Origin of the sequence: Pseudodesulfovibrio sp. 5S69, assembly GCF_037094465.1 — a bacterium.
Taxonomy (GTDB): Bacteria; Desulfobacterota; Desulfovibrionia; order Desulfovibrionales; family Desulfovibrionaceae; genus Pseudodesulfovibrio; species Pseudodesulfovibrio methanolicus.
Genome location: NZ_CP146609.1, coordinates 1,962,624 through 2,018,157 on the forward strand (window position 1 = coordinate 1,962,624; position 55,534 = coordinate 2,018,157).

The window sequence follows — 55,534 nt, forward strand, 5'->3', positions numbered from 1 at the left end:
GGAGCGGTGAAGACTACATCCTCCGGGCCACCCTGGACACGGACCAGTTCAACTCCATCCTGACCCAACTCGACCTGCCCGGCGGCGGCGACGCCTTCGTGGTCGACCGCGACGGCGTCATCCAGACCCCGTCCAAGGAGCACGGCTCCCTGCTGACCCGGGTGGATCTGGCCATCCCAGGCTATTCCGACACGACCCGCGTGGAACAGGTCCGGGGCCGGGACGGCGTGGAGTACACCGTGGGCTACGCCTACATCCACGACACCCCGTTCATCGTGCTCGTGGTCAAGCGCACCCGCGAGCTGATGATGCCGCTGCAGACCATCCGCATGGAGCTGCTCTGGATCCTGATCACCAGCATCGTCGTCATCCTGCTGGTCATCGTGGGCGTGGCCACCTACCTGGTCAACAAGGTCTACATCGCGGACCAGACCAGGGCGCGGACCCTGCATCGCATGGAGCACACCAACCGCATGGCCTCCATCGGGCGGCTGGCGGCGGGCGTGGCCCACGAGATCAACAATCCCCTGGCGATCATCAACGAGAAGGCCGGGCTGATCCGCGACCTGTTCGTCTACAAGCAGGAGTACGCCAACGACGAGCGGCTGCTGGGGAACATCGACTCCATCATCAATTCGGTCACCCGCTGCGGCAAGATCACCAAGCGGCTCCTCAGTTTCGCCCGGCACATAGACGTGGAGATGGACGAGATCGAATTCAAGGACCTGGCCAACGAGGTCATCGACTTCCTGCGCAAGGAGGCCGAGTACCGGTCCATCACCATCGACATGGACATCCCGGAGAAGCTCCCCCCGTTCATCTCGGACCGGGGTAAGCTGCAGCAGATATTCCTCAACCTGGTGAACAACGCCTTCCAGGCCATGAACGACGGGGGGCACCTGTCCATCACGGCTCGGGAGACGGCCTGCGACCAGTTGGTCTTCACTGTGGAGGACGACGGCTGCGGCATTCCGGAAGCGGACATCAAGCGCATCTTCGACCCGTTCTTCTCCACCAAGAAAAAGACCGGCGGCACCGGTCTGGGCCTGTCCATCACCTACGGACTGGTCCAGGAATTGGGCGGATCCATGGCCGTGGAGAGCGAGGTGGGCACGGGAACGACCTTCACCATAATCATGCCCCTCAAGGGGACCAAGCCCGAAGACAAGACGGACAAGGCATAATATGAAAGTACTGTTGGTAGACGATGAAGTGGAACTGGTTTCCGCCATGGCCGAGCGCCTCGGATTCCGGGACGTGGACGCGGACTGGACGGACAATGGCGAATCGGCCCTGGCCATGGCCGACAAGACCGCGTACGACGTGGCCGTCCTGGACATGAAGATGCCCAGGTTGAGCGGCCTGGAACTCATGGAGCGGCTGGCGGAAAAGCATCCGGACATGAAGTTCATCTTCCTGTCCGGCCACGGCTCGGAAGCGGATTTCAAGGCGGGCTGCGCTGCGGGCTGCAACTACCTGATCAAGCCCATACAGCTTGAGGACCTCGTCGCCCTGATCCGCAAGGTGGCGGCGTAACAACAAAGGAGATGCCATGAGCCGGACCCAGTGCGAGACCCGCGAGGGGCTGCGATTCTTCGGGCGCATCAGCGCATCCGTTTCCCACGAGATCAAGAACGTGTTCGCCGTGATCAACGAGGCGGCCGGTCTGATCGAGGACTTCACGCTCATGGCCGAGCGGGGAGTGCCCCTTCAGCCCGATCGGCTCAAGAGCGCGGCCAATTCCATCCAGGGCCAGATCCGGCGCGGCGACGCCATCGTCAAGAACATGAATGCGTTCGCGCATTCCACCGACGAGGACGTCCGCGAGGTGGATCTGGTCGAGGCCCTCAGGCTTGCGGCGGACCTGACCGCCCGTTTTGCCGACATGCGGCAGATCAGGCTGACCGTGGGCGAGTGCGAGCCCGTGTCCATGGTCGCGTGCCCCTTTGATCTGACGCGGCTGCTGCACTCCTCAATAGCGGCGGCCTTCGATTCCATGCAACCGGGCGACACGCTGGCCGTTAGCGTATCCCCGGATGGCGGCGGCGCATCGTTCTCCCTTTCCGTGCCCGGAAAGGATGCCCCGCTGAAGAATGACGAACCGTTCGCCGAACTGGCCCGGGCCATGAACGCCCGCGTCGAGGTGGACGAAAAGACCGGGACCAGCCAGTTGCTGCTTGCGGACAAGGGCGCTCCCGCGTAAGACAACATTCATACCAGATCGGAGAAGAGAAAATGGCAGAAAAAGTACTGCTTATCGATGATGAAGTGGAATTCCTCGAGGCCCTGTCCGAACGGATGGAGATCCGGGGCATGGATGTGACCACGGCCGAGAACGCCAATGCGGCGGTCAGCGCGATCAATTCGGGCGATTTCGACGCCATCGTGCTGGACCTGCAGATGCCGGACATGAACGGCATCGACATGCTCAAGATCATCCGGAAGACCAACCCGGACATGCAGGTCATCCTGCTCACCGGCCAGGCCACCCTGGAAGCGGGCATTCAGGCCATGAAGCTCGGCGCCATGGACTTCATGGAGAAGCCCGCGGACATCGACGCGCTGACCGACAAGATCAAGAAGGCCCAGGCCAAGAAGATGGTCATCGTGGAAAAGAAGACCGAAAAGAAGGTCAACGACATCCTCAAATCAAAGGGGTGGTAACCCCTTTTCGCCCTTGACGAAAAAAGGCTGCCGGGATCGTTCCGGCAGCCTTTTTGTTTCTTGTTTTCGGCTCGCTCAGTCCTGCAGGTGCAGGGTCATGGCGTGCCAGGCGGCGCCACCGTGGGTGGACGAGGACAGGCCGTCGTCAGTGAAGCCGAAGCGGGCGTAGAAGGGCAGGACCGGCTCCTTGCACAACAGCTTGATGGCGGATTTGCCCATGTCCCCGGCGTGCTCGATGAAGTTGGTCAGCAGCTTTCCGGCAATGCCGCGTTTCTGGTAGTCCGGGTGCACGGACAGGGAGAAGATGACCAGGTTGCGGCCCTCCGGGTCGTGCCCGATGAGCTGCTTGAATTCCTCGTCCGTGATGTCGTCCTTGTCGGTTGCGCCCGAGTTCACCTGGGCGACCACCTTCCCGTCCAATTCGGCCACCAGGAATCCCTCGGGGTAGAGCTCGATGCGGTTGCGCAGGCTGCTCGCCCAGGCCGCCTCGGCGGGCGGGAAACAGTTGACCTCGATGGTATGGCAGGCGGGCAGGTCGTCCATGTCCGCGTGGCGTATGGTCAGGGCTTTCATGATCAATCCAGCTCCACGCCCTCAAGGGCGGTTTCGAGTTCTTCCCAGGTCTCATAGGCGATTTCAAGATCGGACTCAAGGGTTTCCAGCCGCTTTTGATCGTCCGCCATTATCTCGCCGGAATTCTTGTAATAATCAGCAGAAGCCATGCGTTCCTGCAAGGCCCCGAGTTCGCTTTCCAGCCCCTCGATGCGGGCGGGCATCTTCCTGAGCTCCTCGCGCTTTTTTTCGAGTTCGAATTTTTCCTTGTAGCTCAGCTTCTTCCTGGCCGGGGCCGCCCTGTCCGGCTCGGGTTCGGGCTTGGGCTTGCACGCCTTGGCCGGGGCCGGGGCGGCAGAGGGCCGCTGCCGGAGCCAGTCGTCGTAGCCGCCCACGTACTCGGCCACCCGGCCGTTGCCCTCGAAGGCGATGGACGAGGTGACCACGTTGTTCAGGAAGTCGCGGTCGTGGCTGACCAGCAGCAGGGTGCCGGGGTAGTCCATGAGCAGTTCTTCCAGGAGATCCAGGGTCTCGGCGTCCAGGTCGTTGGTCGGTTCGTCCATGACCAGGACGTTGGACGGGCGGGTGAACAGCTTGGCCAGAAGCAGCCGGTTGCGCTCCCCGCCGGACAGCACGCTGACCGGGACCTTGGCCCTGTCCGGGGTGAACAGGAAGTCCTTGAGGTGGGACATGACGTGCCGGCGGTGGCCGTTGATGTCCACGAAGTCGTTGCCCTCGGCCACGTTGTGGCGGGCCGAGCGGGTCTCATCGAGTTGGAGACGCAACTGGTCGAAATAGTTGATTTGCAGGTTGACCCCGTGGCGTACGCTCCCGGCCTGCGGCTCGATCTCGCCGAGCAGAATCTTGAGCAGGGTTGTCTTGCCTGCGCCGTTGGGCCCGATGAGCCCGACCTTGTCCCCGCGCATGATGGTCGTCGAGAAGTCTGCAATGAGCGGCCTGTCGCCATACCCGAAGCAGAGGTCCTTGGCCTCGATGACCAGCTTGCCCGTGCGCTCCGCCTCCTGGATGACCATCTTGACCGAGCCCACGCGTTCCCGCCGGGCGTTGCGCTCCTCGCGCATCTTCCGCAAGTCCCGCACGCGGCCCATGTTCCGGGTGCGCCGGGCCTTGATGCCCTGCCTGATCCAGGTCTCCTCCTCGGCCAGCTTGCGGTCGAAGTTGTGGTTCTGCTTGGCCTCGGCGGACAGGGCCTCGTCCTTGCGTTCGAGATAGGTCTCGTAGCCGCACTCCCAACTGGTCAGCCGCCCCCGGTCCAGCTCCACGATGCGCGTGGCCAGACGGCGCAGGAAGGCGCGGTCGTGGGTGACGAAGAGCAGGGCCGCGCTCTGGCGCAGGAGAAAGTCTTCGAGCCAGGAAATGGAGTCGATGTCCAGGTGGTTGGTGGGTTCGTCCAGGATAAGCAGGTCCGGGCCGGAGACCAGGGCGCGGGCCAGGAGCACGCGGCGCTTGGTCCCGCCGGAAAGGGAGGCAAACAGGTCGTCGCCGTCGAGTTTGAGGTGCGACAGCACGGTCTCGATGGTCTGGTGGTGCGGCCAGCCTCCGGCATCCTCCAGGGCATGCTGGGCGTGCTCCAGCCGGTTCACCAGGTCCTGCCCCGGCTCCGGGGATTCCGCCAGGGCGCGGGCGGCGTCGTGGTAGGCGGCCAGGTGCTCGCCGACCTCGCCCAGCCCCTTGGCCGTGATGTCGTAGACCGTGCCCTCCAGGGCCTGGGGGACCTCCTGGGGGAGCATGGCCACGCGGCAGCCGCGCTGGTAGTCCACGGCCCCGGTGTCCGGCGGGGTCACGCCCTCGATGATGGACAGCAGGGTGGACTTGCCTTCGCCGTTGCGGCCGAGCAGGCAGACGCGCTCGCCCGGCTCGATCTGCATGGACACCTTGTCCAGCAGCACCGTGCCGGTGAAATTGATGGATATGTCTCGTAAACTGACCAGGGCCATGGCGTTGCTCAAAGAAAAGGGGCTGCGGACAGCCCCGTTGATGCGTGTTTGCGTTTACCTGCAGGCGTCCTGAAACGCCTTGTACCGTTCGCCGTAGGGCGGATACTTGAAGAATGCCGAACCGGACACGAGCACATCCACGCCCGCTCCGGTCAGTTCGCGCGCGTTGTCCAGGGTCACGCCGCCGTCGATCTGGATCAGCGTGTCGGCCCCGGCCGCCTCGATCATGGACTTGAGATCGCGGACCTTGTCCAGGCAGAAGGGGATGAACTTCTGGCCGCCGAAACCCGGATTCACGGACATGACCAGGACCATGTACAACTGCGGCAGGAGATAGCGGATGGCCTCGGGCGGGGTGTGCGGGTTCAGCGCCACGGCGGGCTTGGCTCCGGTTTCGGCGATCTGGGCGCAGACCCGCTCCAGGTGCGTGCACGCCTCGGCGTGGACGCAGATCAGATCGGCTCCGGCGTCGGCGAAGGCTTCGATGTACCGGCCCGGATCGTCGATCATCAGGTGGCAGTCGAAGAAAAGCTTGGACTTGGCGCGCATGGCCTTGATGATCGGCGGCCCGAAGGTGATATTGGGCACGAACATGCCGTCCATGACGTCCAGGTGGACCCAGTCGAGGCCCGCGGCTTCCAGGGCCTTCAGCTCGGCTTCCATGTTGGCGAAGTCCGAGGAAAGCATGGAGGGGGAAAGAATCATTCGCGTCGCTCCGCTTGATGTTTTTGCTGGCACAGGTGTACCCGCTCGCGGGGGGGACCGCAAGCCTTTCGAGCCTCGCGGCCGTGGAGCGCCGAAGATTATCATTTTGTGAGCGCATGAAGCGCGGTATGGATACCCCCATGGGTTTTCACAAGGTCAAATATGTCCTCCTGCCCCTACTTTTTTGGAGTTTTTTGGGGTTGGTGACGGCCGGGTCGGTCCGGGCCGACAATATCCGGTTTTATGTGGACGCGCTGCCCCCTTACGCCGTGCTGCACGAAGACGGACCGCCCACCGGGTTCGCCGTGGCCTTGATGGAGCAGTTGATGCGCGCATCCGGCGAACACTTCGAGGCGTCGGACGTTTCGGTCATGACCTGGGCGCGCGCCGTGCACCACGTTGAAGTCGTTCCCCAAGCCGCCTTGCTCGTCCTGACCAAGCTGCCCGAGCGGGCCGACCGCTACAAGTGGGTGGGGCCGCTGGATCTGTTGCCCGTCGGGGTCATCGCCCGCAAGGACTCCGGGATCGTCGTCGATCGGCTGGAGGACCTGCTCAAGTACCGCGTGGGCATGGTCCGCAACACGGCTCCCTACCGCGTCCTCGTCCGCGACCTGCCCGAGATCGGGCCCAACCTGGTCATGCTCAGCGGTATCCCCGCCCTGCTCAGGATGCTCCGCGAAAAACGGGTGGACGTGATCATCCAGGCGGACATGGCGGCGAAAGAGCTGATGGACGGGGAAGGGATGAATGCGGACGACTATTCCACCATTTTCCATTTCGCCCCGTTGGCCGTCTATTTCGGGTTCAACAAGAGCACGGACGACGGCTTGATCCATCGGCTCCAGTCGGTCCTGGATCGGTTCAAGGAGCCGGATTCGTCGGGGATCAATCCGTACAGCCGGATGCGGGAAGCGTATTTCGGCAGGCCCGCGCCCGGCGTCGAAGAGAAGAAAGCTGAGTGAGGCCGGAGCCCGGTCAGGGCTGGTCCTGGACCAGCCGTTCAGCGGTGAAGCCGAGCAGCCCGCCGAGGACCAGGGCGATGCCGAGAACCTGGAGCACACCCAAGGCACTGCCCGGATGGAGCAGGATGCCCAGGGGCAGGGAGGTCAGCACCGCGATGAGCATGCCCGTGGCCCAACTCTCCAGCGGCATGCGCGCGTAGGCGATGACGATGCTCAGACCCAGCCAGTAGAGCAGGGTGGCCACCACGGGCTGCCAGTCGGTCGACAGGAAGGCCATGGGAATGGCGTTCAGGATGCCGGCGGCCAGCCCGAGCAACAGGATCTTGAACAACTTGGGCATGATTTTTCCATCCCCCTATTTGTCCATCTTGAAGTCGACCTTGATCTTGAACAGCTTGTCCGCCGGAAGGTTGAGCACCTTGATGCCCGTGGCTTCGGTGATGGAAGCGAGAATTTCTTCCACCGCGTCCATGTCCGGGGCGATGAGCGCGAACCAGACGTTGAACTCGTTCTCGCGCAGGTAGTTGTGGGTCACCCCGTCGTGCTTGTTCACCTCGGCCACGAATGCGTCGAGCTTGTCCTCGGGAACACTGGCCGCGCACAGGGTGGACTGCCAGCCCAGCGTGTTGGAGTTGAAATTCGCGCCCATGCGCCGGATCAGGCCGGACGCCTTCATGGCCCGCACCCGCTCAAGCACCTCGGCCTCGGTCAAACCCACCTGCCTGCCGACCTCCTCGTAAGGACGCGAAGCGAGCGGGAAATGGGACTGGATGATGTCGAGTATCTGCTTGTCGTAATTGTCCATGGGGGGATGCCTCCGGCGGCCAGAGGGAAAACTTTTGAAAAAGTTTTCCCTCTGGACTCCCTTTCAAAACTTTTTATCGCGCCTTCGGCGGGTGCGTCCGGTCGCGGTCGATTCTCTTTCAAAAAACGGTTTCAGGTCAAGCGGTCAGACCTGACGTCCCATCCCGCCCTCCGCGAAGCGGCACAAAAAGTTTAGGAAAAGGGAAGGATGGGGTCCGGGGAAGGGAGGGAAGAACCCTTTTCAAAGGGGTTTCCTCCCTTCCCCGGCCACTGGAGGCTATGCCTTCGGCTTTTTCTTCGGGGTGTAGGAGCACAAAGGCTCTTCCTTGAGATAGTGTCCGTTCATAGTCTGGGCTCGGGCGCGGCAGCCGCCGCAGACCTTTTCGTATTCGCAGTGGCCGCATTTGCCGTCGTAGGCTTCGGGGTTTCGCAGGTTGAGGAACTGCTGGGAGTTCTTCCAGATCTCCGGGAAGGGGATGTCGCGGACGTTGCCGCAGTCCAGTTCCAGGTAGCCGCACGGCTGTACCTGGCCCCGGTGCGAGATGAAGCAGAACCCGATACCGCCGAGGCAGCCGCGCGAAACCGCGTCCAGTCCGAAGTTCTCGAAGTTGACCGGTACGCCCTCTTCCTTGGCACGCTGGCGCAGGATGCGGTGGTAGTGGGGCGCACAGGTGGCCTTGAGCTGCATGCTGGTGGTCTTGCGGAAATCGTAGAACCAGTTGAGCACGTCTTCGTATTCCTCGGCGGTGATGACTTCGGCCCCGAGCTCCACGGCCCGGCCCGTGGGCACGAGCAGGAAGATGTGCCAGGCGGACGCGCCGATCTTTTCGCAGAGATTGAAGATGTCCTTGAAGAGGTGGAGGTTGTTCTTGGTCACCGTGGTGTTGATCTGGAACTCGATACCCACGTCCTTCAAGTACTGGATGCCGCGCATGGAAGCGTCGAAGGCCCCGACCTCGCCGCGGAACTCGTCGTGCTGGGCGGCCTCGGGCGCGTCGATGGAGATGGAGCAACGTTCGATGCCCGCGTCCTTCATCTTTTGGGCGGTCTCCGGGGTGATCAGCGTGCCGTTGGGGGCCATGACGCAGCGCATGCCCTTGCCCTTGGCGTAGGCTATCAGCTCGTAGACGTCGTGGCGCATCATGGGCTCGCCGCCGGTGAAGATGATGATCGGGGAGCCCACGTCCGGGAAGGTGTCGATGAGCGCCTTGGCCTCTTCGGTGGACAGCTCGCCCTCGTAGGGTTCGGGGTGTGCCTCGGCCCGGCAGTGCTTGCAGGCCAGGTTGCAGGACCGGGTCACTTCCCAGGCGATGAGCCGGCAGATGGGGGTGACGCCGTCGTCGAGAAACTTTTTGGGCGCGTGTTCCGCGCCGGGGTGCATCTTGCCGTGGGGATGCCCGCCGGGGTGCCCGCCGGGATGACCTTCGGGCGGACAGCCGGTCATGGAGCCGGGATGGCCTTTGGGGTGTTCGCTCATGTTATTTCAATACCTTGAGTACGTCTTCGGTGAAGTAGGACAGGATCAGGTCCGCGCCCGCGCGCTTGAAACCGACCAGGGATTCCATGACGATGGATTGTTCGTCGACCCAGCCGTTCAGGGCCGCGGCCTTGATCATGGCGTATTCCCCGCTGACCTGGTAGACGGCCACCGGGGTGTCGAAATTGTCGCGGACCAGCCGGACGATGTCCAGGTAGGGCTGGCCGGGCTTGACCATGAGCATGTCCGCGCCTTCCTCCAGGTCGGCGGCAGCCTCGCGCATGGCCTCGCGCACGTTGGGCGGGTCCATCTGGTAGGTCTTGCGGTCGCCGAACTTGGGCGCGCCCTCGGCGGCCTCGCGGAACGGGCCGTAGAAGGAGGAGGCGTACTTGACCGCGTAGGACATGATCGGGACGTTGATGAAGCCTTCCTCGTCCAGGGCGGCGCGGATGGCGGCCACGCGGCCGTCCATCATGTCGGACGGGGCGATGATGTCGGCCCCGGCCCTGGCCTGTGACACGGCGGTCCGGGCCAGCAGGTTCAAGGTGGGATCGTTCTGGACGTATTGGTTTTTGACCACGCCGCAGTGGCCGTGGGAGGTGTACTCGCACAGGCAGGTGTCGGCCAGGATGATCAGTTCGGGCCAGTGCGCCTTGAGCATGCGCGTGGCCTTTTGGATGATGCCGTTGTCGTCGTAGGCCCCGGAGCCGAGTTCGTCCTTGGTCTTGGGGATGCCGAAGAGCATCAGAGCCTTGAGCCCGTTGTTCACGGCCTCGGCCACCTTGATCTCCAACTGCTTGAGGGAGAGCTGGAACTGGCCGGGCATGGACGGGATTTCCTTCTTGAAATTTTCGTCGTCGGTGTCGATCACGAAATAGAGCATGACCAGGTCGTTGGCCGTAACCTGGTTCTCGCGCACCAGTTCGCGCATGGCCGGGGAGGTCCGCAGCCTGCGTCCGCGATAGAAATCCGTGGGTATCATATTTCCGCTCCAGGAAAGAGATTCAGTTTGACTACTTCTATACCTGTCCGCGCCCATCCCGCAAGTCGGTGCGGCGCGTTGCGCACGAACGGGAATCGTGGAAGGTCTGGAAAAAGGCCGGGGGAACCCGCTGTTCGGATTCCCCCGGCCTGGAATGGTCTGTTTACAGCTTCTCGCCGGTGATCTCTTCGTCGGTGAGGTAGCAGGCGGGGTCCTGGGCCCAGAAGTCGCCGTAGTAGGCCTCGGCGCGGGCGCGGAAGTTGCCGCCGCAGATGTTCAGGAACCGGCAGCCGGCGCAACGGCCGCCCACGTGCGGGCGCTTGTCCTTGAGCTTGTGGAGCAGTTCGATGTTCTCGTCGATCCAGATCTCGGAGAAGGGGCGCTCCAGGACGTTGCCGAAGGTGTGGTGGCGCATGAACTGGTCGGCGTGGACCTTGCCGTCCCAGGAGATGCAGCCGATGCCGCGGCCGGAGGAGTTGCCCTCGTTCCACTTGAGCAGTTCGAGCACTTCCTTGGCGCGTTCGGGGTCTTCCTTGAGCAGTCGGTAGTAGACCAGGGGGCCGTCGGCGTGGTTGTCCACGGTCAGGACCTCCTTGGGGAGGCCCTTGTCGAACAGGGCGCGGGTGCGGTCCATGATCAGGTTGACCACGTCGCGGGTCTCCTGGTGGTTCAGGTCCTCGTTGATCAGTTCGGAACCCCGGCCGGAGTAGACCAGGTGGTAGAAACAGATGCGCGGGATATCCATCTGCTCGATGAGGTCGAACAGGTGGGGGATCTCCACGGCGTTGCGCTTGTTGATGGTGAAGCGCAGGCCGACCTTGAGACCCTCGGCCTTGCAGTTCTCGACGCCCTGGAGGGCCTTCTTGTAGGCGCCTTTGACGCCCCGGAACTTGTCGTGGACCTCCTCGTTGCCGTCGATGGAGATGCCCACGTAGGACAGGCCGACTTCCTTGAGTTCGCGGGCCTTGGACTTGGTGATCAGCGTGCCGTTGGTGGAGATGACCGCGCGCATCCCCTGGGCGGTGGCGTACTTGGCCAGGTCCACCAGGTCCTCGCGGACCAGGGGCTCGCCGCCGGAGAAGAGCAGGACCGGGGCACCGAACTGGGCCAGGTCGTCGATCATCTCCTTAGCCTTTTCGGTGGAGATGGGGTCCTTGTGCCCGCTCGGGTCAATGGCCTGGGCGTAACAGTGCACGCATTTGAGGTTGCACCGCTGGGTCATGTTCCAGACCACCACCGGCTTCTTATCTTTGGAAAATTGGAGCAGATGGGACGGCAGCTGCCCGGATTCGCGGTTGTAACGCAAGGCGTCGGAAGCTTCCACGGCGCCGCAATACAATTTGGAAATGCCTATCATTAATATACCTCTCAGGTGAAATGAAGGTCTCTCAGGTAGCACACAAAATGCGCGGTGTAAAAGACGAAAAAAGAGGCCAGGAATGGCCTCCGTCGCGTCCCCGAATGCGAAGATAAGAATTATTCTCGAAAAGTCAAGGCGTCATTGCGTGGCCTGATCCGCCAGCCGGATTTCAACCCGGCGGTTTCGCTGCTGATCCGCCGGAGTGGTCCCGTTTGTCAGGGGGCGTGATTTTCCGAAGCCCACCGCCTCGATGAGGTCCGGATCGATGTGCCACTTGTCCACCAGGTACGCCTTGACCGCGTCGGCCCGCTTCTTGGACAGGGCGAGGTTGTAGAAGGCATTGCCCGAGGCGTCGGTGTGGCCGCCGACCACGATGGAGCGGCCCTTGAACTCGGGCGAGTTCAGGGTCTCGCCCAGGGCGTCGAGCACGGCGTGGGACTCGGGCTTGATGGTCGCCTTGTCGAAGTCGAACTGGATGTTCAGGTCCACGCCCGAGATGTTGGGCCGGGGCGTTTCGTCCCCGGCGGCTCCGTCCTGAGCGCCGCCCTGTGCAGGCGCCCCGGAGGACACGCCCGGCGCCGGGGAGGTCTCGGGCGGGAGGTCCGAGCCCTGTACGCCCACGGCGGGGCCGGCCGCGAGCCCGGTCTTCACCGCCTCGGGGGTGGAGGCGTAGGGGTAGCGCACATTCGGGTCGGGCAGCCAGGCCTTGAGCGGGACGGCCATGTCCTTGGCGATGGCCCGGATCATCTGGTTGAACGGGCTGTGCGACATGCGCGTCTCGTGGACCACGACCACGTAGTCGTCCGGGTCGCGCTGTTCGATGCGCGAGGACTGGAGCATGGTCCACAGCAGGGTGCCGCTGCCCGCGGCGTAGACGTCCACCTGGATGGTCACGGCCGAGTCGTCCAGGGTGGTGCCGTCATAAAAGTAGGGCACCTTGCCGAGGACCAGCAGGTCAGCGCCGCGTCTTCTGGCCGATTCCAGGGCCGAGGAATACCCCTGATACCCGTAGCCGGGGGCCAGCTCCATGGTCGAGAACAGCCGCTCTTCGGTCCAGACGTTGAAGAAAATCTGCGTGAACGAGGCGGACAGGGCCGTGTGGTCAGAGTTTTCCTGCTGGATGATGAAGGGGTGGAAGTAGGCGGTCAGGGGCGTGTACTGCTTGCCCTTGGGGTGGACCGAGACCTGGAGCGCCGATTTCCTGACGGGGGCGTCCGTGTAGACCTTGGTCTGGTCGGTCAGGGAGAAGCTCACGTGGGAACACGCGGCCATGGTCAGCAACAGGCTGAAAAGTAGAGCTTTTTTCATGTCGTTCACCGGCTGAGGGTTGAAGCCGCCCGGAACCTTCCGCCGGGTTTGCGACGGGGCCGGAATCCTAGGCGGAATCAAAGCAATATGTATGCCGGTAAATCTACTGGAGGGTCTGGGTGGGCGAGGGCGCGGACTCGATGGATTCCAGGAGCTGCTCGCGCGACTCCTGGAGCCCCTGTCTGAGGAGCAGCTTCTTGCCGGTGGAGAGCTTCCGGAACTCGGGCCGGTCGGCCAGCTCCGAAAGCCGCTCCATCTCGACGATCACGCTGCGGATGAGCTTGTGGATGTCCCGCTCCCTCGGGTTGAGCTGGGAGGCGAGCAGGGCCAGGTCGCGGATCTCCATGGCCATCCGCTTGAAGGCGCGCGGATCGGTCTGGCGCGCCAGCTTGCGGTGGGCCTTGAAGGTCTCGATCTTGTGCTTGAACCATCCGAACATGAGCCCTCCTTACACGGTCGGCACCTGGCTCCGCATCATGAGCATGGCCAGGATCATGCCCAGCAGCAGGGGGAGCAGGAGTACGGGGATGACCTTGGTGTAGCTCGTCTTGTGGATGTATTTCAGGCCGATGGCGGTCAGGATCAGGCCCCATATGGCGTACAGGAACATCCAGGCCGCCATGAATTCCACGGTGAACATGGGGATGATCCCGGTCATCATGGGCGCGTAGGCGTAGGCCACGGCCCGGAACGACCCCTCGAACCCTTTGCCGCCCGCCTTGAGCACGCTGAGAATGGCGTGGTAGAACCCGGCGATGACGAACAGGGTCAGGGCCACGAAGGCCGGGGTGAGCAGCAGCTCGAACAGGCCGTTGGTGGCGTCGTAGGGCACGGCCTGAAATCCCTGGGCCGTGACGTTTACGCCGGGGGTCAGCCCGGCCACGCCCCAGGCGTACTGGACCACGGTCTGGATCAGCGAGATCAGGATGGCGAAGGTCAGGGGCTTGGACAGCCCGTTGCCCACGGGCATGACCGAGAAGAACAGGCGCGGCGAGAGCAGGACCAGCTTCAGGGTCAGGAACAGGCCGTGGAAGAAGCCGTAGCGGTCCAGTTGCTCAAAGGGCGGCGGCACCTGCATGGGGGCCTCCTGGTCCTCCTCGTCGTCCGCGAAATCGGTCTGCATGGGGTCGGGGAAATCCTCGTTGAATTCTCCGGTCCAGCCGGGCACGGGCTCCTGGTCCCGCGGGGGGGCCTGCCGCTCGTCCCCGGCGGCGCCGTATCGCTCGCCGTACGGCTCGTCATCGGGCTCGTCCCGCACCGTACGCGGCTTGTCGGGCGGGGTCATGGTGTGCAGCCGCTGCCACAGTCCGTCGCCGTTGTCCTCGTCCTCGGGCAGGCCGGGGAAGGCCTTGTCCTCGGTGTCTTCCCCTTTTTCGGGACGGGACGGGCCGGGAGTGCGCAGTCCGCTTCCAATTACGGGTGGGGCTTTGTGCTTGATCCGGGGCTCGGCGGTCCTGCGCGCCGCCGGTTCGGGGTCGGGCTCGGGCCGGGCGGCCGGTTCCGGGGACTCGGGCGATTCGGGCTCCTCGATGAGGAATTCCTCCTCGGGCAGGTCGCGGAACTTGAACTTGGTCTGGCATTTGGGGCAGGTCGCCACCTGGGAGCGGGCGGGTATCTTGCTCTCGTCCACCTCGCGGGTGAATCTGCATTCGGGGCATATTATCTGCATTGTCTTTCCTCGAAGGACATGAATATCATCGATGATCGGTCGTATACATTTTGTAGGTCAGAATCAAGCCGTCTGCAATGGGCTGCACCGTCAGGCCGGGTTTTCCTCCAGCAGGAGCATGGACAGGGAGCCCACCAGAAAGGTCGCCTCGGAGAGCAGGGCGCGCGGAATGGTCGGGTAGTCATCGCTGAGCACGTGGCTGATGCCGCCGCCCGAGGCCGTGTCGAACCGCTTGAGCTTGGCGGCCAGGGCCTCCGGGGACTTGGTCAACCTGCTGTAGTGCAGGATGGGCGCGTCCAGGACCAGGGCCGTGCGTCCCTTAACCCCGGTCAGCCGTTCGTGCACGGGCCGGGTGAAGCGCACGCCCTCCTCGTTGCGGAAGAGCCGCAGTTGGAGGTCGGGCCACAAGCCGTAGCCCGCCTTGCACCGGCTTTCGTCCGGGTACAGGGTCATGCGCGGGAACCAGCAGGCCGTAAGGCGCTTGACCAGCAGACAGGCCGGGAGCAGCCCCCAGACGTCCTCGCTGAACCGCTCGTCGCCGTCCAGGCACAGGACCCAGTCCCCGGCGCACTCGTCCAGCACGCGGTTGCGCTGGGACGCGAAGTCGACCAGGGGACGGGCCAGGTGGCGGACGGGCGCGGCACAGGCAAAGTCGCGGCCGGGCGTCTCTTCGGCATCCCACAGGACCACCACCTCACGGACCCAGTCCGGGAACTGGGCGAAGAACTCGTCGAGTCCGGGTTCGTCCGGGGCCAGGATCACGCCCACGGACAGGTCCGGGGCCTGGACGCCCACGTGGCTCAGGTAGGAGCTGTTCAGGGCCAGGTGGGGCTTGGCGTTCACGAACAGCCGTTGGAGGTTGCGGTATTGGGCGCGCGTGTCCTCGGGCAGAGCCGGGTTCAGGGCCAGGACCGCGTTGTCCGGGGCGATCCCGCTCATGGCCAGAAGGTAGAGCTGGGCCCAAGGCGAGGTGTCGGCCAGGACCAGGCACCGCGAATCAGGGGCGTTCCAGGCCGGGTGGGCGGCCAGGAAGGCGCGCGCCGTGGCCGGGTCGGCCTCGCAGACCACCAGCCGGGCGGTCTCGGGCAGCCCGGCAGCCAGGGCCAGGGCGTGCTCGCCGTTCCCCAGGCCGAACAGGACCAGGGTTTCGCCCTTGCTCTTGCCCAGGATGCGCAGGGAGCGCTCGGCAAAGGCGGCCAGATCGGTCGGATCGGCCGCGTCCGGGTGCATGGGGGCGTGGTCGGCGGCCTGGTCGGCGCGGAAGCCGAATTCCAGGACGGCGGCGGTATATTGTTCTATCAATGTCGTGTTCATTGCGCGATTCCTTTGCGTCGGAGCAGTTCCAGGTACACGGCTTCGAGTTTGCGGGCGATGGTCTGCATGCGGAACAGGCGCACGGCCTTGTCCCGTCCGGCCAACCCCATGCGCCGCGCTTCGGCGGGATGGGAAAACAGGTACTTGAGGGCCATTGCATACCCTTCCGCGCCGTCGGCCACAAGTCCGGTGACGCCGTGTTCCACCAATTCGAGCTGGGCGTTGTCGCGCGCCCCTTCGCACGGGTGGGTGACCACGGGCAGGCCGCAGGCCATGGCCTCGGCGATAACCAGCCCGAAGGATTCGCCCGTGTCGTTGGCGTGGGCCAGGACCGAGACCCCGTTCAGGAAGGCGGCGATCTCCGCGTCGGTCTCCACCGGATCGCGGAACAGGACGTTCTTCTCCAGGCCGTTTGCGCGGACGAAGTCCACGGCCTCGGGGATGGCCCCGATGACGTGGTAGCGGAAGTCCGGTACGTCGCGCACAAGCCCGGGCAGGAAGTCCAGGGCCAGGCGCGACCACTTGCCCGGATCGGGCCGGGAGATGCGCCCGGCCACGGGCCGGGAGAAGTCCCGCTCCGTCGTGGCCGCTTCCGCGAAGAGGTCCGTGTCCACCGGGTTGTAGAGATATGAGTACCGGGCCGGGTCGGGCGTGATGCCCGTGCTCCCGGCGAAGCGATCCAGGCAGAAGCGGGAGACGAACAGGGTGTGGTCGATGACCGCGGCCTGGGGGCTGGGATCGAAGCGGCCGAAGACGTTGGTCTCCACCACCACGGGCACGCGGGCGCGCTTGATGGGCACGAGCAGCTCGGGCTCGGGCCAGCCGGCGCGGTGCACGTGCACGACGTGCGGCCTGAAGCGGTCGAGCACGGCCAGCAGGTCGCCCCCGATGAAGGTGTCCACGCCCGCCGCCCGTATCTGCGCGGCGCGCACGCCGTCGGCCCGGCTGTATACCGCCGGGGCGAACCGGACCGGGTCGAGGTTGGTCACGAAGAGCTGCATGACCTTCTCCGTGCCGCCCAGACCCAGAGACTTGATCACGTGGAGAACGCGAACGGGGGATTCAACCATGGCGGAAAGGTGACACATGCCGCATGTGTTGTAAATGTCCGTCTATCGTCCTGGAAAAACCGGACCTTGCCCGCAAAACGAAACCGGCCCCTTGCGGGGCCGGCGATTCATCGGTTGGCGTTGTTGTAGGCGTTGGCCGCGCGGAATTTGGCAGCCGCGGCCGCGCTCCGGATCGGGGTGGGCGCGGCCGGCGCGGCGGACCCGGCCGCCGGTTCGGCCGAGGCTCGGGCGCGGGCTGGGCCTTCCGGGGCGGCTCGGTCCGCTGCGGGGCCGGGGCGGCCTGCACGGGCATGACCGGAGGCGCCTGGGGGACCGGGGGCGCGGAAGCCGGTTTGACCCCGCCGGTGGACGCCGTGTCGCCGGGGGCGGCCTTGCCGTCGTGGATGGGCACGATCTGGGCGTAGGCCGAGCGCAGTCCGTCCAGGATCTTGATGACGTCGTCGACCATCCTGTTGTCCAGGCGGATGTTGGCCTTGACCAACTGGGTGGTGCAGAACATGTACAGCTGGCCGAGCTTGGGGGTGATCTCCCCGCCCTTTTCCTTGTTCAAGCTTTCGGACAGCTCATGAATGATCGCCATGGCCTTGGATATGTAAATGCCCTTCTTGGCATAGTCCCTGTTGTCGATTTCACGCTTTGCCCGTTTGAGGAATTTGATCGCCGCCTCATAGAGCATGAGGAGGAGTTCCCCTTGGGTGGTGGTTTCGATCTGGGTCGCCAGGTATGCCTTCGCTGGGTTGGCCATCAAATACTCCTTGCTATTCAAGCTGTGCCAATGCGGCTTCAAGTTGCCCCTGCCGGAGCTGATACTGCCCCAGCAACGTGTCGAGACGGGAATACTTCAAGCGCAGGTTGCGTTCCAGTTTATCGATCCGGGTTTCTTCAAATTTGATCTTGTCATCGATGGAGTCCATGATGTCGCCGTAGTTGTGCTGCAGGACCGCCAGCGGACCGCCTTCATAGGTAAATTTGTTGTACGGCTTGGTCAGCGCGGTCAGCTCGTCGATCATCTCGGTGGCCTTGCCCGCCTTGACCGCCACCTTGCCGTTGTAGGTTCCGGCCCCGGTGTTGTTCAGCCGCAGGGCCATACCGCTTGCGTCGCCGGACAAGGCGGTGATTTCCCATCCCGACACCGCGGCGTCCTCGCCGTTGATGGTCGCGCTGATGATCTGCGTGCCGTCGCTGACCACCTCGATGTCGTACTCGCCTGGTTTGGTGGTGCCTTCGACTAGGGAGTTGAAGGTGAAGTCCGTGGTTCGGCTGGTTCCGGTTGGCTCCAGGCTGAATAGTTCGGCCACGGCCGTAGGGTCATCCTGAAGGGCTTCGTCGAGCTTCTCGTAGTCGATGGTCAGCAGCCCGTAGGTGGCTGACCCCTGTTCGGCATCGGTCATGATGCCGAGTTGGGACAGGGCGCAGTACTTGTCTCCGGAGCGGGTTTCAGGGTCCCAGGGGGTGAAGCCCACGCCGATGTTGGCCGTGATGTTCTTCAGGTTCTGGGAGATGATGTCTATGCCGTAGTTGCCGGTCAGGATGGAGCCTTTTTTATCTTCCGGGTCGGTGAGCGAATTGCCGCCGGTGCTGACGGCACCCTTGGTCTGATCCACCTTGGTCAGCGCGATGATCTGGGCCCGGATGGTATTGACCGCCTCCACAAAGGCGGTAACTTTGTCCGCGATGTCGGAGGTGTCGGTGGTCACGGTCAGGCTGACAACCGAGCCCGGGGCGGCGGCCTTGAGGTCCAGGGTGATGCCGGAAATGATGTCGTCCACGGAGTTGGAGCCGCGCTCGATCCAGGCCGAGTTGGAGGTCGGGAATCCGTCCACGCGGATCTGGCTGTTCTGGGCGTTTTGGGTCTCGGTGAAGTCGCCCGCGCCGAATGCCAGCGAGCCCGCGTTGGAGATGACCAGTTGGTTGTCAGCGCCCAGCCCCTTGCCCGCCAGTTGCAGGTGATAGGAAGTGCCGTCGAAGATGGTCGTGGCCTGGATGAGTCCCCGCGAATCGGGGTGGTTGTTGATCAGTTCGACGAATCCTTCCAGGGTGGTGCCCGCCGAGATGTCGTTGATGGTGATGGATTCGCCGCCGTAGGAGAAGGTAAACGAGGTGTCGGACGAGGCGATGACCGAGTCCATGGAGCTGGCGCCGGAGTTGGTGATCAGGATGTCGTTGGTGGCCAACTGGTTGATGAGTACGGTGTGGGAGGACTCCAGGGCGTCGGCATCGGCAGTGGCCACGAGCAGGTTGGTATTGGAGCTGGAAACGCCCTTGGTCATGAAGTCGTTCAGGGTGTCCATGCCTTCCAGGGAGGTCTTCAGACTGAGCAACTTGGTATTGAGATCCATGAACTGCGCATTCTTTTCTTCCCAGGAGGTCTTCCAGTTCTTCAGGCGTGTGACACGGCTCCGCTCAACCTCGACAAGCCCATCAATGAGCGTGTTGAAGTCCGTCCCGTTGCCCAGGCCGGTAAAGTTGATTGAACCCGATGTGTACGTGCTGTCTGCCATGGCTGCATCCTTAATCGGAAGATTTTTCCCATTTCATTAGGTATGAAATGGTCTGCAATCCTGATGCCACGGTATGAGGCGAAAATTACTCTATAAAAACAATGGGCCGGACTCCCAAGGAGCCCGGCCCGAAAGTCGCCTTGAAGCGATGGGATTACCGACTAGCCGAGCAGGGACAGGGCCATTCTCGGCATGCTGTTGGCCTGGGCCAGCATGGAGACCGCCGACTGGGTCAGAATCTGGTTGCGCACGAAGTCGGTCATCTCGGTGGCGACGTCGACGTCGGAGATGCGGGATTCGGCGGCCTGGGTGTTCTCGGCCTGGATGCCCAGGACGGTAACGGTGTTTTCCAGGCGGTTCTGCAACGCACCCAGGTTGGCGCGGATCTTGTCCTTGGAGATGATGGCCTTGTTCAGGACATCCAGGGACTTCTGGGCCAATTCCTGGGTTGAGATGGAGCGGCCGGCCGAGCCGGTGGCGCCGAGGCCGACACCCAGAGCCGACGCTGTGGCCGTGTTGATCTGGATGTAGTAGTAGTCTTCCGAGCAGTCGTTGCCGGTACCGAAGTGGACCTTCAGCTTGCCGGTGGCCTTGAGCCCGGACCCGTCGTGGGTCGCGGAGGACAGGTTGCCGTTGAGCAGGTAGATGCCGTTGAAGTCGGTCGAGTTGGCGATACGGGTGATTTCCGAAGCCATGGCCTGGTACTCGGAGTCGATGATCAGGCGCTGGTCGGAGTTGTAGGTACCCGTGGAGGCCTGCATGGCCAGTTCCTTCATGCGGATCAGCTTTTCATCGATAACGCCGAGCGCACCGTCAGCCGTCTGGATGAGGGAGATGCCGTCGTTGGCGTTGCGGATGCCCTGCTGCAGGGAACTGACGTCGGAACGCATGAGCTCGCGAACGGCCAGACCGGCGGCGTCGTCAGAAGCCCGAGTGATGCGCAGACCCGAAGACAGGCGACGGGTGGACGTTTCCAGGTTGCCGTAGGAGACACCCAGGTTGCGCGCAGCGTTCATCGCCATCAAGTTGTGGTTGATAACCAGAGACATAATTTCCTCCTTGAAATTGTTTTGGCTTCCATGCCTAGGTACTACCCCGGAGGTCACATTCCGCCGGGAAAACCTTCTTTTGTTGCCCACTTCATCGACCTTGGCGAAGAAAACTTTAGGTTGCGTGAACGATTTTTTACGTCTCTGAATGCAAGAAAATGATTCGGCCGTCCGGACGGCGCGCACCAGCGGCCGAATCGTCCGCCGGGCAGCGGCGAGGCTGTGCGGCGATGACGGCCGAATATTTCGGAATCAATGGGGAAACCGTCGGTACGGGGCGGGCCTCGGCGATCAGCCGAAGGTCTCGCGCATTATCTCAAGGAGTCCTTGCAGGCGGATTTCGTAGGTGTGCTCGGCCAGGATACGCCGGGCCGCGGCGCGGCTGACGGCGGCCCTGGCCCAGGAATCGCCCGCGAACCGTTCGACCAGGCCGGGGATCTCCTCCACCGTCCGGTAGACCGCGGCCTCGCGATCCAGGTCGAAGAGTTCCTCCATCTGCTCGCGGTGGTCGGTCAGCAGGAACCCGCCGCAGGCCGGGACGTCGAAGACCCGCTGGTTGACCGCGCCCTTCATCTGGCGGCTGGTGCAGTTGAAGTTGATGTTTGATCGCGGATAGAAGCGGGGCAGATCCTCATAGTAGTCCAGGTTCGACATGCGCCGCGCGTGCGTTCCGTCCAACAGCCCGGCCCAGCCGTCGTCGCCCACGATGAGCGGGGAAAAGGGCAGGGTGGCCCGCACGCAGGCCAGGCGGTACTGGCGGGTGGCCTCCCAGGTGAGCAGGGACTCGGCGGCCAGCCGCTGTTCGCGCCGGGGCAGGGCGGTGACCGCCTCGAACCAGTCCGGGCGTTCTGCTTTGAGGAACCGGGCCACCGAGGTCTCGCCCGAGCGGCCAAAGGCCCCGGCCACTGCCTGGTACTCCCCGGCCAGGGGGGCGGGCAGTCCGGACAGGGCCAGGCTCCTGGCCACCGGCCCGGTCATGGAGCTGCCCACGAAGGAGATGTCCGCGGTCCACTCCGGCGGCGCCGCGCCCGCGTCCGGCCTGAACCGTTGCGGGTCCGTGGCCAGGGGCAGGTAGTGGACGTGCCGGAACCCCCGGGCGTGCATGGCTTCGAGGTTGCCCGCGTCAAAGGTGAAGATCGCCGTGTTGTTCGCGCCGGGGTGGTCGTAGTCGAAGAGGATCAGGTGCGGGTTGTCCACGAACCAGGAGGCCAGCGGCAGGCCGAGGTCGTCGAGCAGCCCGGCCAGTTTGCCCTCGCGGTCCAGGCCGAAGTGGTTGACGGTCAGGACCAGGTCCGGGCGGAAGTCGACGACCGCCTTGAGCAGCCCCTCGATGAAGTCGCCCGAGCCGGTCTCGCGGTCCGTGAGCTCCAGGCTGCGGCGGGCCACGCCGAGGCGGTCCAGCGCGGCCAGTATCTCCCGGCACAGGAAGTAGTCCGAGTCGAAGAAGAGCACGCGGGGGGTGTTGGAGCGGAACTTGGGGTAGCGCGCCAGGGACCAGAAGTCCGCGGCCGCGCCCGCCTTGAGGGTCCGGGCCAGGCTGCCGTAATAGGCCCGGTCGAGCCGCTGATACAGGGGCAGAACCACCGGGGCGAGCGTTCGGCCGCCGTGCTCGGACCGCCACCGGGCCAGCCGGTCCAGGGCCCTGGCTGGGTCCGGATCGTCCACGTGCAGGCAGGCGTCGGCAGCGCGGCCGTCAAGGGCTTCGGTCAGATTGAGCAGGCCGCCTTCCCGGTCCACCACGGCCACGGGCAGCCCGCGGGCGAGCAGGCGGTCCAGGCAGTGTCCCAGGCCCGCGCCCAGGAGCACGGGCAGCGCGCCGTCCTCCACGCCATCGGCCAGCGCGGCCTCGCGCGCGAGCCCGTCCCGCCCCCACAGGTGCCAGGTCTTGCCCTGGATGCGGATGCGCAGGTCGGCGAGGGTTTCGCCGTCATAGACCGGTTCGGCCGTGTACGGGGAGGAGGTCATGATCTGGACCTGTACTGCATTCGGGGCCTGCCCGGCAAGGGCGGACGAAACGGAAAAGGGCCGCCCCGGCTTGCGCCGGAGCGGCCCCGTCATGCCTGCGGACCGGCGGCTATTCCTTGGAGCCGCCGAACAGTCCCTTGATGGCGCCGCCGACGGATTCACCGGCCTTGCCCGCGCCCTCAACGGCCTTGGACGCGCCTTCGACGGCCTTGCCCACGGCCTCCTTGAGCTGCTTGCCCACCTCGGTGACCGAGCCGGTCACGTCACCGGTCAACTGGCCGAGAATCTGGGCGAACGCCTCGGCCGGGGTGGTCTTCTTGTCCTTGCCGATGTCCTTCAGGTGGATATCGGGCAGGTCGATGCCCATGCCCTTGTCGCCGAAGGCGTCGAGCAAGGAGCCGCCCAGGTTGATCTTGCCGTTCTTGACGATGAAGTTGTTGATCTGGATCGTCTTTTCGGAGCCGGTGTCAGACTTTGCTTCCTCGGTCTTTGCCCCGGCTTTCTTCTCCCCGGCCACGGTCTTCTTGATGTTGTCGACGATGGTCTGGAAGTTGTCGGTGTTGCCCCGCTTCTCATAGCTGATGACCGGGCTGTCGACGTAGATTTCGTCGATGATGATCTTGTCCTTGGTCAGGGAATCGGTGTTCACCTTGACGCGGATGGTCCCGCACTCGATGGCGCTGGGCATCTTGAATCCCTTGGGGTTGCCCAGGTAGAAGTCGGACAGGGTGCCGGACCCGGACAGGACCGAGATGTCGGCCGAGCCGAGGCGGACCTCCGTCTTGGTGATGGGCGGTCCGAATTCCTCCACGGCGGTCTTGATCAGGTCGCCGAGATTGAGGATGACGAGCACGATGGCCGTGATGAGTCCGGCGACGATGACGCCTGCGCCGATAAGAATGTATTTTTTCATGGCGACTCCTGTGTGGTTAAAGGGCTATTGGCAAACGATACGGTATTTGTGATGTCAGGGCAACATCCTATCGGGAATGTTGCGGAAGTGACGGAAAAAGTTCGTCGGCCATGTGGCGCATGTCTCCGGTGCCCGCGCCCCGCCTGCCCGAGTCCAGCGATGGCCCGGCCTCCGGCAGGACGCCTCCGGCCCCGTCGAAGACCGTGGGTTCCAGGCGACGACATAACGCTTCGGCCCGGTCCGCGGCCCGGTCCATGAGCTCGGCCAGGCTTTCCTCCCGGGCCTCGTCGGACACCGGGTCGTGATAACGGATGGCGCCGGTGATGCGGTCGGCCTGATCGAGCCACTGGGGCGCATAGAACAGGGCGGTAATCTCCCGTGCCGTGTCCGGGAGCCAGGCGGAGGCGGCGTGCAGGGCCGTGGCCAGCCTCCGCGCCGGGAACAGGGCCTGGAACCGGGCGAAGAGTTTGAGGGCCGAGGCCAGGGCCGGACCGGCCTTGTCCGGCCTTATGCCCGCCAGGTCCGCCATGCCCTCCAGGGGGAGGGCGTCGAACAGGGCCGGGCCCAGAGAGCCGAGCTGGTTGCGGATGCGGTACAGCGGGCGGTCGATCATCTCCGGGCAGGCGGTCATGTCCATGAGCGACTCCAGGGCGCGGTGGCGCTGGCGGGCCAGCGATTTTTCGCGGCGGGAGGCGGCGTAGTAGTCGCCGGTCAGGTACCAGACCATGGGGTGCATGACCGTGTCCGCCCACAGGTGGGAGGCCATGCCTACCAGCAGGGCGGCGGCCAGGTCCGGGTCGGGGGCCAGGGCCGCGTGCCGGGCCTGGAGCCGGAGCAGGGCATAGGTATCCTCGCCGCGCGCGCCGTGGATGCGGTGGGCCATGCGGGCCATGGGCAGGGCGCGGGGCGTGGCCCCGTAGAACAGGGCGTCGTGGAGCACGGCTCCGAGGAGCACGGCTTGGGGCCGGGTCGCGAGCCCTGGCGCGAATCGGGTGTCGGCGAGCCGGGCGGCGGTCTTTTCGGCGGTCTTGAAGTGGATCAGTTCTTTGGGCATGGCGGTCGGTTTTGGGTTTGCCTTTTGGCTATCCTACTTGATACCGTCCGCGTGGCAACACAAACTTGAACCCGTCGAGGAGACGATGGCCAAATATCTCATCAATGAAGAGTACGACGTGCAGGAGGCCGGGGCGGCAAAGACCTTCGGCAAGGGCGAGCGGCGCAGGGACTATGCCGACCCCTGGCGCGAGACCGGCAACGTGGTCCTGATCGGGCTGCCCGGATCGGGCCGGGCGGAACTGGCCCGGCTGCTGGCCGACCGCATGGGCAAGCCGGTGCTCATACCGTCCGAGGCGCAGGCCGCGGCCGAGGCGTTGCAGGGGCTGGGCGCGATCATCGTGCTCGACGACCGGCTGGTGGACGACCCCGGCGTGCAGCCGCTCATCCACGGCGCGGGCAAGGTCTTCTACCTCATGGCCGACACCCGCCTGCTTTCGGATCGGGTGGCCGGGCGCGGAGGGGTTGAGGGGGAAGAGGCCGCCGAGGACCTGTGGCGGCAACTCTCGGCCCGCCTGGCCGAGGTGGAGCCGGTCTTCTACGGGGTGCTCCATTTCATATTACAAGGAGCGCAGTCCCCGGAAGACCTGGTGGGCGACGCCCTGGAGAAGATCGGCTACTGACCGGCCCGCCTCCGGGCTGGTGACAGCCCCGTCCGATTGCGGTAAGCAGAAAGACCTTTTCACCTACAGTATATATATGGAGTAGAATACATGCCGGAGAAGCAACTCAGGGTCGAATTCCTGGCCATGACCCCCGACGCCCTGTCCCTCATCTATGCCGCGTTCCGGCAGTGCTACCATGCCGGGTTCGTGGCCGACATGTGGCCCCGGCTGCTTTCCGGCGAGATCGACCCGCAGGTCCAGGCCGATTTCGTGTCCAAGACCATGGAGTCGGGCCACGACAGCCCCATCGAGCACGTGTCCATGACCTTTGCCGTGGAGGGCATCTCCAGGGCCTGTTCCCACCAGATCGTCCGGCACCGCATCGCCTCCTACTCCCAGCAGAGTCAGCGCTACGTGGCCGAGAACGACATGGACTATATCCTGCCCCCGGCCATTGCCAGGATCCCCGAGGCGCGCGAGCGGTTCGAGTCGTTCATGGCCGAGGTCCAGTCCGCCTACTCCGACCTGCGCGACATCCTGGTGGCCAACGGACGTAAATCCAAGGCCAATGAGGACGCCCGTTTCGTCCTGCCCCAGGCGGCGGAGACCAAGATCGTCCTGACCATGAACTGCCGCAGCCTGCACCATTTCTTCCACCTGCGCTGCTGCAATCGAGCCCAGTGGGAGGTCCGGGCCATGGCCGACGCCATGCTGGCCATCTGCAAGGACAAGCTCCCGGCCATCTTTGCCAATGGCGGCGCGCGCTGCGAGCAGCTCGGTTATTGCCCGGAATCTCCCAAATTCGCCTGCGGAAAATATCCGACCAGGGACACGCTGGGCTAGATTTTTTCCAGAGGCCGGGATTTTTTCCCACGGCTGAGAGGCCTTGGCCTACTTGACGTTTCAGTTACAGCTATTTTTTTGTTTTTTAATTCGCTTTGTTACACCTGTTCCTAACCGGTGTATCTCCGGCAGCCCTTGAGGCACGGGGGTTTTGCGGCATATCCCTGAAACGCATTTCGACGCCGGGATTGTATAGGAATGATTGTTGTTTTGTAATAACATTGTATTTCAGCAGGTTGCAGCAATGTATTCCATTTTACTCCCGAATGCGTAGGATACAGGTTGTCACAAAACAAAATCGAAGGGCAAGAAAAAGAGTGTAATGGTGACTAATCCGGCAAAATTTGATTTTCATCCTGTTGAAAAGATTTTCAACACCTGTTTAAATCATTGTTCTCTAGAAAAATTTGAGAGCCTGAAAACCCTTGTTACACCGGTGTTTCAAACTGCTTGAGCCGAAAACGTCGGCGCTCTGTGGGTTTTATTATAAATCGATATATTACAATATGTTATTAGTTCAAGGAGCTGTCGATAACCTGTCCGGGGCTTGGCCGTTTCATTGAATAACACGCATTGTTCAATCCCTCCCGATACACTATCTCACACAACATGATCGACACTGCCTGGAAGCAAATACTCTACTCTCTCGAAAAGAGCCTCAACCCTGGTCTCTTCACTGTCTGGATTAAGCCGCTGCAAGGTCGCGTGGACGGTAACCGTCTTACCCTGACTGCGCCCAACGAGTTCGTGGCCAACTGGGTCCGCGACCGCCTGCTCCAGGTTATCCGCGAGTCCGCCGCCGAAGTCCTCGGCGGGGAGCCCCGCATCACCATCAACATCGGCGCGCGCCAGCCCAGTCCCAAGGCGACAACCGCCGTGGGCAAAACCAAGGCCGTCGCGGAGCGGGCTCCCCGGCACATGGGGCTGCCCCTTGGCCAGTCGCTCAAGCCCGTGACGGTCTCCAACTGGCGTTTCTCCTTCGACGATTTCGTGGTCGGGCCGTCCAACGAACTGGCCTGCGCGGCCAGCAAGTCCATCGGCTCCACCGCCTTCAACTCCGACCACCTGTTCCTCAGCTCCGGACCGGGCCTGGGCAAGACCCACCTGCTCCAGTCCGTGGGCAACGAACTGTGCCGCACCGCCAACCGCAAGCACCTCAAGGTCGCCTGCCTGTCCTCCGAAGAGTTCGCCACCCGCTGGGTGCTGGCCTTCAAGTCCGGCCAGGTGAACCAGTTCAAGGCCCAGTTCCGTGAAGCCATCGACGTCCTGCTGCTCGAAGACGTCCACTTCTTCCAGGGCAAGGAGAAGATGCAGGAGGAACTGCTCTGCACCCTGACCGCCCTGCGCGAGCGCGGCTGCAAGGTCGTCCTGACCAGTTCCTTCATGCCCAAGGAATTCAACAAGGTGGACGACCGCCTCGTGTCCCGGTTCTGCTCGGGATTTCTGGCCCACATCAACCGGCCGGATATGGAGACCCGCCGCCGGATCATCCTGGACAAGGCCCGGCGCATGCAGGTCGCGGTGCCCGGCGAAGTCTCCGAATTGTTGGCCGAGCGCATCACCACCGACATCCGTCAGTTGGAGAGCTGCCTGAATAACCTGATCCTCAAGGCGCGTCTGCTCAACCGCGACGTGACCATGAATCTGGCCTGGGAAGTGCTCGAAAACTACGCCGTGCACAACGCCTCTCCGGATATCAAGCACATCATCGAGTTCATCTGTAAATGCTACGCCATGTCCGAAGACGAACTGCGCTCCAAGAGCCGCAAGCGCGACGTGGTCCTGGCCCGGAATACCGCCTTTTACCTGGCCCGCAAACACACCGAACTGTCGCTCAAATCCATCGGAGAACACCTCGGGCGCAAACACTCCACTGTGCTCAAGGGCATCACCAAGGTGGAACGGGAAATCTCCCTGCAGACGCCGCTGGGACGGCAGATCGAAAACACCACCCAGCGGCTCACGCCGTAACAAGCCCCCCGCATGTTCTTCCGGAACCGTCCCTTGGTCGATTCCGGGAGAGCATTCAAGGCCGGTCGCAAGACCGGCCTTTTCTTTTGGGATGCCTCCGGCGGCCGGGGCGCTGCCCGGACCCCGCCAGAGACCCTTCGAAAAAGGTTCCCTGGACCCTCCAAAACTTTTTGTGTGCCTTCGGCAGGGCCGTGCCCGGGCGAGTTGGCGTGCCTTTTTCTGGATGTGAGGATTCCGAACATCGTGACGGATGCGGCAAGTCGCTTCGCCCACCGCCATACGCGCGGATGCGCATACCAAAAGTTCAGGAAGGGAGAGGGATGAGGGTCCGGGAGAGGAGAGGGAAACCCTTCCAGAGGGTTCCCTCTCCCTTCCCTGGCCGCCGGAGGCATCCCCCTCCCTAAAAATCGTGCAGAAAGCGGATGACCTGGGTGCGGATGTCGTCGCGGATGGCGCGGGCGGCGGCGAGTTGTTCCTCCCGCGAGCCGGTCACGTTTTCGGGGTCTGGGAAGGCCCAGTTGAGGCGGGCGGTTTGGGCGGGCAGGGGCGGCAGGTCATGGAGCACGTCCGGGCCTGAGGTGGTGATGACATAGTGGTAGGGGGCGTTCTCGACGAGCAGGTCGCGGACGTCGGTGGCCACGTTGTTGCGGAGGTCGAAGTTCTCCTCGCGCATGACTTCCGTGACCAGGGGATCCACGGCGGTGGGTTCGGTTCCGGCGCTGCGGGCCTCGAATCGATTCTGGCCGAAGCGTTGCAGGAAGGCCTCGGCAATCTGGCTTCGGCCGCTGTTGTGCCGGCAGACGAAAAGTACGCGTATGCGGTCCATGGGAGCAACTCCTTGTGGGAACTGCTCTATCTCCGACAGGTTACAGCCGTAGGGCGGCCACATGGCCGAAGTGTATCAACTTTCCGGTAACGCCGGGCGTCAGGAGTTCCGGGGCTTGCCGAATCCGCCGCCGCCGGGCGTCTCGATGCGTACGCGGTCGCCGGTTCGCAGGGCGCGGTGGAACTTGCCGGGCTCGGGATGGGGGACGTTGTTTTCAATGACCACGTTGCGGCCGGGCGAGCCGGGCAGGCCGCCGTTCACGCCGAACGGCGCGCGGGTGCGCCGCTCGGACAGGACCGTGACCTCGGCGTCGGCCAGCAACTCGATCTCGCGGACCAGCCCGTCGCCGCCCGTGCGGCTGCCGTCGCCGCCCGTGCCGCGCAGGATGGCGTATTCGCGCACGCGGAAGGGGTAGGCGTATTCCAGGGCCTCCACCGGGGTATTCAGGGTGTTGGTCATGTGCGAGTGCACGGCGGACTCGCCGTCATGGGCCGGGCCGGCGCCCATGCCGCCCGCCAGGGTCTCGTAGTAGGCGAAGGGGCCTTTCGGCGTCCTCCCGCCGATGGTCAGGTTGTTCATGGTCCCCTGGGAGGCCGCGGGCATGGCCTCGGGCAGGGCCTTGGCCAGAGCGCCGAGGAGCACGTCCACCAGCCGCTGGGAAGTCTCCACGTTGCCCCCGGCCACGGCGGCCGGGAACTCGGCGTCCACCACCGAACCGGGCCGGGTGGTCACGACCAGGGGCCGCAGGCAGCCCGCGTTGGCCGGGATATCCCGAGCGGCCAGGGCGCGGAAGGCATAGAGCACGGCGGACAGGGTAATGGCCCGGACCGCGTTGACGCTGCCGCGCACCTGGTCGTCGCTCCGTGAAAAGTCCAGATGGGCGCGGTCGCCGGTAACGGTCATGACCAGGCGGATGGCAATGTCGCTGGCCCCCTGGCCGTCGTCCTCCAGGAAGTCCTCGAATTCGTAGGTCCCGTCCGGGATGGCGGCCACGGCTTGCCGGGTGATGCGTTCGGAGTAGTCCATGAGCGCGCGGGCGTAGTGAGCGCAGGTCGCGAGCCCGTATTTCCCGATGCATTCGGTCATGCGCCGTACCCCGGTGACGTTGGCCATGAACTGGGCCGAGAAGTCGCCCTCGCGCTCCACCGGGGTGCGCACGTTGTTCAGGATCAAGCGTAGGAGTTCGCGGTCCACTTCGCCGCCCCGGACGATGCGCACCGGCGGGATGATCAGTCCCTCCTGGAACAGGGAGGTGGACAGGGGCATGGACCCCGAGGCCATGCCGCCCACGTCCGCGTGGTGGGCGCGGTTGGCCACGAAGAAGGCGGAGCTGTCCGCACTCTCGGCGAAGACCGGGGCCACGATGGTGATGTCCGGCAGGTGGGTGCCGCCCTTGAACGGGTCGTTGAGCATGGCCATGTCGCCCGGTCCGAAGCCGCCGCGCTCCGCCATGGCGGCCATGGCCGACTTGACGGACAGGGGCATGGACCCGAGGTGCACCGGGATGTGCGCGGCCTGGGCTATCATGTCGCCCTCGGCGTCGAAGACCGCGCAGGACAGGTCGCGGCGTTCCTTGATGTTGGGCGAGAACGCGGTGTGCGTCAGGGTCACGCCCATCTCTTCGGCGATGGAGGCGAAGCGGTTCTTGAAGACTTCGAGGAGAACGGGATTGGTCTGCATGCCCGAATCTATCCGCAAGCGGGGCCGTCTGGCAACCTCGGGGCGTTCGGGGCCTGGACGTTCGGGCGGGGCTAGGCCCTGCTCAGGGCTTCGAGTTTCCTGCGGGCCTCGTCCGGGTCCAGGCCGCGCTTGGCCGCGATCTGGTCCAGGTTGGCCTCGGCGTCGGACGGGCGCACGTAGATGGGCTCGATGGACTCTCCGCTGAACGCGGCCTGGTCGGCGGCGGCCAGGAGCCGTTCTGGTGCGGGGTTGTCGAAGGCGGCGTCAAGCGGGGCATAGCCGGGCTCGGCCTCGAAGAAGTCCTCGAAAAAGGCGGGGTTCTTGCGCAGGCCCGTGCCCATGAGGTGTGCCTCGGGGCCGATGTCGGCCATGCGCTGCCCGGCCTGTTCCAGGGTCAGGGCGTCCAGGGGAGCGATCACGTCGAGGTCGGGGCAGCGGAAGGACTGCATGTAGACCAGGCCGCGCCGGGCGTAGGTCAGGACATGGAGCGGGCCGGTCAGGAGCGGTCCGGGCCCGGCGGCCAGCAGGGGCAGGTAGTCCAGCCCGGCCAGAGGCAGGTGCAGGCCCGCGGCCACGCCTTCGGCCGCGGCAAGGACCAGGCGCAGCCCGGTGAAGCTGCCGGGGCCGCGCACACAGGCGATGCGCTTCAGCACCGAGGTGTCCAGGCCGAACTCGTCGAGCACGGACTTCAGCCCCGGCATCAGGAAGCGCACGGACTGGCCTGGCACGGTCCACTGGCGGGAGGCGAGCAGGGTCAGGCCGCCCAGGCCGGGCTGGCCCAGGACGAGCTGGAGCCGTTCCTCGGCCCCGGCCATGACCAGGGTCAGGTCGTGCGGGCGCGTGGTCTTGGGCATGGCCATGGGATAGCCTAGCCCAGCAGTCTGCGCACGTCGTTGAAGATGGCCAGGCTCATGAGCAGGAGCAGGATGAGCAGGCCCACGCGCATGGACATGGCCTTCCAGCGGTCGTTGAGCGGCCTGCGGAAGACCATCTCCAGGGCGAAGAAGAGAATGTGTCCGCCGTCCAGCACCGGGATGGGCAGGAGGTTGATGATCGCCAGGTTGATGGAGATCAGCGCCATCATGCCGAGCAGGGCGTAGAGGCCGTTCTGGGCGGATTCGTGGACCATCTGCGCGAGCATGATCGGGCCGCCCACGGACTCCACCGGGATGAGCCGTTCGATGATGGAGAGGAATCCCTTGACCACCACCTCGGACATGCCCCAGGTGTGCGACAGGGCGGGCAGGATGCCGATGCCCTCAATGGGTTCGTAGCGCACCTGCCCGGACTGGTTGATGCCGACCATGGGCACGGTGACGTCCTCGCCGAACAGGTTTTTGAAGGTGTTGACCTGGGGGGTGACGGTCAGGGTCAGTTTGTTGCCCGACCGGTCCACGACCACCTGGAGAGGCTTGCCCTCGGCGGCGCGGATGGTATCGACCATCTGGGTCCAGGAGTCCACGGGCGCGCCGTCGATGGCCGTGACCATGTCGCCCTTGACGAATCCGGCCGCGGCGGCCGGGGAATCGGGCAGGACCCCGCCCACCAGGGGCAGGATCACGGCCTGGCCTTGGGCCAGCGCAAGGAACCAGTAGATCAGGAAGGCCAGCAGGAAATTGAAGAACGGACCGGCGGCCACCACGCAGAGGCGCTGCCAGGCCGGACGGTGGGAGAAGAGCTTGTCGTCCGGAAAGTCCGTCTCCTCCTCGCCCTGTTCGCCCGCCAGCGCTACGTAGCCGCCCAGCGGGATCCAGGAGATCTTGTAGTCGGTCTTGCCCGAGGTGAAGCCGATCATCTTCGGCCCGAAGCCCAGCGAGAAGGCCTTGACCCCCATGCCGAAGATACGGGCCACGACAAAGTGCCCCAGTTCATGGAAGAAGATAAGTCCGCCCAGGACCAGGACAATGGCGATGGTGCTCGTGATCATGCGTTCCTCATGTCGCCGCGTTGGTAAAAAGAGCGTGCGGCTCGGATAACTATAACCATTTTCGGGTGGATGGCTAGAGGCGGGCTCTTGTTTCCCGCCGGACCTCTTCGTCCAGGGCCAGAACCGCCTCGGGCGTGGATACGTCCACAGGGACATGGCGGTCAAGCCCGGCCTCGATCATGGCCGGGATGTCGGTGAAGCCGATGCGCTCTTTCAGGAAGGCGTCCACGGCGATTTCGTTGACCGCGTTGAGCACGATGGGGTGGCTTGGCCCGGCGTCGAAGGCCTCGCGGGCCAGACGCAGGCAGGGGAAGGCGTCCAGGTCCGGCTCCTCGAAGGTCAGGGTGCCCACTGCGGCCAGTTGGAGCCGGGGTACGTCCACGGTGACCCGCTCCGGGTAGCACAGGCAGTGGGCGATGGGCACCTGCATGTCCGGGGTGCCCAGGTGGGCCAGTTGGGAGCCGTCCACGTACTCCACCAGGGAGTGGACAATGGACTGGGGGTGGACGACCACGTCGACCATGTCCGGCGGCAGGCCGTACAGATGGCAGGCCTCGATCAGTTCGAGCCCCTTGTTCATCAGCGTGGCCGAGTCGATGGAAATTTTCGCGCCCATGCTCCAATTGGGGTGGGCCAGGGCCTGGTCGCGGGTGACGGTCTTGAGGAACGCCCGGTCGCGGCCACGGAACGGGCCGCCCGAGGCGGTCAGGATCAGGCGTTTGAGTTCGTCGTCCGAACCGTGTCCGGCCAAGCCCTGGAACAGGGCGTTGTGCTCGGAATCCACGGGCAGGACCACGGCCCCGGAGGCCTTGCAGGCAGCGCGGATGAGATGCCCGCCCAGGACCAGCGACTCCTTGTTGGCCAGGCCGATCATCTTGCCCGCCTCGGCCGCGGCCAGGGTCGGCTCGAACCCGGCGGCCCCGACAATGGACGAGAGGACCAGGTCCACGTCGTCCAGGGCGGCCAGGCGCACGTAGGCGTCGGGCCCGACAAACAGCTCCGTGGGGCAGGCGTCCTCCACGTAGGCGAAATATTCGCGGCGCGCTGCGTCGTCGAGCACGGCGGCGTACCTGGGCTTGTAGAGGTTGCACAGCCGGGCCAGTTTCTGGCCGTTGCGGCCGCCCGCCAGGGCGGTGACCGTGAACCGTTCGGGGTGCTTGGCCACTACCTTCAGGGCCGAATCGCCGATGGAGCCGGTGGCCCCGAGAATGGAGAGCCTGCGCGGGAAGGGCGGGCAGGCGACCGATGCGGGCCAGGGGGAAATGTAGGTCTTCATGTACGGTCCGGCCTGCCTAGGAGAAGAAGGGCTGGAACATGGAGATCAGCCCGTAGCAGGGAATGACCAGGAGCAGGCTGTCTACCCGGTCGAGCAGGCCGCCGTGGCCGGGAAGGATGGTTCCGGAGTCCTTGATGTCCAGGGAGCGCTTGAGCGCGGACTCGAAGAAGTCGCCCATCTGGGCGGCCACGTTCAGGGCCATGCCGAGGAGCAGCCACTTCCACCAGGCCACCTCGGGCAGGCCGAGGGTAAGCCCCCAGGCCATGGTGCCGACGGTGCAGACGGTCATGCCGCCCAGCGACCCGGCCCAGGATTTCTTGGGGCTGATGCGCGGCCAGATCTTCTTCTTGCCGAACAGGGTCCCGGCGTAGAAGGCGGCGGTATCCGAGAGCACGGCCGCGCCCAGGACAAGCAGGATTTCCAGCCGGTCGAAATACAGAAAGAAATGGAAATTCAGCGGGATGTAGAACAGTCCGGCCAGGAAGATGGCCGCGTGGCGGTAGGAGGCGGTGACATCCTTGTTGTAGCGCAGCAGAAAAACCATGGACGAGGCCCAGAAGGCCAGGGCCAGGATGACGCCGGGATAGCGTACGTCCCCGGTGGTGTAGGCCCCCATGAGCAGGAAGGTGCAGGCCGCGCCCAGTGACTTGAAGGCGGTCATGGACTGCACGGGCCGGAACATGGAGTAGAACTCCCACAGGGTCAGGACGCTGAACAGGGCGAGAACCGCGAACAGGACCCACCCCTGGAAGATCAGGGCCAGGGCGGGGAGTATGGCCAGGACGGCGCTGGTGGCGATTCGTTGCTTGTGCGGGGAGATATCCATGGATGATTTCAGCGGTTAATGGTGATTTCGGACGTTATGCGAATCCGTTTTCTCTACGCTATTTGACGGCAGGGGGCAACTCGCCGGGCCGGGAAATGGATGCGGGACTGCCTACTCCCCGTCCAACTGGTCGCCGGTCCTGCCGAAGCGGCGCTGGCGGCCGTTCAGGTCCCGGATGGCCATTTCCAGTTCGGCCGGGGTGAAATCCGGCCAGTAGATGTCCGTGAAATAGAACTCGGCGTAGGCGGACTGGAAGAGCAGGTAGTTGGACAGCCGCAGCTCCCCGCTGGTGCGGATAACCAGGTCCGGGTCGGGCTGGCCTGCGGTCCACAGCTCGTTCGCGAAGGCCTCCTCGGTGATCGCCTCGGGTGCCGCGCCCTTGGCCGCGAGCGCCCGGGCCGCGCGGAGGATATCCTCCCGTCCCGAGTAGTTCAGGGCCAGGTTCAGGGTCATGTCCGAGCAGTCGGCGGTCTGGCGCATGACGTGCTTGAGCACCTGGCGGACGGCCAGGGGCATGTCGCCGATCTCGCCCAGGACCTTGAGGCGGATGCCCTGTTCCTTGAGACTCTTTTCCTCCCGCTTGAGGAAGGTGGTCAGCAGGTCGAACAGGGTCCGGACCTCGTCCTTGGGGCGCGACCAGTTCTCCTTGGAGAAGGTGTACAGGGTCAGGTGGCGCACGCCGAGCTCACGGCAGCGGGTGACGACGGCGCGGGCCGCCTCGGTCCCGGCCCGATGGCCGTCGGAACGCTGCAGCCCGCGCTGTTTCGCCCACCGGCCGTTGCCATCCATGATGATGGCTATATGGGTGGGAATATGCATGGTGCTCAAAGAGTGGTCCTAGATTTCCAGAATCTCTTTTTCCTTGGCGGTCATGACTTCGTCGGCCTTTTTGACGTAGTCGTCGGTCATCTTCTGGACGTCGCCCTCGCCGCGGCGCAGGTCGTCCTCGGAGATGTCCTTGTCCTTTTCCATCTTTTTGAGCGCATCGTTCATGTCGCGGCGCACGTTGCGGATGGCGATCTTGGCGTCCTCGGTGTATTTTTTGGCCACCCGGACCAGCTCCTTGCGGCGTTCCTCGGTCAGGGGCGGGATGGAGATGCGGATGATCTTGCCGTCGTTGACGGGGTTCAGGCCCAGGTCGGACGTCTGGATGGCCTTTTCCACCGCCCCGAAGGCGCCCTTGTCCCAGGGCTGGATGGTGATGGTCTTGGAGTCGGGCACGGACACGGAGGAGAGCTGGCTGATGGGCGTGGGCGTGCCGTAGTAGTCCACCTGGATGGAGTCCACCAGGGCGGTGGTGGCGCGGCCCGTGCGCAGCTTGCCGAATTCCTTGTCCAGGGCGCCGATGGCGCCGGCCATTCTCTTCTTGCCGTCGTCGAGTACGGTTTGCATATTATTCTCCTTGAACAATCGTTCCGATGGTTTCGCCGTTGGCGGCCCTGCGGATGTTGCCTTCCTTGTACAGGTTGAAGACGATGATCGGCAGGTTGTTGTCCCTGGCCATGGAAATGGCCGTGGAGTCCATGACGCCGAGCCGCTTTTCCAGGGTTTCCATATACGAGACCGTTTCGAATTTGACCGCGTCGTCGTATTTGACCGGGTCCTTGTCGTACACGCCGTCCACCTTGGTGGCCTTGAAGATGGCGTCGCACTTGAGCTCGAGCGCGCGCAGGGCCGCGGCCGAGTCGGTGGTGAAGTAGGGGTTGCCGGTACCGGCGGCACAGATGACCACGCGGCCTTTGTCCATGTGCCGGAGCGCCCGGCGGCGGATGTAGGGCTCGGCCACGTCGGCCATGGACAGGGCGGTCATGACCCGGGTGTCGCAGCCGTTCTTTTCGAGCGCGTCCTGGACGGCCAGGGCGTTCATGACCGTGGCCAGCATGCCCATGTAGTCGCCCTGGGCGCGGTCCATGCCCTTGGCCGAGGCGGCCATGCCGCGAAAGATGTTGCCGCCGCCGATGACGAGGGCGATCTGCAGGCCGGTGGCGGCCACTTCGGCGATCTCCTTGGCGAACTGCCCGATGGCCTCGGGCTCGATGCCGAACTGCTGGTCCCCGGCCAGGGCCTCGCCGCTCAGTTTCAGTAGAATCCGCGAATAACGCGTCTTGGTCATTGGTACCCCTGCGTGTATGAAAGGTTGCGAAACGATCTCGCCCAAAGGCGATAGCATGTTTTTCGGACAAAAAAAACGGGCCGTAAGGCCCGTTTTCATTTTTTCGGCTGTTCGGTTACTCGGCCTTTTCACCGAGCGCCAAGCGGTGGAAGCTGGCCACGGTGCCGCCTTTCAGGATCTGCTTGATGGTCTGCTTGTCGTCCTTGATGAAGGCCTGTTCGATCAGGCAGACGTCCTTGTAGAACTTGTTCAGGCGGCCGGTAACGATCTTTTCGGCGATGGCCTCGGGCTTGCCCTCGTCCATGGCCTGCTTGAGGTACAGGGCCTTTTCCTTTTCCAGGGTCTCGGCCGGGAGCTCCTCGGGGGAGATGCACGCCGGGTTCATGGCGGCCACGTGCATGGCCACGTCCTTGGCGACCTCGGCGTCGTCGGTGCCGGTCAGTTCGACGATGACGCCCAGCTTGTTGTTGGAGTGGATGTACACGCCCAGCACGCCGTCGGTGGAGACCTTGGCGAAGCGGCCCACGCCCATGTTCTCGCCCAGCTTGGCGATCAGGTCGGTGACGTCGGCCACCTCTGCGGGCAGATCGGCGGCGTCGCCGGAGGTCACGTCCAGGTCGGCGATCTTCTTGGACAGGGCTTCGGCGAAGGCGACGAAGTCGTCGCCCTTGGCCACGAAGTCGGTCTCGCAGAGCAGCTCGGCGATGACGGCGGTCTTGCCGTCCTCGGAGACGTAGGGAGTGACCAACCCTTCGGAGGTGGCGCGTCCGGCCTTCTTGGCGGCCTTGGACAGCCCCTTCTCGCGAAGGTACATGACGGCCTTTTCCTCGTCCCCTCCGGACTCGGCCAGGGCCTTCTTGCAATCCATCATGCCCGCGCCGGTTTTCTCGCGCAGGGCCTTAACTTGTGCGGCAGTGATCGACATTATTTCTACTCCTCGGAAGCGGCTTCGGCGGGAGCCTCGGCCTTCTCTTCGGTTTCGGTTTCGGTGGCGGCCTTTTCGGCGACGACCTCTTCCTTGGCGGCTTCGGCAGCGGCCTTGGCTTCGGCCCTGGCGTTGGCCTCATAATCCTTCTGCATGGCGGCGCCTTCGAGGCAGGCGTCGGCCATGTGGGTGGCGAACAGCTTGATGGCGCGGATGGCGTCATCATTGCCGGGGATGATGTAGTCGACCATGTCCGGGTCGCAGTTGGAGTCGACCACGGCCACGACCGGGATGCCGAGCTTGCGGCATTCCTGAATGGCGATCTGCTCGCGCTTGGGATCGATGACGAAGGCGGCCTTGGGGGCGTCGGTCATGTCCTTGATGCCGCCGAGCGCCAGGTTCAGCTTCTTGACCTCGCGGTTCATGCCCACGGCTTCCTTCTTGGTGTAGCGGGAGATGGAACCGTCCTCGAACATCTGCTCAAGGGTCTTGAGGCGGTCGATGGACTTCTTGATGGTCTGGAAGTTGGTCAGGGTGCCGCCCATCCAGCGGTGGGTGACGAAGAACATGCCGGCGCGCTCGGCCTCGGCCTTGACGGATTCCTGGGCCTGGCGCTTGGTGCCGATGAACAGCACCTTGCCGCCCTTGGCCACGGTGTCGACGATGAAGTCATGGGCGGTGGCAAACATCTTGACCGTCTGCTGCAGGTCCATGATGTGGATGCCGTTGCGGGCGCCGAAGATGTAGGGGCGCATTTTGGGGTTCCAACGGCGGGTCTGGTGGCCGAAGTGGACGCCGGTCTCCAGCATCTGCTTCATAGTAACGTAAGCCATGATAATCTCCTGGGTTTTTCGTCCATCCCGCGGTCCAATAAGGAGCCCGTGCCATCACGGGCCACCCGGAGTTATGGGCGGGATGTGTGAATTTAAAGTCGGGGGTACTTAACGCATGATCGGCGGCTTGGCAAGGGGCAAGATGCGGTTTTCCCCGGTTTGCAACCAGCGCCGGGCCGCCGTCACTCGCCGAACGCCCGCTTCATCAGCCGCTTGCCCAGCCCGCCGAAGTCCTGCGGCGCGTAGCCGAAGACCTCGTTCCAGACCTCGGTGGACTCCATGCAGAAGTAGAGCTGCTCCTCCATGCCGTGGGCGCGCAGCCGGTCGACCATGAACTTGAACTGTTCCACACGCAGGGGGCGGAGCAGGCGGGCCTTGCCGTCCAGGCCGGGGACGAATTCATTATATATGTACGTGGTCTCCGGGAACTTGTCCTCGATGATCGGGTTGAGCTGGGGCATGCAGCGGAAGGAGCCGAGCGACATGTAGGCGATCTGCTCGGGTTGCACGTAGTCGAAGATGCGGTCGATGATTTCGGCGTATCCCTCGCGCCAGCCGTCGAAGCGGATGATCGGGTCGAAGTGCAGGCAGACCTTGAAGCCCGCCTCGGCGCAGGTCCGGGCCGCCTCCAAGCGTTCGGTCAGGGTGGATACGCCGAACTCCTCGTGCTCGTTGATGAACGGGGCGTTCAGGGACCAGGCGGGCAGGACGCGGTCCGTGCGCGTGGTCCCGTCCATCCAGGTCAGGTCCACCACCTTGGACTTCAGCTCCAGGACCACGTTGTCGTAATCCTCGAGGAAATGGACCAGGTCGTGGCTGTAGCCGGTCAGGTGCTCCAGGGCCAGGGAATCGGTGAACTCGCCGGTGCCCACCCGGTAGCGGGTGTTCCGGTCCGCGCCGAAGCCGTCGGCCAACTCGCGGAACAGGGCGTCCTGGTTGGCCCAGACCTTGAGCACCCGGTCCTGGAAATAGGCCTGGAGGATGCAGTAGGAGCAGGCCATGGGGCAGTTCTCGCCGATGTGGATGATCCGGTAGCCGCAGCAGTGGTAGGCGCGGGTACCGGGACAGAAGCGCAGGAACCGCCCCTTGTATTCCTTGAGGTACACGGCCTGGGTCTCGCCCCGGTCGAAGACTACGCGGTCCTGGTCGGGCGGAACAACGGTCCATGGGATATCCTCGAGACCGCCCTCGGCCAACCGTTCGCGAACCCGGCGGGCGATGGGCGTATCGGTCATGGACTCGTCCACGAACACCTGGCCGATCTTGCGCAGATGGCTGGGCAGCTTAGTCATTGTCACCGCCCGGACGGAACACGGTCTGCCAGGCCGGGTTGCCGGCCACGGCGCGCAACTCCTCCACGGCCTTGGCGAGTTGGGCCGGGTCCTTGACGCGCACGGACAGCTCGGCCCCGTCGGTCTCGAAATTGTCGGGCTGGACCAGCTTCCAGGTCGTGCCCCCGGTCACGGTCCGGGCCGCCGCGTCGAACCGCTCCCGCAACCTCGTCAGTTCGGGATGGCGGACCTGCCGGGCCGCGGCGCACAGCCGGGCGATGGCGTCCTTGGGCGACAGCCCCTGGTCGAGCAGTCCGGGCATTCCGGCCCTGTCCATGACCTCGGCCACGGGACACCCGGCCATGCGCGCCGCCTCGTACAGCCAGGTCAGGACGTTGACCGCGTTGGAGCGGGACCAGGACATGCCCGCGAACAGCGGCATGACCGCGTCGCGGTCGGCCCCGTCCATGCGGGCCAGGACCATGCCTGCGGCCAGGGGCAGAGTGCCGCGCCCGAGCAGTTCTTGCCAGGCCTCGGGCAGGCCGAGCCAGTCCAGGAGCAGGCGGGCGTCCTTGGATTTGGGCCGGACCCCGAGCCGGGGCAGGACGTCCTTTTCCAGGGCCGTCTCGTCCATGAGCGGAGCGAAGTATTGCAAGGCGTTAAAGCGCATGGCGTCGTCGAGCTGGCGGTGGGCGTTGTCCGCCAGATAGAGCAGGCCCAGCGAGACGGCGTCCTCGCCCTCGACCATGCGCGCCAGGACCGGCCTGCCCAGCCCGTCGAGCACGGCCAGCCGGGCGCTGCCCGCGGCCAGGGTCGGACCGTGCTCCCCGTTGTAGACCAGGACCGGGGCGGACTGGCCGAATTCAGCTATGGAATTTCTCAGCGATTCCGAAATATTGCCGGACCAGAAAAGGTGGGCGCCCCCGGCTCGTATGGCCTGGGCGGGGGAGGTGAAAATCTCGTTTGTGAGTTGCAATGGGCACTCCTGAAAGTTTCTCTCAATGTCGCTTCAACGGATTGATATTGTTTGCGAAAGAGGGTATTTTATGAAGAAGCTCGTAGAAAAAGAACGTTATTTCAAGTGGTTGGAATAAAGTTGGAGAGCTGGCCACACTTGACATTCTCGCGTTGGTCTTCCTATAGGACTAAACCCGTAAAAAACCAAGTGCTGTGCTTTTCGCGGGGCGAAAGCGGCTCCGCGACACCGATAAGGACAACCAGAAACGATGTGGAGTGAAGTATGCCTGACCTCAAGACCCAAAGAACGTATGCACTCGTCGGTCACGGCGGTAGCGGCAAAACCACCGTCGCCGAGATGCTGCTTTTCAACGCGGGAGTTGTAAACCGCCTCGGCAAAGTCGAAGAAGGGAGCACCGTCCTCGACTTCGAGCCCGAGGAAATCAAGCGTCGCGGTTCGATTCAGCCCGGTTTCGCCAGCTTCAAGTGGAACAAGAACGACCACTTTCTCATCGACACCCCCGGCGACTCCAACTTTGCCGGTGATCTTTCCTACTCCCTGACCGCCGCCGACGGCGCGGTCATGGTCATCGACGCCGTGGACGGCGTCAAGCCGCTGACCCGCAAGATCTGGGCCCAGGTCCAGGACATGGGTCTTCCCTCCATGATCGTCATCAACAAGATGGACCGTGACCGGGCCGATTTCGACCTGGCCTTCAACGGCATCCACGATGCCCTGGGCGCGCGTCCCGCGCTGCTCTACTATCCCATCGGCGCCAAGGAGAATTTCAAGGGCGTGGTGGACATGCTCTCCGGCAAGGCGATGATGTTCGGTGCGGACGGCGCGGTCACCGAGGGCGAGATCCCCGGCGACATCGCCGACGAGGTCGAGACCATCCGCGAGACCATGATCGAGAACATCGCCGAATCCGACGAAGAGCTCATGGAGAAATATTTCGAGGAAGGCGAACTGGCCCCCGAGGACATCACCAAGGGCCTCCAGGCGGGCGTCGCCTCCGGTGAGCTTGTCCCGGTGGTCGTGTCCGCCGCGCTCAACTGCCAGGGCGGCCAGATGATCCTGGACACCGTGCAGAGCCTGCTGCCCGGCCCGCTGGACCACAAGCCGTGGCAGGGCGAGGACGGCAGCGAACTGGCCAGCTCGCCGGACGAGCCCCTGGCCTGTTTCGTTTTCAAGACCCAGGCCGACCCGTTCGCGGGCCAACTGACCGTGGTCCGCGTCCTGGCGGGCCAACTCTCTCCCGACTCCCAACTGGTCAACACGGCCAACGGCGAAAAGGAACGCGTGGGCCAGCTCCTGCTCATGAACGGCAAGGAGCAAACCCCGGTCAAAACCCCGATGGGACCGGGCGCCATCGTCACTCTGGCCAAGCTCAAGAGCACCCACACCGGCGACACCCTGGTGGAGAAGGGCGAGTTCAAGCTGGCCAAGCCGGAACTGGCCCCGCAGTTGATCACTTTCGCCCTGGCCCCCGAGGAGAAGGGCGACGAGGACAAGGTCTACGCCGCCGTGGCCAAGCTGCTTGAAGAGGACATCACCCTGACGCTCGGCCGCGACGAGGAGTCCGCCGACATCCTGCTCTCGGGCATGGGTCAGAACCACATCGAAATCTCGGTCGAGAAGGCCAAGCGCCGCTACAAGACCGCCATCCTGCTCAAGACTCCCAAGGTCCCGTACCGCGAGACCTTCAAGACAGGGGCCAAGGAAATCCAGGGCCGCCACAAGAAGCAGTCCGGCGGCCGCGGCCAGTTCGGCGACTGCTGGATCCACGTCGCCCCCCGTGCGTCCGGCGAGGGCTACGAGTTCGTGGACCAGATCGTGGGCGGCTCCATCCCGCGCCAGTTCATCCCGGCCGTGGACAAGGGCATCCAGGAGACCGCCGCGCGTGGCGTGCTCGCGGGCTACCCGGTCATCGACTTCCAGGTGACCCTGTACGACGGCAGCTACCACAACGTGGACTCCTCGGAAATGGCCTTCAAAGTGGCCGGTTCCCTGGCCTTCAAGAAGGCCTGCGAAAAGGCCAAGATGGCCCTGCTCGAACCGATCATGCTGGTCACCGTGGCCGTGCCCGACTCGTTCATGGGCGACGTCATCGGCGACTTGTCGTCACGGCGCGGCAAGGTGCTCGGCTCCGATTCCCAGGCGGGCATCACCGAGGTCAAGGCCCACGTGCCCATGGCCGAGATGTTGCGCTACGCTCCGGACCTCAACTCCATGACCGGCGGCCAGGGCACCTTCTTCATGGAGTTCGCCGCCTACGAGGAATGCCCGCCCCAGGAGACCGAAAAGGTCATCGCGGCCAACAAAAAGCACGACGAAGAATAATTCGACTCGAAGATCCGACAAAAAGGGCGACGGCTTGGACCGTCGCCTTTTTTTTGTCATTGTTTCATGCAGTCTTTTGGTTTACTTACACAGGAGTTTGCACAACAAGGACGGACCATGCTTCGACGACTTTTCTTCACCATACTGCTCGTACCGGTAACCATCTGGTATTCCCTCAAGATGCTCGGGGTGGACCCGGAGACGGCCACGCCCGAGGAATACGACCGCTGGGGGCTGGCCTGGGGGGCGGCCGCCGTGAAGTTGTCGGGTATCCGGATCGAGGCGGACATGGGCGACGTGGACCCGAAGGGACACTACGTGTTCATCGGCAACCACCAGTCCAACCTGGATATTCCCGTGCTTTTCTACCTGCTCAAGGGCAACCGCATCCGCTTCGTGGCCAAGAAGTCCCTGTTCGAGATTCCCATCTACGGCAAGGCGCTCGGCCACGCCGGGCACATCTGCATCGACCGGGGGAACCGGCGCGCGGCCATGCAATCCCTGAACGAGGCCGTGGAGACCGCCAAGGCGGGCATCTCGCCGCTCATCTTCCCGGAGGGCACGCGCAACCTGGATCTGAGCAAGCTCATGGATTTCAAGATAGGGGCCATGATCCTGGCCCTCAAGGCCGGGCTGCCCGTGGTCCCGTTCGTCATGACCAACACCGGGCGCATCATGGGCAAGGGCGATTTCTTCATCGACAACCGTCCCGTGGTCCGGTTCAAGGCGCTGCCGGTCATCGACCCGGCGCAGTACACCCTCAAGGAACGCGAACGGTTCAAGGACGACCTCTATGCCATGATGAACGAGGCGTACCAGGAACTGCTGGCAAAGGGGTAGATGCGTGGCCGAAAAGTCCTTCACACTCTATCCGCTGGGCGGGCTCGGCGAGATCGGCATGAACTGCATGCTCTACCGGACCGACAAATCGCTGGTCATGGTGGACTGCGGCCTGATGTTCCCGGAGGACTACCATTTCGGCGTGGACGTGGTCATCCCCTGTTTCGACTTCGTCCTGCGCAACAAGAAGATGCTCAACGGCATCGTCCTGACCCACGGCCACGAGGACCACATCGGCGCGCTGCCCTGGCTCCTGCAGAACGTGGACGTGCCGGTCTACGGCTCGGAGTTCACCCTCGGCCTGGTGGAGAACAAGCTGCGCGAGCACGACCTGGACCGCTGGGCCGACCTGCGCCCGGTGCGGCCCTACGACCGCCTCCTGCTCGGCGATTTCCGCTTCAATTTTTTCCCGGTCTGCCACTCCATCATCGAGGGGTTCGGCCTGGGCATCGAGACTCCGGTGGGCCGGGTGGTGCACACCGGCGACTTCAAGATCGACCGCAACCCGCTGGGCGGCCACGCCACGGACCTGGCCGCGTTCCGCAAGTTTTCGGACGAGGGCGTGCGGTTGATGCTCTCGGACTCCACCAACGTGGGCAGCGAGGGGTTCGCCCTGACCGAGCGGGAGATCAAGGTCTCCCTGCGCGAGATATTCAACACCGCCAAGGGGCGCATCCTGGTCTCCCTCTTTTCCAGCCACATCCAGCGCATCCAGGAAATCTTCGACCTGGCCGACGCGGAAGGGCGCAAGGTGGCCGTGTCGGGCAAGTCCCTGCACCGCAACATCGAGCTGGCCCGCGACCAGGGACACCTCAAGGTGCCCAAGGGCACGTTCATCGAGCTGGACGCCCTGGACGAATACGGCGACTCCCAGCTGGTCCTGCTGGTCACCGGCTCCCAGGGGGAGCCCCTGGCCGCCCTGTCGCGCATCGCCATGGGCGAGCACCGGCAATTGTCCGTGCGGCCCGACGACCTGTTCATCCTCTCCTCGCGGTTCATTCCCGGCAACGTCAAGGCCATCAACCGGGTCATCAACAACCTCTACCGCCTCGGGGCCGAGGTCCTGTACGAGAAAATGCACGGCATCCACGCCTCGGGCCACGCCCACGCGGGCGAACTGACGTTGATGCTCCAGACCGTGCGGCCCGAATATTTCATTCCCGTGCACGGCGAGTACCGCCATCTGGTCAAGCACCGGCGGCTGGCCGTGGACTGCGGCGTTGAGGACGAAAAATCCATGGTCGTGGAAAACGGCCAGCCCGTGACGTTCAATGAGGACGGCTCCATCGAGCTGCTGCCGCGCATCGCGGCGGACAAGATTCTCGTGGACGGCAAGGGCGTGGGCGACGTGGGCCAATCCGTGCTCAAGGAGCGCCAATTGCTCGCGGGCGAGGGCATGGTCATCGTGGTCCTGGTCGTGGACGAGGCCTCGGGCGAGATTTCCATGGGCCCGGACATCATGAGCAAGGGGTTCGTTTTCGAGCAGCAGTACATGCATCTCCTGGATGACGCCAAGTGCATCGTCCTGGATGTGCACGAGAACATCGCGCCCGGCGACACGGCCAAGCTCAAGGAGCGCATCCGTTCGGCCCTGCGCCGGTTCTTCCGCAAGGTGCTCGGCCGCGACCCTGTGGTCGTCCCCCTGGTCATTTCCATCTAGCGTCTGGACTTCGGCCCGATGTTGGGCTAGATATTCCAATAAACCGAGAGAGATGCTTTTTTCGAGAGGATACCCGACATGAAAAGAATTCTGCTTGCAACGGCCATGACGGCCATGATTTCCCTGCTCGCCGCCTGCGGTGCGCAGAAAAACGACCTCGACGCGGGGTGGGCCATGGTCAAGCAGGGCGACTGCGCCGGCGCCCAGGTCTACCTGGACAACACCATCGCCCAGCCCGAGAGCGCTATGGACCTGGCCTATGCCTACTACCTCAAGGGGCAGTGCGCCGAGAAGGCGTCCGACTACGCGACCGCTTACGAAAACTTTTACGCGGCCAAGATCGTGGCCTGCTACGTGGTCAGCCACCAGACGCACGTCAACATGGATACCTACGCCCGCAGCGACTACTGCCAGCGGATCATCCCGGCCAAGCTCGAGGCCCTGTCGGCCAAGATCGACGATCCAGGCAAGATCGAGCAGATCGAGGGCAAGGTCAACGGCATCCTGCGGGCCGATTACCTCAAGCGTTTTGACAGGCGTCTGAACTAAGATATCCGAACGCCCCGCCCAGCGGGGCGTTTTTCGTGGCGCATCCTGCAACCGGGGAGGGCGACATGGCCTTGGCAGACTACACGGCGAGCATCGACCGCCTGCAAAGGGCGCTGGGCAAGGCCTATGCGGACGAACCCTGGCTGCTGAACATGCCGGGCCGGTCCGTAGCCTGCAAGATCGACCACTACTACTACCTAGCGGTCATGCCGGGATTCGTCGAGACCCTCGCCCGACTGGGCGGCATGTTCCCCAAGCAGGTCCTCGAAGCCCTGGTTAGGACCGGCAACCTCATCACCAAGGCCCCGGAACGCGACCCGCTCCTGCCCCTGACCGTCTCCTGGGGCGGACGCTCCGTCACCCTGACCGGCGCGTTCGTCGATGCCGACTTCATCGACCGCGCCGTCAAGACCTACGGCGGATTCGGCGCCATCCTCAACGTCTCGGACCTCAAAATCTCCGCCGCCGATCGCGACCGCATCGAGGCACTCTTCGAGGACAAAACCCCGCCCCAGACGCTGGCGTATTTTTGATGTCTCCGGGCCTCCAGCCGTGGGCGAGTCTTCGAGCCTTACGGATGAGGACAGCAGCGATCGGCCGGGGAAGGGAGAGGGAACCCTTCGAGAAAAGGGTTCCCTCTCCCTTCCCGGCCTCATCCCTCTCCCTTCCTGAACTTTATGTAGCCGCTTCGCGGGGTAGGGCGCATAAAAAGAGCCTCCGACTCATTAATAAGTCGGAGGTCTCAATTTTGTCATTCCTCTGGAGCGATTCGGGTGCGCAGCACCCGACAGCGGCTCAGTCTCCCGCGCTCGGAAGCCGCTGGCCTTCAGAAACTTTGTATCGCTATCGGAAGCCGCTATACGTCCGAGAACCGCTTCTTCAGCATAATTTCTAAGATCGTCTGATCCGTCTGTATCATCCCATCCACCGCCAACGTGCCCACATTCCGCATGGTGTCCTCGGAGGACAGACCGATGATGCCGTCGGTGTGGTGGACGTTGACGCCCTGGAGGGAGAAGAGGGCGGCCTGGACCGCGGTGCCGGCGGCGGTGGCCAGCTTGAGGGCGCAGCCGGTCTTGGCACCGTCGCAGATGATCCCGGCCAGATCCTCCAGGAGATTCTTGATGGCCCCGGCGATGTGGTGGGCGTCGCCGCCGAGCAGGAAGGTGATGCCTGCCGTGGCCCCGGCTCCGGCGGCCACGGAGCAGCCGCAGATGGCGGACAGGCGGCCGGTGTGCGCCTTGACGAAGGCGGTGACGATGTGGGAGAGGGCCACGGCTTCAAGCACGTCCCGGATCTCCACGCCCTCCACGTAATCCTTGACCGCCCAGATGGGCAGGATGGCGGTCAGGCCGTGGTTGCCGGACCCGGCCGAGGACATGGCGGGCAGGGAGGCGCCGGACATGCGCGCGTCCGCGGCGGCCGAGGCCAGGACGCGCGCGGCCAGCATCATGTCCTTCTTGATCAGCCCCTGGCGGCAGAGCCGTTCCAGGGTCTTGCCCACGCCCAGGCCGAGGCCGTACTTGAGGCCCTGTTCGGCCAGACGCACGTTCACGTCCACACCCTCCTGCAGGAAAGCGTAATCGTCCTCGTCCAACTCGTCGGTCAGGGCCATGAGCTCGTTGAGCGTCAGGGTCTTGAGCCACGCCTCCATGGCGGCCACCGGGGAGGGGGCGCCGTCGGCCCTCGTGCGGATGAGCGGGCTCTCCACGGGCTCGCCGTTCAGCGTCAGGGAGACGATATTGTCGTGCAGCCCCTCGATGACCGACTCGGCCACGGTCTCGCCCGCCACCGCCTTGGAGCGGATGAGCAACCCCTGGTGGTCCTTGATCAGGGTGACCTTCACCCGATTTTGGGCCAGGGCCTGTTTCGCGGTCTTGACGTCTTCGTCGGTGACGCTTTGCAGCACCTCCAGACGCAGGGCCGGGTCGCCGCCCGCGGCACCGAGTGCGGCGGCGGTGTCCAGGCCGGACAGGCCGCCCGCGCCGGGGATGGAGACGGCCAGACCGTTCTTGTACACGTTGGGATCCACGGCCACTTCGAGGGAGTCGAAGCGTTTGCCGGGCAGCAGGGACACGGCGGCCGCCGCGCCCAGGGCGATGGCCACGGGCTCGGTGCAGCCGAGCGCCGGGGCGACCTGGATGGAAAGAACGTCCTTGACCGTGAAGCTCATGGCTACTTCCTCACCGTGCTCTTGGGACAATTCTCACTCAGGTGGCAGACCTCGCATCCGCCGGTGTACGGGTAGGGCGTGAGGACCGCGTACTTGCGGTTGACCGAGCCCTCCTCGTTCCAAGTCAGGCCGAGCTCGTCGAAGGCCGCCAGCACGCCTTGGCCCGGCCGGGGCAGCGGGGCGCACTTGCCGTCCTGCAGTTCGGGCACGAACCCTTGGGCCGAGCTCATGACCATGGTGATGGCCAGGGCGTGGAAGAGCAGGCCGTGGGTCGGGGAGTCCTGCCAGATGCCCTCGATGGCCTTCTCGGCCGCCTGGTCCAGGAAAATGAGCACGAAGCTGCCTTCGCCCTCGGTATTTTTCAGTTCGTAGGCCTTGAGGCTCTCGGTCGCCCACTTGTCCCAGAACTCCTCGAAGTCCTCGAGCATGTCGCCTTCGATGCGGGTTTCGCCCGCGACCTCCATGAAATACATCATGTCGAATTCGGGATTCGGGGTCATGGGAGTGATGTCGTATTTGGCCATGGTTCTTCTCCGTGAAGGGGATTGGGTGCGTAGGGGAGGCTTTGCTTACCCTTTTTCCGGGCCGCGCTCAAGTTTTCCGGTCAATTCGTTGCGCTTGCCGGGGAAGTGAGGTTACTATCCGTTGCAGGGGAGATAGGCCCCGGTCCCGCATTGTCAACCTCGTGCCCCATGGAGCTAACCGGAGATTCAATGGCCGACCGAAGTGAACCGCTCTTTCTCAAGCTCAGACGACCCAACATCCGATTCCTGTTCCTGGCCATCATCATCGGCGGATTGGCCGGATACGGGGCGGTCCTGTTCAAGCTGATCCTCAAGTACATGCAGTGGGTGTTCTACCAGAACACCGCCGACTGGCTGACCTTTGCCGGGACCGTGCCGCTGTGGATGAAGCTCGTCATGCCCACGGCGGGCGGCCTGGTGGTCGGGCTGGTGGTCAGCTTTTTCGCGTCCGAGGCCAAGGGGCACGGCGTGCCCGAGGTCATGCAGGCCATCGCGCTGAGGGGCGGGCGCATCCGCAAGCGGGTGGCCGCGGCCAAGATCTTCGCCTCGGCCGTGACCATCGGCTCGGGCGGCTCGGTGGGCCGCGAGGGGCCCATGGTCCAGATCGGGGCATCCATCGGCTCGTCCGTGGGCCAGATATTCAAGATTCCGCGCGTACACATGAAGACCATGGTCGGCTGCGGGGCGGCCGCGGGCATCGCCGCGACCTTCAACGCGCCCATCGCCGGGGTGCTCTTCGCCCTGGAGATCATCATCGGCGACTTCGGGGTCATGCAGTTTTCGCCCGTGGTCCTGTCCTCGGTCATGGCCACGGCCATTTCCCGTTATTATTTCGGTGACTTTCCGCACTTCGACATCCCGACCTATTCCATCGTTTCCCTCTGGGAGTATCTGTTCTACCCGGTGCTCGGCGTGGTCACGGGGTTGGTGGCCCTGGCCTTCACCAATTCCCTGTACTGGCTGGAGGACCGCTTCGACGCCATCCCCATCCCGGAGTGGACCAAGCCCGCCATCGGCGGGGCCGTGCTCGGCGTGGTCTTCGCCGTCTATCCGCAGGTTTTCGGCGTGGGCTACGGGGCCATGAACGAGACCCTGCTCGACAAGACCCCGTTCGCGCTCATGCTCGTGCTCATCGTGGTCAAGATCGTGGCCTCTTCGGCAACGCTCGGCTCGGGCGGGTCGGGCGGCATCTTCGCGCCCAGCCTGTTCATGGGCTGCATGACCGGCGGGGCCTTCGGCTACGTGGTCCACATGCTCCTGCCCGCGTACACGGCCACGCCCGCGGCCTACGCCCTGGTGGCCATGGGCGGCCTGGTGGCGGGCACGACGTACGCGCCCATCACGGCCATCCTGATCATCTTCGAGATGACCTCGGACTATTCCATCATCCTGCCGCTCATGCTGACCTGCATCACGGCCACGGTCATGAACTCGACCATCCAGCGGGCGTCCATCTACACCACCAAGCTGCTGCGGCGCGGCATCGACATCGAGGCGGGCCGGGAGCGCCACCTGCTCTCGCACATGCTGGTCAAGGAGGTCATGGTCCGCGACTTCGTGACCATCCCCCAGACCATGACCCTGTCGAGTATCCTGTGGACCTTCAAGACCGAGAACGCGCCTTACCTGCACGTGGTGGACGAGGATCAGCGGCTGACCGGGATCATCTCCTTCCGCGACCTGCGGGCCGTGCTCAACGAGGAGGGGCTGGCCGACCTGCTCATCGCCCACGACCTGGCGACGCAGAACCCGGTGACCGTGACCACGGACGACACCCTGCAGGACGCCCTGGACAAGATCACGGACCGGGGCGTGTCCCAGCTCCCGGTGCTGTCCACCGGCAAGGAACCGAGGGTGGTGGGCACCCTGACCGAGCTGGCCATCGACGCGGCCTACAATTCAGCCACGGTCAAGGCGGAGATCGCCGAGGACGAACAGCGCATGGAGTCCTAGACAGGCCGGAACGCACCGTCCGATAGCCGTTGAGGCCCACCGCCCTTTGTGCTAGCCTCCGGACACCGGCCGTGCTGGCCGGCCAAGCGCATTTCGAGGAACCGACCGCATGAACGACATCCGCATTTCCGTGACTCTGTCCCTGGACGAGAAGTATCCCGAGGACGGCTACATCGACTTCAACCTGTCCGTGGACGGGCAGTACCTGCACGAGGTCGGCGTGTACGTCGATCCCGTGGACCTGGTCACCTCGGCGACCATGTCGGGCGAGTTCTTCATCTACACCTGCGACTGCGGCAACCCGGCCTGCCAGGGCATCGACGACGGGGTGATGGTCTCCCACACCCCGGACACGGTCATCTGGCGGCTCAAGAACCCCATCTCCTGGCCCCCGGACGAGCCCCGGCCCGAGTGGGAACACGACGCCGAGTTCGTCTTCCCCAAGGACCTCTATCTCCAGCAGGTCTCCATCGCCCTGGACCACGCCAAGCGCATCGCCAAGGGCTTCAAGCTCACGGGTTCCCTGTGGGTCGGTCCGGACCTGTCCATGGAAGGGCTCATGGCCCTGGAAGTGCCCCACCAGGAGGGCGGCTTCTTCGCCCTGGAGCCCCAGGGGCGCGCCCTGCATTAGCCTTCATGAACGGGTCCGGAATACCGTGTTTGCGTATTCCGGAGAATTGTTCTATGGTCTGATCACTTGCTCCGGCTGCTTTTCCGGTGGACCCGATCCATTTGGAGGAGCAGACATGTCCGTTTACGATTCCGATCAAAGCCGTTTTCATCGCGCCCGCCTGTTGCGTGCGCCGCCCCTCTGCGTGCGGTCTCAAACCGTTCGGGGGCGGACCGTGTCCGGGGCTCGGGCGTTCTCGCCCGCGGGAGGAGTCCCTGCTTTCGGGGCGGACCATCATCCGCCGCAATCCTAACCGAAAACAGGGTGCACGCATGTACGTACCAATCAAGATCTATCCCAACCGGCAGAGTCTCAGGGGGCGCATTGCCATTGCGGCCCTCTGCCTGGGCCTGGCCGTGGCCGGGTTCCAATTCCTCAACGACAAAAATCTCCGGATCGCCGTGTACTGCCTGAGCATGGCCGGATTCGCGGTGGCGATGATCAACGCTATCGCCATCATGGCCCGGCAGCCCATGGTCAAGATCCTGGACGACCGGTTCTCGGTGTACACGCCGTTCGGCTATGCCCTGATCCGTTTCGGCGAGGTCCTGGCCTTCCGCAGGAGCCGGCTGCCGTTTTCCCGCGGACTGCGCATCGAGATCAACGGCTCGGCCCGGCCCAAGTTTCCGACCGCCTTTTGCCGCCTGCTCTACGCCGTGGTCAGTCTCAACTTCGCCAATACCGTGTCCATCCCCGGCTCCCTGCTCGGGGCCGACCCGGAATCGGTCATGCAGATGCTCGAAAAACGCCGCGTGGCCGCCGTGCGCCTGGACGCCATCGGCGACTATAACCCCCAAGCGCTCACTTCGCTGGGGTGATAAAAGACCGGCTTCCGAGAGCGGGCCATCCGCACATTTTTCCTGGAGGGCTTTCATCCTCACGTAGACGGCTACGCTGCGGTGAAAGCCCTCCAGGAGAAAATGCACGGCTGACCCACTCTCGACAGCCTTACGGCGTGCGGGAACAGGTGATGCTCGTTGCGGGAAGTTGTCAGCAGGCGCAGCCTATGGAGGAGGGTGCCTCGCCCTTTTCGGTAGGGTGGTTGTCGCGTTTCCACCAGTCGAGACCGCCGATGAGTTCCTTTACGGTGAAGCCGAGGCGGGTCATGTTCAGGGCGCCCTTGGTGGAGGCGTTGCAGCCGATGCCGTCGCAGTAGGCGACGTACAGGGCGTCGCGGTCGAACCCGGCGGTGCTCGCCTCGTTCATCTCCCGGTGGGGCAGGCTGACCGCGCCGGGGATGTGTTCGGCGTCATAGGCGGCGGCTCCGCGCGCGTCGACGACCACCACGTTTTGGCCGTTTTTGCGGCTCTCGTTCAAATCCCAGGAATCGATTTCCCAGCGCAGCTTGTTCTCGTAGTGGCTCAGTTGGTCTTGCATGGCGTCTCCTTTCTCGGTTGGCGGTCGGGGTAGTATCACCCTATGCAGGCCACCAGGAACTCACCAGCAATATATTCCGAGGACCCCGTTCAGATAAACCGAACCCCGGCGTTCGCACCCGCGAAGCGGCACAGAAAGTTTCAGGAAGGAAGGGGATGGAGTCCGGGGAAGGGGAAGGAAAGCCCTTTTCAAAGGGTTTCCTTCCCCCTTCCCCGGCTGCCGGAGGCAAAAGGTCCGCGTTTACACGCGGACCTTCATGATGATCTTGTGGATCTCGGCGTTCGAGATCATGGGCATGTGCGCGTCTTGCGGGAAGTAGGCGGCGATCATGCCGGGCAGGACTTCGGCCCAGTGGGTGGGCCTGTCCCGGTAGAAGGCCACGTCGGCGCGCGGGTCGGAGGCCTCGACTGCCGGGCCGAGGTCGCGGCGCGCCTTCCAGCCGATGGTGTCCGTGCCGGCGATGACGTAGGCCAGGTCTATGTACTGGTCATGGGTCTCGATGAGCGCCTCTTCGGGCTTGCGGCCCGGCCCCTTGGCGACCACCGCGTACAGGCCGTCCTCCATGTCGATCCGCCCTACGGGCAGGTCGGCGAGGTCCGGCCTGCGCAGGAAGGCGAAGGCGGTGGGGAAGCGGGGGTTGAGGTCCGCGTACAGGTCTGCGTTGTCGAGGACGTCGAGGATCATTGTACCTTCTTCCTGTCGGCGGTGAGGGCCGTGAGCAGGGATTCGTCCAGGGACGGGTGCGCGAAGATGATCGAGTGCACGTCGTCGGCCGTCCAGCCCTGGTTGACGATCATGGCCGCCGGGGTGACCAGCCGGGACACGTCGTGGCCCACTGCGGTCACGCCGACCACCTTGCCCCCGGACCAGACCACCTTGACGAACCCCTGGGTGGCCGCGTGGGCCTGGGCCATGGGGTTGGCCGCGAGCTGGGCCACGGAGACCTCGGTGGAATCGAAGTCTGCCAGGAACGCCTCGTTCTCCATCTTGCCCACGCGCATGGCCTCGGGCGCACCGTAGAGCACGCTCGGCACCGGCGGGCAGACGTAGGGCCCTTCGGTTTTCCCGGCGGCATGCTGGGCCACGTAATGGGCCTGGTGCGAGGCGGCGTGGGCAAGCTGGATGTGGCCGTTGGCGTCGCCGACGGCGTAGATGTCCGGCGCGGCCATGAGGTAGTCGTCCACCTGAATCTGGTTGAAGACCAGTTCCACGCCCGCTGCTTCCAGGCCGATCTCCTGGGTCACGGGGCCCCGGCCGACGGCCACCAGGGCCTTGTCCGCGGTGAGCTTGTCACCGGTCTGGAAGGTCAGTTCGGCCTTGCCGTCCTTGGACAGGACGCCGGCCACGCGCTCCTCCAGGCGGATGTCCCACTTCCAGCGCTTGAACACGGAGGCCAGCGTTTTGGAGACCTCGGGATCTTCCAGCGGGGCCACGCGGTCCATGGCGTCCACCACGGTGATCTTGCAGCCGAAGCGGTGAGCCACCTGGGCCATCTCCAGGCCGATGAAGCCCGCGCCGACCACGATCAGGGACTCGGGCATGGTCTCCATGGACAGGAACATGTCGGAGTCGAGCACGCACTCGCCGTCCGGCTCCAGGCCGGGGAAGAAGATGGGCCTGGACCCGGTTGCGACCACGAGTTTTTTGTAATCCAGCCTCTGTTCGCCGTCGGTCGTGGCCACCGTGACCTGATGATCGCCGGACAGGCGGCCCATGCCCTCGACGAGGTCGACGCCGAGTTTCTTGAGCTGCATGGCCATGGCCTTGCGGGTGGCGCCGAGGTGCTTCTGCACCCGGTTCTGCAGCCCGGCGAAGTCCACGGTCACCTCGCCCGAGGCGATTTTCATGCGGGCCTGGTTGTGCAGCTCCTCGATGGCCGAGGTCGCGCCGAGCCAGAGTTTGGTCGGGATGCACCCCCGGTTGAGGCAGGTGCCGCCCAGGAAGTCCTTTTCCACCAGGGCCACGGACAGGCCGAAGCCCGCCGCGTCCACGGCGGCGTCAAAGCCGCCGGGACCGGCTCCGATGACCACGAGATCATAAGTCATCGGTCAGCTCCATGGAACGGGCGGCCTTGGTCTCGTCCAGCCGGGTCACGGGCAGGGTGACCGGGGCCGAGGTCAGGGCCTCGGGGTTGGAATCGACCAACCCGGCCAGTTCGATGAGATCGTCGCAGAATTGGTCCAGGGTCTCCTTGTTCTCGGTCTCGGTGGGCTCGATCATGATCGCCTCGGGCACGATCAGCGGGAAGTAGACCGTGGGCGCGTGATAGCCCTTGTCCAACAGCCCCTTGGCGAAATCGAGCGCGTGCACGCCCTTTTTGGCCTGGGCCGCGGCCGAGGCCACGAACTCGTGCATGCAGATGCGATTAAAGGGGACCTCGAAGTGGTCGCACAGCCGCTTGCGCATGTAGTTGGCGGCCAGGACCGCGTTCTCGGTGGCCCGGGTCAGGCCGGTGCCTCCCAGGCGCAGGATGTAGGCGTAGGCCTTCAGGTACACGCCGAAGTTGCCATAGAACGGGGCCACGTAGCCGATGGACTTGGGCTGATCGTAGTCCAGGAAGTAGCGGCCGTCCTCGCGCTTGGCCACGCGGGAGATGGGCAGGAACGGGACGATCTTGTCGCTGACGCCCACCGGGCCGGAGCCGGGGCCGCCGCCGCCGTGCGGGGTGGCGAAGGTCTTGTGCAGGTTGAGGTGGACGATGTCGAAGCCCACGTCGCCCACGCGCATCTTGCCCATGATGGCGTTCAGGTTGGCCCCGTCGTAGTAAAGCAGGGCGTCCACCTTGCGCAGCATCTTGACGATCTCGGGCAGGTTCTTCTCGAACAGGCCCAGCGTGTTGGGGCAGGTCATCATCATGCCCGCCACCTCGTCATCCAGCACCTCGGCCAGGGCGGCCGGGTCCACGATGCCGTCCTTGGACTCCACCGAGACCACCTCGAAACCCGCGATGGCAGCCGACGCCGGGTTGGTGCCGTGGGCCGAGTCGGGGACGATGACCTTGGTCTTCCTGTTGCCCCGGTCCTTGTGGTAGGCGGCCATGAGCATGACGCCGGTCAGCTCGCCGTGCGCCCCGGCCATGGGGTGC

54 protein-coding genes (2 of these 54 only partly in view) are annotated in these 55,534 nt (G+C 64.3%); 16 read left to right on the forward strand and 38 right to left on the reverse strand.

Annotated elements, in window-relative coordinates; translation table 11 throughout:
* The 4 genes in view from V8V93_RS09280 to V8V93_RS09295 are tightly spaced (at most 32 nt apart) and all read left to right on the forward strand, a layout consistent with a single transcriptional unit that may run on beyond the window.
* Positions 1-1,184, forward strand: partial view of a sensor histidine kinase gene (locus V8V93_RS09280; RefSeq protein WP_338670059.1) — the 3' portion only. Its footprint begins 565 nt before the window's first position; only the last 1,184 of its 1,749 coding nucleotides appear in the window; its start codon lies beyond the left edge, outside the window; the stop codon is at positions 1,182-1,184.
* 1 nt (position 1,185) lies between these two features.
* Entirely contained in the window at positions 1,186-1,536 is a 351-nt protein-coding gene (locus tag V8V93_RS09285) for a response regulator (RefSeq protein ID WP_338670060.1), read from the forward strand.
* 16 nt (positions 1,537-1,552) lie between these two features.
* A complete protein-coding gene (locus tag V8V93_RS09290) occupies positions 1,553-2,203 on the forward strand; it encodes a sensor histidine kinase (protein WP_338670061.1) in 651 nt (216 codons plus the stop codon).
* Positions 2,204-2,235: 32 nt separating this feature from the next.
* Positions 2,236-2,664, forward strand: a complete 429-nt coding sequence (locus V8V93_RS09295; protein WP_338670062.1) for a response regulator — start codon at positions 2,236-2,238, stop codon at positions 2,662-2,664.
* Positions 2,665-2,739: 75 nt separating this feature from the next.
* On the opposite strand, the gene V8V93_RS09300 is transcribed toward V8V93_RS09295, so the two are convergent.
* The 3 genes from V8V93_RS09300 to rpe are packed head-to-tail and all read right to left on the reverse strand — an operon-like array spanning position 2,740 to position 5,879.
* Positions 2,740-3,237: a GNAT family N-acetyltransferase gene (locus V8V93_RS09300; RefSeq protein ID WP_338670063.1), complete on the reverse strand. Its 498-nt coding sequence runs from the start codon at positions 3,235-3,237 to the stop codon at positions 2,740-2,742.
* A gap of 2 nt (positions 3,238-3,239) precedes the next feature.
* On the reverse strand, positions 3,240-5,174 hold the full coding sequence (locus V8V93_RS09305; protein ID WP_338670064.1) for an ATP-binding cassette domain-containing protein: 1,935 nt from the start codon (positions 5,172-5,174) through the stop codon (positions 3,240-3,242).
* A 54-nt stretch (positions 5,175-5,228) separates the two neighbouring features.
* Positions 5,229-5,879 (reverse strand): ribulose-phosphate 3-epimerase, encoded by a 651-nt coding sequence (gene rpe / locus V8V93_RS09310; RefSeq protein WP_338670065.1) that lies wholly within the window; start codon positions 5,877-5,879, stop codon positions 5,229-5,231.
* Between the two features lie 140 nt (positions 5,880-6,019).
* Between rpe and V8V93_RS09315 the strand changes: the two genes are divergently transcribed.
* Positions 6,020-6,841: a substrate-binding periplasmic protein gene (locus V8V93_RS09315; RefSeq protein WP_338670066.1), complete on the forward strand. Its 822-nt coding sequence runs from the start codon at positions 6,020-6,022 to the stop codon at positions 6,839-6,841.
* A 13-nt stretch (positions 6,842-6,854) separates the two neighbouring features.
* On the opposite strand, the gene V8V93_RS09320 is transcribed toward V8V93_RS09315, so the two are convergent.
* The 16 genes from V8V93_RS09320 to V8V93_RS09395 all read right to left on the reverse strand — a co-directional run bounded on the left by V8V93_RS09320 (position 6,855) and on the right by V8V93_RS09395 (position 24,307).
* Positions 6,855-7,181 carry a hypothetical protein gene (locus V8V93_RS09320; RefSeq protein WP_338670067.1) on the reverse strand — a complete coding sequence of 109 codons (327 nt, stop codon included), beginning with the start codon at positions 7,179-7,181 and terminating at the stop codon, positions 6,855-6,857.
* Positions 7,182-7,196: 15 nt separating this feature from the next.
* Complete coding sequence (locus V8V93_RS09325) at positions 7,197-7,646, reverse strand: AsnC family transcriptional regulator (protein ID WP_338670068.1); 450 nt, start codon at positions 7,644-7,646, stop codon at positions 7,197-7,199.
* A 276-nt stretch (positions 7,647-7,922) separates the two neighbouring features.
* Entirely contained in the window at positions 7,923-9,122 is a 1,200-nt protein-coding gene (gene ahbD / locus V8V93_RS09330; protein ID WP_338670069.1) for a heme b synthase, read from the reverse strand.
* A gap of 1 nt (position 9,123) precedes the next feature.
* Complete coding sequence (gene hemB, locus V8V93_RS09335) at positions 9,124-10,104, reverse strand: porphobilinogen synthase (protein WP_338670070.1); 981 nt, start codon at positions 10,102-10,104, stop codon at positions 9,124-9,126.
* 163 nt (positions 10,105-10,267) lie between these two features.
* Entirely contained in the window at positions 10,268-11,461 is a 1,194-nt protein-coding gene (gene ahbC, locus V8V93_RS09340) for a 12,18-didecarboxysiroheme deacetylase (protein WP_338670071.1), read from the reverse strand.
* 141 nt (positions 11,462-11,602) lie between these two features.
* Positions 11,603-12,772, reverse strand: a complete 1,170-nt coding sequence (locus tag V8V93_RS09345; protein ID WP_338670072.1) for an OmpA family protein — start codon at positions 12,770-12,772, stop codon at positions 11,603-11,605.
* A 103-nt stretch (positions 12,773-12,875) separates the two neighbouring features.
* Entirely contained in the window at positions 12,876-13,211 is a 336-nt protein-coding gene (locus V8V93_RS09350) for a hypothetical protein (RefSeq protein ID WP_338670073.1), read from the reverse strand.
* Between the two features lie 9 nt (positions 13,212-13,220).
* Positions 13,221-14,441: a YIP1 family protein gene (locus V8V93_RS09355; RefSeq protein WP_338670074.1), complete on the reverse strand. Its 1,221-nt coding sequence runs from the start codon at positions 14,439-14,441 to the stop codon at positions 13,221-13,223.
* A 90-nt stretch (positions 14,442-14,531) separates the two neighbouring features.
* On the reverse strand, positions 14,532-15,755 hold the full coding sequence (locus V8V93_RS09360; RefSeq protein WP_338670075.1) for a glycosyl transferase family 2: 1,224 nt from the start codon (positions 15,753-15,755) through the stop codon (positions 14,532-14,534).
* Positions 15,752-16,825: a glycosyltransferase family 4 protein gene (locus tag V8V93_RS09365; RefSeq protein ID WP_338670076.1), complete on the reverse strand. Its 1,074-nt coding sequence runs from the start codon at positions 16,823-16,825 to the stop codon at positions 15,752-15,754. The genes V8V93_RS09360 and V8V93_RS09365 overlap by 4 nt, the downstream gene beginning before the upstream one ends.
* Positions 16,818-17,570 (reverse strand): flagellar export chaperone FliS, encoded by a 753-nt coding sequence (fliS, locus tag V8V93_RS09370; protein WP_338670077.1) that lies wholly within the window; start codon positions 17,568-17,570, stop codon positions 16,818-16,820. The genes V8V93_RS09365 and fliS overlap by 8 nt, the downstream gene beginning before the upstream one ends.
* 13 nt (positions 17,571-17,583) lie before the next feature.
* Positions 17,584-19,326 carry a flagellar filament capping protein FliD gene (gene fliD, locus V8V93_RS09375; protein WP_338670078.1) on the reverse strand — a complete coding sequence of 581 codons (1,743 nt, stop codon included), beginning with the start codon at positions 19,324-19,326 and terminating at the stop codon, positions 17,584-17,586.
* 161 nt (positions 19,327-19,487) lie between these two features.
* Positions 19,488-20,375, reverse strand: a complete 888-nt coding sequence (locus V8V93_RS09380) for a flagellin (RefSeq protein ID WP_338670079.1) — start codon at positions 20,373-20,375, stop codon at positions 19,488-19,490.
* 291 nt (positions 20,376-20,666) lie between these two features.
* Complete coding sequence (locus tag V8V93_RS09385; protein WP_338670080.1) at positions 20,667-22,433, reverse strand: glycosyltransferase family protein; 1,767 nt, start codon at positions 22,431-22,433, stop codon at positions 20,667-20,669.
* 16 nt (positions 22,434-22,449) lie between these two features.
* Positions 22,450-23,253, reverse strand: a complete 804-nt coding sequence (locus V8V93_RS09390; protein WP_338670081.1) for a hypothetical protein — start codon at positions 23,251-23,253, stop codon at positions 22,450-22,452.
* A 67-nt stretch (positions 23,254-23,320) separates the two neighbouring features.
* Positions 23,321-24,307: a zinc dependent phospholipase C family protein gene (locus tag V8V93_RS09395; RefSeq protein ID WP_338670082.1), complete on the reverse strand. Its 987-nt coding sequence runs from the start codon at positions 24,305-24,307 to the stop codon at positions 23,321-23,323.
* 85 nt (positions 24,308-24,392) lie between these two features.
* On the opposite strand from V8V93_RS09395, the gene V8V93_RS09400 reads away from it, so the two are divergent.
* The 3 genes from V8V93_RS09400 to dnaA all read left to right on the forward strand — a co-directional run bounded on the left by V8V93_RS09400 (position 24,393) and on the right by dnaA (position 27,725).
* A complete protein-coding gene (locus tag V8V93_RS09400; RefSeq protein ID WP_338670083.1) occupies positions 24,393-24,929 on the forward strand; it encodes a hypothetical protein in 537 nt (178 codons plus the stop codon).
* A 90-nt stretch (positions 24,930-25,019) separates the two neighbouring features.
* Positions 25,020-25,754, forward strand: a complete 735-nt coding sequence (thyX, locus tag V8V93_RS09405) for an FAD-dependent thymidylate synthase (protein WP_338670084.1) — start codon at positions 25,020-25,022, stop codon at positions 25,752-25,754.
* Between the two features lie 609 nt (positions 25,755-26,363).
* Complete coding sequence (gene dnaA, locus V8V93_RS09410; protein WP_338670085.1) at positions 26,364-27,725, forward strand: chromosomal replication initiator protein DnaA; 1,362 nt, start codon at positions 26,364-26,366, stop codon at positions 27,723-27,725.
* Positions 27,726-28,125: 400 nt separating this feature from the next.
* Here dnaA and V8V93_RS09415 read toward each other — a convergent pair whose 3' ends face one another.
* The 13 genes from V8V93_RS09415 to V8V93_RS09475 all read right to left on the reverse strand — a co-directional run bounded on the left by V8V93_RS09415 (position 28,126) and on the right by V8V93_RS09475 (position 40,378).
* Positions 28,126-28,551 (reverse strand): arsenate reductase ArsC, encoded by a 426-nt coding sequence (locus V8V93_RS09415; RefSeq protein ID WP_338670086.1) that lies wholly within the window; start codon positions 28,549-28,551, stop codon positions 28,126-28,128.
* A gap of 99 nt (positions 28,552-28,650) precedes the next feature.
* A complete protein-coding gene (locus V8V93_RS09420; protein ID WP_338670087.1) occupies positions 28,651-30,231 on the reverse strand; it encodes a hydantoinase B/oxoprolinase family protein in 1,581 nt (526 codons plus the stop codon).
* Positions 30,232-30,302: 71 nt separating this feature from the next.
* Positions 30,303-31,091, reverse strand: coding sequence for a tRNA (adenosine(37)-N6)-threonylcarbamoyltransferase complex dimerization subunit type 1 TsaB (gene tsaB, locus V8V93_RS09425; protein ID WP_338670088.1), 789 nt, complete (start codon positions 31,089-31,091; stop codon positions 30,303-30,305).
* A gap of 8 nt (positions 31,092-31,099) precedes the next feature.
* Complete coding sequence (rseP, locus tag V8V93_RS09430; protein ID WP_338670089.1) at positions 31,100-32,158, reverse strand: RIP metalloprotease RseP; 1,059 nt, start codon at positions 32,156-32,158, stop codon at positions 31,100-31,102.
* 73 nt (positions 32,159-32,231) lie between these two features.
* The gene (gene dxr / locus V8V93_RS09435; RefSeq protein WP_338670090.1) at positions 32,232-33,434 is read right to left on the reverse strand and encodes a 1-deoxy-D-xylulose-5-phosphate reductoisomerase; all 1,203 of its coding nucleotides are present in this window, start codon (positions 33,432-33,434) and stop codon (positions 32,232-32,234) included.
* A 16-nt stretch (positions 33,435-33,450) separates the two neighbouring features.
* A complete protein-coding gene (locus V8V93_RS09440) occupies positions 33,451-34,260 on the reverse strand; it encodes a phosphatidate cytidylyltransferase (RefSeq protein WP_338670091.1) in 810 nt (269 codons plus the stop codon).
* 111 nt (positions 34,261-34,371) lie between these two features.
* Positions 34,372-35,079 carry a polyprenyl diphosphate synthase gene (uppS, locus tag V8V93_RS09445; protein ID WP_338670177.1) on the reverse strand — a complete coding sequence of 236 codons (708 nt, stop codon included), beginning with the start codon at positions 35,077-35,079 and terminating at the stop codon, positions 34,372-34,374.
* Positions 35,080-35,097: 18 nt separating this feature from the next.
* Positions 35,098-35,652, reverse strand: coding sequence for a ribosome recycling factor (frr, locus tag V8V93_RS09450; protein WP_338670092.1), 555 nt, complete (start codon positions 35,650-35,652; stop codon positions 35,098-35,100).
* 1 nt (position 35,653) lies between these two features.
* Complete coding sequence (gene pyrH, locus V8V93_RS09455) at positions 35,654-36,373, reverse strand: UMP kinase (RefSeq protein ID WP_338670093.1); 720 nt, start codon at positions 36,371-36,373, stop codon at positions 35,654-35,656.
* A 115-nt stretch (positions 36,374-36,488) separates the two neighbouring features.
* On the reverse strand, positions 36,489-37,298 hold the full coding sequence (tsf, locus tag V8V93_RS09460) for a translation elongation factor Ts (RefSeq protein WP_338670094.1): 810 nt from the start codon (positions 37,296-37,298) through the stop codon (positions 36,489-36,491).
* A 5-nt stretch (positions 37,299-37,303) separates the two neighbouring features.
* The gene (gene rpsB, locus V8V93_RS09465) at positions 37,304-38,131 is read right to left on the reverse strand and encodes a 30S ribosomal protein S2 (RefSeq protein ID WP_338670095.1); all 828 of its coding nucleotides are present in this window, start codon (positions 38,129-38,131) and stop codon (positions 37,304-37,306) included.
* Between the two features lie 182 nt (positions 38,132-38,313).
* Positions 38,314-39,423 carry an SPL family radical SAM protein gene (locus V8V93_RS09470; protein WP_338670096.1) on the reverse strand — a complete coding sequence of 370 codons (1,110 nt, stop codon included), beginning with the start codon at positions 39,421-39,423 and terminating at the stop codon, positions 38,314-38,316.
* Positions 39,416-40,378, reverse strand: a complete 963-nt coding sequence (locus tag V8V93_RS09475) for a hypothetical protein (protein WP_338670097.1) — start codon at positions 40,376-40,378, stop codon at positions 39,416-39,418. Before V8V93_RS09475 ends, V8V93_RS09470 begins: the two co-directional genes overlap by 8 nt.
* A 264-nt stretch (positions 40,379-40,642) precedes the next feature.
* Between V8V93_RS09475 and V8V93_RS09480 the strand changes: the two genes are divergently transcribed.
* The 5 genes from V8V93_RS09480 (at position 40,643) to V8V93_RS09500 (ending at position 46,285) form a co-directional block, all read left to right on the forward strand.
* Positions 40,643-42,703, forward strand: a complete 2,061-nt coding sequence (locus V8V93_RS09480) for an elongation factor G (protein WP_338670098.1) — start codon at positions 40,643-40,645, stop codon at positions 42,701-42,703.
* Positions 42,704-42,820: 117 nt separating this feature from the next.
* Positions 42,821-43,543: a lysophospholipid acyltransferase family protein gene (locus tag V8V93_RS09485; protein ID WP_338670099.1), complete on the forward strand. Its 723-nt coding sequence runs from the start codon at positions 42,821-42,823 to the stop codon at positions 43,541-43,543.
* A gap of 58 nt (positions 43,544-43,601) precedes the next feature.
* Positions 43,602-45,203 (forward strand): ribonuclease J, encoded by a 1,602-nt coding sequence (locus V8V93_RS09490; RefSeq protein WP_338670178.1) that lies wholly within the window; start codon positions 43,602-43,604, stop codon positions 45,201-45,203.
* 78 nt (positions 45,204-45,281) lie between these two features.
* A complete protein-coding gene (locus tag V8V93_RS09495; protein ID WP_338670100.1) occupies positions 45,282-45,752 on the forward strand; it encodes a hypothetical protein in 471 nt (156 codons plus the stop codon).
* A gap of 65 nt (positions 45,753-45,817) precedes the next feature.
* Complete coding sequence (locus tag V8V93_RS09500) at positions 45,818-46,285, forward strand: hypothetical protein (protein ID WP_338670101.1); 468 nt, start codon at positions 45,818-45,820, stop codon at positions 46,283-46,285.
* A gap of 323 nt (positions 46,286-46,608) precedes the next feature.
* On the opposite strand, the gene V8V93_RS09505 is transcribed toward V8V93_RS09500, so the two are convergent.
* Positions 46,609-47,925 (reverse strand): serine dehydratase subunit alpha family protein, encoded by a 1,317-nt coding sequence (locus tag V8V93_RS09505; RefSeq protein ID WP_338670102.1) that lies wholly within the window; start codon positions 47,923-47,925, stop codon positions 46,609-46,611.
* 2 nt (positions 47,926-47,927) lie between these two features.
* Positions 47,928-48,449, reverse strand: coding sequence for a hypothetical protein (locus V8V93_RS09510; RefSeq protein WP_338670103.1), 522 nt, complete (start codon positions 48,447-48,449; stop codon positions 47,928-47,930).
* A gap of 189 nt (positions 48,450-48,638) precedes the next feature.
* Between V8V93_RS09510 and V8V93_RS09515 the strand changes: the two genes are divergently transcribed.
* From V8V93_RS09515 to V8V93_RS09525, 3 genes are all read left to right on the forward strand, one after another.
* Positions 48,639-50,402, forward strand: coding sequence for a chloride channel protein (locus tag V8V93_RS09515; protein WP_338670104.1), 1,764 nt, complete (start codon positions 48,639-48,641; stop codon positions 50,400-50,402).
* Positions 50,403-50,511: 109 nt separating this feature from the next.
* Positions 50,512-51,033 (forward strand): hypothetical protein, encoded by a 522-nt coding sequence (locus V8V93_RS09520; protein WP_338670105.1) that lies wholly within the window; start codon positions 50,512-50,514, stop codon positions 51,031-51,033.
* A gap of 311 nt (positions 51,034-51,344) precedes the next feature.
* Positions 51,345-51,890, forward strand: coding sequence for a hypothetical protein (locus tag V8V93_RS09525; protein ID WP_338670106.1), 546 nt, complete (start codon positions 51,345-51,347; stop codon positions 51,888-51,890).
* A 172-nt stretch (positions 51,891-52,062) separates the two neighbouring features.
* Here V8V93_RS09525 and V8V93_RS09530 read toward each other — a convergent pair whose 3' ends face one another.
* The 4 genes from V8V93_RS09530 to gcvPB all read right to left on the reverse strand — a co-directional run.
* On the reverse strand, positions 52,063-52,449 hold the full coding sequence (locus V8V93_RS09530) for a rhodanese-like domain-containing protein (protein ID WP_338670107.1): 387 nt from the start codon (positions 52,447-52,449) through the stop codon (positions 52,063-52,065).
* Between the two features lie 240 nt (positions 52,450-52,689).
* The gene (locus V8V93_RS09535; protein ID WP_338670108.1) at positions 52,690-53,133 is read right to left on the reverse strand and encodes a YhcH/YjgK/YiaL family protein; all 444 of its coding nucleotides are present in this window, start codon (positions 53,131-53,133) and stop codon (positions 52,690-52,692) included.
* Positions 53,130-54,494, reverse strand: a complete 1,365-nt coding sequence (locus tag V8V93_RS09540) for a dihydrolipoyl dehydrogenase family protein (protein ID WP_338670109.1) — start codon at positions 54,492-54,494, stop codon at positions 53,130-53,132. The genes V8V93_RS09535 and V8V93_RS09540 overlap by 4 nt, the downstream gene beginning before the upstream one ends.
* Positions 54,484-55,534, reverse strand: partial view of an aminomethyl-transferring glycine dehydrogenase subunit GcvPB gene (gene gcvPB, locus V8V93_RS09545; protein ID WP_338670110.1) — the 3' portion only. The gene runs 392 nt beyond the window's last position; 1,051 of the gene's 1,443 nt are visible here — the last part of the coding sequence; its start codon lies off the right edge, out of view — the gene reads right to left on this strand; it ends in the stop codon at positions 54,484-54,486. The genes V8V93_RS09540 and gcvPB overlap by 11 nt, the downstream gene beginning before the upstream one ends.

Bases quoted from the DNA above. Each gene is read 5' to 3' on its own strand.
- V8V93_RS09535 (WP_338670108.1), bottom strand. From the start codon at position 53,133: ATGATCCTCGACGTCCTCGACAACGCAGACCTGTACGCGGACCTCAAC.
- rpsB (WP_338670095.1), bottom strand. From the start codon at position 38,131: ATGGCTTACGTTACTATGAAGCAGATGCTGGAGACCGGCGTCCACTTC.
- frr (WP_338670092.1), bottom strand. From the start codon at position 35,652: ATGCAAACCGTACTCGACGACGGCAAGAAGAGAATGGCCGGCGCCATC.
- V8V93_RS09380 (WP_338670079.1), bottom strand. From the start codon at position 20,375: ATGTCTCTGGTTATCAACCACAACTTGATGGCGATGAACGCTGCGCGC.
- fliD (WP_338670078.1), bottom strand. From the start codon at position 19,326: ATGGCAGACAGCACGTACACATCGGGTTCAATCAACTTTACCGGCCTG.
- dnaA (WP_338670085.1), top strand. From the start codon at position 26,364: ATGATCGACACTGCCTGGAAGCAAATACTCTACTCTCTCGAAAAGAGC.
- thyX (WP_338670084.1), top strand. From the start codon at position 25,020: ATGCCGGAGAAGCAACTCAGGGTCGAATTCCTGGCCATGACCCCCGAC.
- V8V93_RS09495 (WP_338670100.1), top strand. From the start codon at position 45,282: ATGAAAAGAATTCTGCTTGCAACGGCCATGACGGCCATGATTTCCCTG.
- pyrH (WP_338670093.1), bottom strand. From the start codon at position 36,373: ATGACCAAGACGCGTTATTCGCGGATTCTACTGAAACTGAGCGGCGAG.
- V8V93_RS09420 (WP_338670087.1), bottom strand. From the start codon at position 30,231: ATGCAGACCAATCCCGTTCTCCTCGAAGTCTTCAAGAACCGCTTCGCC.
- V8V93_RS09295 (WP_338670062.1), top strand. From the start codon at position 2,236: ATGGCAGAAAAAGTACTGCTTATCGATGATGAAGTGGAATTCCTCGAG.
- V8V93_RS09285 (WP_338670060.1), top strand. From the start codon at position 1,186: ATGAAAGTACTGTTGGTAGACGATGAAGTGGAACTGGTTTCCGCCATG.
- V8V93_RS09365 (WP_338670076.1), bottom strand. From the start codon at position 16,825: ATGGTTGAATCCCCCGTTCGCGTTCTCCACGTGATCAAGTCTCTGGGT.
- V8V93_RS09350 (WP_338670073.1), bottom strand. From the start codon at position 13,211: ATGTTCGGATGGTTCAAGCACAAGATCGAGACCTTCAAGGCCCACCGC.
- V8V93_RS09510 (WP_338670103.1), bottom strand. From the start codon at position 48,449: ATGGCCAAATACGACATCACTCCCATGACCCCGAATCCCGAATTCGAC.
- V8V93_RS09305 (WP_338670064.1), bottom strand. From the start codon at position 5,174: ATGGCCCTGGTCAGTTTACGAGACATATCCATCAATTTCACCGGCACG.
- fliS (WP_338670077.1), bottom strand. From the start codon at position 17,570: ATGGCCAACCCAGCGAAGGCATACCTGGCGACCCAGATCGAAACCACC.
- V8V93_RS09415 (WP_338670086.1), bottom strand. From the start codon at position 28,551: ATGGACCGCATACGCGTACTTTTCGTCTGCCGGCACAACAGCGGCCGA.
- tsf (WP_338670094.1), bottom strand. From the start codon at position 37,298: ATGTCGATCACTGCCGCACAAGTTAAGGCCCTGCGCGAGAAAACCGGC.
- rseP (WP_338670089.1), bottom strand. From the start codon at position 32,158: ATGATCACGAGCACCATCGCCATTGTCCTGGTCCTGGGCGGACTTATC.
- ahbD (WP_338670069.1), bottom strand. From the start codon at position 9,122: ATGAGCGAACACCCCAAAGGCCATCCCGGCTCCATGACCGGCTGTCCG.
- V8V93_RS09300 (WP_338670063.1), bottom strand. From the start codon at position 3,237: ATGAAAGCCCTGACCATACGCCACGCGGACATGGACGACCTGCCCGCC.
- V8V93_RS09530 (WP_338670107.1), bottom strand. From the start codon at position 52,449: ATGCAAGACCAACTGAGCCACTACGAGAACAAGCTGCGCTGGGAAATC.
- V8V93_RS09525 (WP_338670106.1), top strand. From the start codon at position 51,345: ATGTACGTACCAATCAAGATCTATCCCAACCGGCAGAGTCTCAGGGGG.
- V8V93_RS09470 (WP_338670096.1), bottom strand. From the start codon at position 39,423: ATGACTAAGCTGCCCAGCCATCTGCGCAAGATCGGCCAGGTGTTCGTG.
- V8V93_RS09540 (WP_338670109.1), bottom strand. From the start codon at position 54,494: ATGACTTATGATCTCGTGGTCATCGGAGCCGGTCCCGGCGGCTTTGAC.
- ahbC (WP_338670071.1), bottom strand. From the start codon at position 11,461: ATGATAGGCATTTCCAAATTGTATTGCGGCGCCGTGGAAGCTTCCGAC.
- rpe (WP_338670065.1), bottom strand. From the start codon at position 5,879: ATGATTCTTTCCCCCTCCATGCTTTCCTCGGACTTCGCCAACATGGAA.
- V8V93_RS09500 (WP_338670101.1), top strand. From the start codon at position 45,818: ATGGCCTTGGCAGACTACACGGCGAGCATCGACCGCCTGCAAAGGGCG.
- V8V93_RS09345 (WP_338670072.1), bottom strand. From the start codon at position 12,772: ATGAAAAAAGCTCTACTTTTCAGCCTGTTGCTGACCATGGCCGCGTGT.
- V8V93_RS09360 (WP_338670075.1), bottom strand. From the start codon at position 15,755: ATGAACACGACATTGATAGAACAATATACCGCCGCCGTCCTGGAATTC.
- V8V93_RS09290 (WP_338670061.1), top strand. From the start codon at position 1,553: ATGAGCCGGACCCAGTGCGAGACCCGCGAGGGGCTGCGATTCTTCGGG.
- V8V93_RS09325 (WP_338670068.1), bottom strand. From the start codon at position 7,646: ATGGACAATTACGACAAGCAGATACTCGACATCATCCAGTCCCATTTC.
- V8V93_RS09440 (WP_338670091.1), bottom strand. From the start codon at position 34,260: ATGGATATCTCCCCGCACAAGCAACGAATCGCCACCAGCGCCGTCCTG.
- V8V93_RS09520 (WP_338670105.1), top strand. From the start codon at position 50,512: ATGAACGACATCCGCATTTCCGTGACTCTGTCCCTGGACGAGAAGTAT.
- V8V93_RS09490 (WP_338670178.1), top strand. From the start codon at position 43,602: ATGAACTGCATGCTCTACCGGACCGACAAATCGCTGGTCATGGTGGAC.
- V8V93_RS09320 (WP_338670067.1), bottom strand. From the start codon at position 7,181: ATGCCCAAGTTGTTCAAGATCCTGTTGCTCGGGCTGGCCGCCGGCATC.
- uppS (WP_338670177.1), bottom strand. From the start codon at position 35,079: ATGCATATTCCCACCCATATAGCCATCATCATGGATGGCAACGGCCGG.
- V8V93_RS09485 (WP_338670099.1), top strand. From the start codon at position 42,821: ATGCTTCGACGACTTTTCTTCACCATACTGCTCGTACCGGTAACCATC.
- V8V93_RS09395 (WP_338670082.1), bottom strand. From the start codon at position 24,307: ATGCCCAAAGAACTGATCCACTTCAAGACCGCCGAAAAGACCGCCGCC.
- tsaB (WP_338670088.1), bottom strand. From the start codon at position 31,091: ATGGCCATGCCCAAGACCACGCGCCCGCACGACCTGACCCTGGTCATG.
- V8V93_RS09480 (WP_338670098.1), top strand. From the start codon at position 40,643: ATGCCTGACCTCAAGACCCAAAGAACGTATGCACTCGTCGGTCACGGC.
- V8V93_RS09355 (WP_338670074.1), bottom strand. From the start codon at position 14,441: ATGCAGATAATATGCCCCGAATGCAGATTCACCCGCGAGGTGGACGAG.
- V8V93_RS09400 (WP_338670083.1), top strand. From the start codon at position 24,393: ATGGCCAAATATCTCATCAATGAAGAGTACGACGTGCAGGAGGCCGGG.
- dxr (WP_338670090.1), bottom strand. From the start codon at position 33,434: ATGAAGACCTACATTTCCCCCTGGCCCGCATCGGTCGCCTGCCCGCCC.
- V8V93_RS09315 (WP_338670066.1), top strand. From the start codon at position 6,020: ATGGGTTTTCACAAGGTCAAATATGTCCTCCTGCCCCTACTTTTTTGG.
- hemB (WP_338670070.1), bottom strand. From the start codon at position 10,104: ATGATACCCACGGATTTCTATCGCGGACGCAGGCTGCGGACCTCCCCG.
- V8V93_RS09390 (WP_338670081.1), bottom strand. From the start codon at position 23,253: ATGAAAAAATACATTCTTATCGGCGCAGGCGTCATCGTCGCCGGACTC.
- V8V93_RS09505 (WP_338670102.1), bottom strand. From the start codon at position 47,925: ATGAGCTTCACGGTCAAGGACGTTCTTTCCATCCAGGTCGCCCCGGCG.
- V8V93_RS09515 (WP_338670104.1), top strand. From the start codon at position 48,639: ATGGCCGACCGAAGTGAACCGCTCTTTCTCAAGCTCAGACGACCCAAC.
- V8V93_RS09385 (WP_338670080.1), bottom strand. From the start codon at position 22,433: ATGACGGGGCCGCTCCGGCGCAAGCCGGGGCGGCCCTTTTCCGTTTCG.